General features: G+C 49.2%; 54 protein-coding genes (2 of these 54 running past the window's edge). 28 read left to right on the top strand and 26 right to left on the bottom strand.

Translation table 11 applies throughout. The annotated features are described in order from the left end of the window. Positions 1–223, top strand: partial view of a helix-turn-helix domain-containing protein gene (locus tag SPM24T3_RS02475; RefSeq protein ID WP_237712958.1) — the final stretch only. 632 nt of this gene lie to the left of the window's left edge; 223 of the gene's 855 nt are visible here — the last part of the coding sequence; its start codon lies beyond the left edge, outside the window; its stop codon occupies positions 221–223. A 10-nt stretch (positions 224–233) separates the two neighbouring features. Here the strand turns inward: SPM24T3_RS02475 and umuC are convergent, their stop codons facing one another. Both umuC and umuD read right to left on the bottom strand, forming a co-directional pair. After that, positions 234–1,502, bottom strand: a complete 1,269-nt coding sequence (gene umuC / locus SPM24T3_RS02470; protein WP_009635110.1) for a translesion error-prone DNA polymerase V subunit UmuC — start codon at positions 1,500–1,502, stop codon at positions 234–236. Beyond that, positions 1,502–1,924 (bottom strand): translesion error-prone DNA polymerase V autoproteolytic subunit, encoded by a 423-nt coding sequence (gene umuD / locus SPM24T3_RS02465; RefSeq protein WP_009635109.1) that lies wholly within the window; start codon positions 1,922–1,924, stop codon positions 1,502–1,504. The genes umuC and umuD overlap by 1 nt, the downstream gene beginning before the upstream one ends. Positions 1,925–2,419: 495 nt before the next feature. Here umuD and SPM24T3_RS24220 point away from each other — a divergent pair, with 495 nt between their 5' ends. After that, on the top strand, positions 2,420–3,475 hold the full coding sequence (locus SPM24T3_RS24220; RefSeq protein WP_009635108.1) for a hypothetical protein: 1,056 nt from the start codon (positions 2,420–2,422) through the stop codon (positions 3,473–3,475). 21 nt (positions 3,476–3,496) lie between these two features. Beyond that, a complete protein-coding gene (locus SPM24T3_RS02460) occupies positions 3,497–6,916 on the top strand; it encodes an autotransporter outer membrane beta-barrel domain-containing protein (protein ID WP_009635107.1) in 3,420 nt (1,139 codons plus the stop codon). A gap of 82 nt (positions 6,917–6,998) precedes the next feature. On the opposite strand, the gene SPM24T3_RS02455 is transcribed toward SPM24T3_RS02460, so the two are convergent. Then, positions 6,999–8,102 (bottom strand): alkene reductase, encoded by a 1,104-nt coding sequence (locus SPM24T3_RS02455; protein ID WP_009635106.1) that lies wholly within the window; start codon positions 8,100–8,102, stop codon positions 6,999–7,001. 82 nt (positions 8,103–8,184) lie between these two features. Continuing rightward, the gene (locus SPM24T3_RS02450) at positions 8,185–8,799 is read right to left on the bottom strand and encodes an ester cyclase (RefSeq protein WP_009635105.1); all 615 of its coding nucleotides are present in this window, start codon (positions 8,797–8,799) and stop codon (positions 8,185–8,187) included. Between the two features lie 125 nt (positions 8,800–8,924). Between SPM24T3_RS02450 and SPM24T3_RS02445 the strand changes: the two genes are divergently transcribed. After that, the gene (locus SPM24T3_RS02445) at positions 8,925–9,863 is read left to right on the top strand and encodes a LysR family transcriptional regulator (protein ID WP_009635104.1); all 939 of its coding nucleotides are present in this window, start codon (positions 8,925–8,927) and stop codon (positions 9,861–9,863) included. Positions 9,864–9,914: 51 nt separating this feature from the next. Here the strand turns inward: SPM24T3_RS02445 and SPM24T3_RS02440 are convergent, their stop codons facing one another. Then, positions 9,915–11,321, bottom strand: coding sequence for an MFS transporter (locus SPM24T3_RS02440; protein ID WP_009635103.1), 1,407 nt, complete (start codon positions 11,319–11,321; stop codon positions 9,915–9,917). 131 nt (positions 11,322–11,452) lie between these two features. On the opposite strand from SPM24T3_RS02440, the gene SPM24T3_RS02435 reads away from it, so the two are divergent. Beyond that, positions 11,453–12,073, top strand: coding sequence for a TetR/AcrR family transcriptional regulator (locus SPM24T3_RS02435; protein WP_037377355.1), 621 nt, complete (start codon positions 11,453–11,455; stop codon positions 12,071–12,073). Positions 12,074–12,104: 31 nt separating this feature from the next. Here SPM24T3_RS02435 and mntP read toward each other — a convergent pair whose 3' ends face one another. The 3 genes from mntP to SPM24T3_RS02420 all read right to left on the bottom strand — a co-directional run bounded on the left by mntP (position 12,105) and on the right by SPM24T3_RS02420 (position 14,337). After that, positions 12,105–12,677, bottom strand: coding sequence for a manganese efflux pump MntP (gene mntP / locus SPM24T3_RS02430; RefSeq protein ID WP_009635101.1), 573 nt, complete (start codon positions 12,675–12,677; stop codon positions 12,105–12,107). Between the two features lie 391 nt (positions 12,678–13,068). After that, positions 13,069–13,788 (bottom strand): SDR family oxidoreductase, encoded by a 720-nt coding sequence (locus tag SPM24T3_RS02425; protein WP_009635100.1) that lies wholly within the window; start codon positions 13,786–13,788, stop codon positions 13,069–13,071. A gap of 177 nt (positions 13,789–13,965) precedes the next feature. After that, complete coding sequence (locus SPM24T3_RS02420) at positions 13,966–14,337, bottom strand: helix-turn-helix domain-containing protein (RefSeq protein ID WP_009635099.1); 372 nt, start codon at positions 14,335–14,337, stop codon at positions 13,966–13,968. Between the two features lie 102 nt (positions 14,338–14,439). Between SPM24T3_RS02420 and SPM24T3_RS02415 the strand changes: the two genes are divergently transcribed. Further along, positions 14,440–15,561, top strand: a complete 1,122-nt coding sequence (locus tag SPM24T3_RS02415) for an NADH:flavin oxidoreductase (RefSeq protein WP_009635098.1) — start codon at positions 14,440–14,442, stop codon at positions 15,559–15,561. Between the two features lie 128 nt (positions 15,562–15,689). On the opposite strand, the gene SPM24T3_RS02410 is transcribed toward SPM24T3_RS02415, so the two are convergent. Beyond that, positions 15,690–15,908 (bottom strand): hypothetical protein, encoded by a 219-nt coding sequence (locus tag SPM24T3_RS02410; protein WP_009635097.1) that lies wholly within the window; start codon positions 15,906–15,908, stop codon positions 15,690–15,692. A 3-nt stretch (positions 15,909–15,911) separates the two neighbouring features. Beyond that, positions 15,912–17,234 (bottom strand): sodium:proton antiporter, encoded by a 1,323-nt coding sequence (locus SPM24T3_RS02405; RefSeq protein ID WP_009635096.1) that lies wholly within the window; start codon positions 17,232–17,234, stop codon positions 15,912–15,914. 500 nt (positions 17,235–17,734) lie between these two features. On the opposite strand from SPM24T3_RS02405, the gene SPM24T3_RS02400 reads away from it, so the two are divergent. Further along, on the top strand, positions 17,735–18,775 hold the full coding sequence (locus tag SPM24T3_RS02400; protein WP_009635095.1) for a PLP-dependent cysteine synthase family protein: 1,041 nt from the start codon (positions 17,735–17,737) through the stop codon (positions 18,773–18,775). 150 nt (positions 18,776–18,925) lie between these two features. Here SPM24T3_RS02400 and SPM24T3_RS02395 read toward each other — a convergent pair whose 3' ends face one another. Together SPM24T3_RS02395 and SPM24T3_RS02390 are read right to left on the bottom strand one after the other, a co-directional pair. Further along, positions 18,926–19,873, bottom strand: coding sequence for a sulfonate ABC transporter substrate-binding protein (locus SPM24T3_RS02395; RefSeq protein WP_009635094.1), 948 nt, complete (start codon positions 19,871–19,873; stop codon positions 18,926–18,928). 105 nt (positions 19,874–19,978) lie between these two features. After that, positions 19,979–21,868 carry a sigma-54-dependent Fis family transcriptional regulator gene (locus SPM24T3_RS02390; protein WP_009635093.1) on the bottom strand — a complete coding sequence of 630 codons (1,890 nt, stop codon included), beginning with the start codon at positions 21,866–21,868 and terminating at the stop codon, positions 19,979–19,981. Between the two features lie 276 nt (positions 21,869–22,144). Here SPM24T3_RS02390 and ssuD point away from each other — a divergent pair, with 276 nt between their 5' ends. The 7 genes from ssuD (at position 22,145) to SPM24T3_RS02355 (ending at position 31,076) form a co-directional block, all read left to right on the top strand. Then, on the top strand, positions 22,145–23,317 hold the full coding sequence (ssuD, locus tag SPM24T3_RS02385) for an FMNH2-dependent alkanesulfonate monooxygenase (RefSeq protein WP_009635092.1): 1,173 nt from the start codon (positions 22,145–22,147) through the stop codon (positions 23,315–23,317). A gap of 10 nt (positions 23,318–23,327) precedes the next feature. Beyond that, a complete protein-coding gene (gene sfnG, locus SPM24T3_RS02380; RefSeq protein ID WP_009635091.1) occupies positions 23,328–24,437 on the top strand; it encodes a dimethylsulfone monooxygenase SfnG in 1,110 nt (369 codons plus the stop codon). Continuing rightward, positions 24,430–25,845 carry an FAD/NAD(P)-binding protein gene (locus SPM24T3_RS02375; RefSeq protein WP_009635090.1) on the top strand — a complete coding sequence of 472 codons (1,416 nt, stop codon included), beginning with the start codon at positions 24,430–24,432 and terminating at the stop codon, positions 25,843–25,845. The genes sfnG and SPM24T3_RS02375 overlap by 8 nt, the downstream gene beginning before the upstream one ends. 97 nt (positions 25,846–25,942) lie before the next feature. Next, the gene (locus SPM24T3_RS02370; RefSeq protein ID WP_009635089.1) at positions 25,943–27,343 is read left to right on the top strand and encodes an LLM class flavin-dependent oxidoreductase; all 1,401 of its coding nucleotides are present in this window, start codon (positions 25,943–25,945) and stop codon (positions 27,341–27,343) included. Positions 27,344–27,583: 240 nt separating this feature from the next. After that, positions 27,584–29,047 (top strand): MFS transporter, encoded by a 1,464-nt coding sequence (locus tag SPM24T3_RS02365; protein WP_009635088.1) that lies wholly within the window; start codon positions 27,584–27,586, stop codon positions 29,045–29,047. Further along, positions 29,040–30,254: an acyl-CoA dehydrogenase family protein gene (locus tag SPM24T3_RS02360; protein ID WP_009635087.1), complete on the top strand. Its 1,215-nt coding sequence runs from the start codon at positions 29,040–29,042 to the stop codon at positions 30,252–30,254. The genes SPM24T3_RS02365 and SPM24T3_RS02360 overlap by 8 nt, the downstream gene beginning before the upstream one ends. Positions 30,255–30,398: 144 nt before the next feature. Further along, positions 30,399–31,076, top strand: a complete 678-nt coding sequence (locus SPM24T3_RS02355) for an HAD family hydrolase (RefSeq protein ID WP_009635086.1) — start codon at positions 30,399–30,401, stop codon at positions 31,074–31,076. A gap of 104 nt (positions 31,077–31,180) precedes the next feature. Here the strand turns inward: SPM24T3_RS02355 and iolE are convergent, their stop codons facing one another. Together iolE and SPM24T3_RS02345 are read right to left on the bottom strand one after the other, a co-directional pair. Then, positions 31,181–32,077, bottom strand: coding sequence for a myo-inosose-2 dehydratase (gene iolE / locus SPM24T3_RS02350; protein ID WP_009635085.1), 897 nt, complete (start codon positions 32,075–32,077; stop codon positions 31,181–31,183). 19 nt (positions 32,078–32,096) lie between these two features. Continuing rightward, on the bottom strand, positions 32,097–32,576 hold the full coding sequence (locus SPM24T3_RS02345) for a heme-degrading domain-containing protein (RefSeq protein WP_009635084.1): 480 nt from the start codon (positions 32,574–32,576) through the stop codon (positions 32,097–32,099). 321 nt (positions 32,577–32,897) lie between these two features. Here SPM24T3_RS02345 and zigA point away from each other — a divergent pair, with 321 nt between their 5' ends. Then, positions 32,898–34,130 (top strand): zinc metallochaperone GTPase ZigA, encoded by a 1,233-nt coding sequence (gene zigA / locus SPM24T3_RS02340; RefSeq protein ID WP_009635083.1) that lies wholly within the window; start codon positions 32,898–32,900, stop codon positions 34,128–34,130. Between the two features lie 83 nt (positions 34,131–34,213). Here zigA and SPM24T3_RS02335 read toward each other — a convergent pair whose 3' ends face one another. Further along, a complete protein-coding gene (locus SPM24T3_RS02335) occupies positions 34,214–35,110 on the bottom strand; it encodes a DMT family transporter (protein WP_050956131.1) in 897 nt (298 codons plus the stop codon). 26 nt (positions 35,111–35,136) lie between these two features. After that, positions 35,137–35,727, bottom strand: a complete 591-nt coding sequence (locus tag SPM24T3_RS02330) for a TetR/AcrR family transcriptional regulator (protein WP_009635081.1) — start codon at positions 35,725–35,727, stop codon at positions 35,137–35,139. Between the two features lie 427 nt (positions 35,728–36,154). Between SPM24T3_RS02330 and SPM24T3_RS02325 the strand changes: the two genes are divergently transcribed. Further along, positions 36,155–37,060, top strand: coding sequence for a DapH/DapD/GlmU-related protein (locus SPM24T3_RS02325; protein ID WP_009635080.1), 906 nt, complete (start codon positions 36,155–36,157; stop codon positions 37,058–37,060). A gap of 119 nt (positions 37,061–37,179) precedes the next feature. Here SPM24T3_RS02325 and SPM24T3_RS02320 read toward each other — a convergent pair whose 3' ends face one another. Beyond that, positions 37,180–37,572, bottom strand: coding sequence for a RidA family protein (locus tag SPM24T3_RS02320; protein ID WP_009635079.1), 393 nt, complete (start codon positions 37,570–37,572; stop codon positions 37,180–37,182). A gap of 152 nt (positions 37,573–37,724) precedes the next feature. Between SPM24T3_RS02320 and SPM24T3_RS02315 the strand changes: the two genes are divergently transcribed. Further along, positions 37,725–38,327: a TetR/AcrR family transcriptional regulator gene (locus SPM24T3_RS02315; RefSeq protein WP_009635078.1), complete on the top strand. Its 603-nt coding sequence runs from the start codon at positions 37,725–37,727 to the stop codon at positions 38,325–38,327. A 58-nt stretch (positions 38,328–38,385) separates the two neighbouring features. Here the strand turns inward: SPM24T3_RS02315 and SPM24T3_RS02310 are convergent, their stop codons facing one another. After that, the gene (locus SPM24T3_RS02310; RefSeq protein WP_009635077.1) at positions 38,386–39,561 is read right to left on the bottom strand and encodes a cupin domain-containing protein; all 1,176 of its coding nucleotides are present in this window, start codon (positions 39,559–39,561) and stop codon (positions 38,386–38,388) included. Positions 39,562–39,918: 357 nt separating this feature from the next. On the opposite strand from SPM24T3_RS02310, the gene hpxO reads away from it, so the two are divergent. From hpxO to SPM24T3_RS02295, 3 genes are all read left to right on the top strand, one after another. Further along, positions 39,919–41,076 carry an FAD-dependent urate hydroxylase HpxO gene (gene hpxO / locus SPM24T3_RS02305; RefSeq protein ID WP_009635076.1) on the top strand — a complete coding sequence of 386 codons (1,158 nt, stop codon included), beginning with the start codon at positions 39,919–39,921 and terminating at the stop codon, positions 41,074–41,076. 148 nt (positions 41,077–41,224) lie between these two features. Beyond that, positions 41,225–41,422, top strand: a complete 198-nt coding sequence (locus SPM24T3_RS02300; protein ID WP_009635075.1) for a hypothetical protein — start codon at positions 41,225–41,227, stop codon at positions 41,420–41,422. Further along, entirely contained in the window at positions 41,422–42,201 is a 780-nt protein-coding gene (locus tag SPM24T3_RS02295; protein ID WP_009635074.1) for a hypothetical protein, read from the top strand. Before SPM24T3_RS02300 ends, SPM24T3_RS02295 begins: the two co-directional genes overlap by 1 nt. 271 nt (positions 42,202–42,472) lie before the next feature. Here SPM24T3_RS02295 and SPM24T3_RS02290 read toward each other — a convergent pair whose 3' ends face one another. Next, positions 42,473–43,885 (bottom strand): MFS transporter, encoded by a 1,413-nt coding sequence (locus tag SPM24T3_RS02290; protein WP_009635073.1) that lies wholly within the window; start codon positions 43,883–43,885, stop codon positions 42,473–42,475. A gap of 97 nt (positions 43,886–43,982) precedes the next feature. Between SPM24T3_RS02290 and SPM24T3_RS02285 the strand changes: the two genes are divergently transcribed. Both SPM24T3_RS02285 and SPM24T3_RS02280 read left to right on the top strand, forming a co-directional pair. Then, complete coding sequence (locus SPM24T3_RS02285) at positions 43,983–44,846, top strand: LysR family transcriptional regulator (protein ID WP_009635072.1); 864 nt, start codon at positions 43,983–43,985, stop codon at positions 44,844–44,846. A gap of 150 nt (positions 44,847–44,996) precedes the next feature. Continuing rightward, positions 44,997–45,827 carry an MBL fold metallo-hydrolase gene (locus SPM24T3_RS02280; RefSeq protein ID WP_009635071.1) on the top strand — a complete coding sequence of 277 codons (831 nt, stop codon included), beginning with the start codon at positions 44,997–44,999 and terminating at the stop codon, positions 45,825–45,827. Positions 45,828–45,901: 74 nt separating this feature from the next. Here SPM24T3_RS02280 and SPM24T3_RS02275 read toward each other — a convergent pair whose 3' ends face one another. After that, entirely contained in the window at positions 45,902–46,816 is a 915-nt protein-coding gene (locus SPM24T3_RS02275) for a DMT family transporter (RefSeq protein WP_009635070.1), read from the bottom strand. Between the two features lie 138 nt (positions 46,817–46,954). Between SPM24T3_RS02275 and gcvA the strand changes: the two genes are divergently transcribed. Further along, entirely contained in the window at positions 46,955–47,848 is an 894-nt protein-coding gene (gene gcvA / locus SPM24T3_RS02270; RefSeq protein WP_037377353.1) for a transcriptional regulator GcvA, read from the top strand. 28 nt (positions 47,849–47,876) lie between these two features. Then, positions 47,877–48,179 (top strand): putative quinol monooxygenase, encoded by a 303-nt coding sequence (locus SPM24T3_RS02265; protein ID WP_009635068.1) that lies wholly within the window; start codon positions 47,877–47,879, stop codon positions 48,177–48,179. 26 nt (positions 48,180–48,205) lie between these two features. Here the strand turns inward: SPM24T3_RS02265 and SPM24T3_RS02260 are convergent, their stop codons facing one another. Next, the gene (locus tag SPM24T3_RS02260; protein ID WP_009635067.1) at positions 48,206–48,742 is read right to left on the bottom strand and encodes a GNAT family N-acetyltransferase; all 537 of its coding nucleotides are present in this window, start codon (positions 48,740–48,742) and stop codon (positions 48,206–48,208) included. A gap of 132 nt (positions 48,743–48,874) precedes the next feature. Between SPM24T3_RS02260 and SPM24T3_RS02255 the strand changes: the two genes are divergently transcribed. Next, positions 48,875–49,516 carry a glutathione S-transferase family protein gene (locus tag SPM24T3_RS02255; RefSeq protein ID WP_009635066.1) on the top strand — a complete coding sequence of 214 codons (642 nt, stop codon included), beginning with the start codon at positions 48,875–48,877 and terminating at the stop codon, positions 49,514–49,516. A 77-nt stretch (positions 49,517–49,593) separates the two neighbouring features. Here the strand turns inward: SPM24T3_RS02255 and SPM24T3_RS02250 are convergent, their stop codons facing one another. After that, positions 49,594–49,902: a hypothetical protein gene (locus SPM24T3_RS02250; protein WP_009635065.1), complete on the bottom strand. Its 309-nt coding sequence runs from the start codon at positions 49,900–49,902 to the stop codon at positions 49,594–49,596. Positions 49,903–50,326: 424 nt separating this feature from the next. Here SPM24T3_RS02250 and SPM24T3_RS02245 point away from each other — a divergent pair, with 424 nt between their 5' ends. Next, on the top strand, positions 50,327–50,830 hold the full coding sequence (locus SPM24T3_RS02245) for a DUF1543 domain-containing protein (RefSeq protein ID WP_009635064.1): 504 nt from the start codon (positions 50,327–50,329) through the stop codon (positions 50,828–50,830). A 41-nt stretch (positions 50,831–50,871) separates the two neighbouring features. Here SPM24T3_RS02245 and SPM24T3_RS02240 read toward each other — a convergent pair whose 3' ends face one another. After that, a complete protein-coding gene (locus tag SPM24T3_RS02240) occupies positions 50,872–51,297 on the bottom strand; it encodes a cupin domain-containing protein (RefSeq protein WP_009635063.1) in 426 nt (141 codons plus the stop codon). Between the two features lie 220 nt (positions 51,298–51,517). Continuing rightward, positions 51,518–52,792: a Glu/Leu/Phe/Val dehydrogenase gene (locus tag SPM24T3_RS02235; RefSeq protein ID WP_009635062.1), complete on the bottom strand. Its 1,275-nt coding sequence runs from the start codon at positions 52,790–52,792 to the stop codon at positions 51,518–51,520. A gap of 381 nt (positions 52,793–53,173) precedes the next feature. Here SPM24T3_RS02235 and SPM24T3_RS02230 point away from each other — a divergent pair, with 381 nt between their 5' ends. Next, positions 53,174–54,610, top strand: a complete 1,437-nt coding sequence (locus tag SPM24T3_RS02230) for an amino acid permease (RefSeq protein WP_009635061.1) — start codon at positions 53,174–53,176, stop codon at positions 54,608–54,610. Here the strand turns inward: SPM24T3_RS02230 and SPM24T3_RS02225 are convergent. After that, positions 54,585–55,490, bottom strand: coding sequence for a LysR substrate-binding domain-containing protein (locus SPM24T3_RS02225; RefSeq protein ID WP_009635060.1), 906 nt, complete (start codon positions 55,488–55,490; stop codon positions 54,585–54,587). The two genes, SPM24T3_RS02230 and SPM24T3_RS02225, sit on opposite strands and share 26 nt — an antisense overlap. Positions 55,491–55,595: 105 nt before the next feature. Here SPM24T3_RS02225 and SPM24T3_RS02220 point away from each other — a divergent pair, with 105 nt between their 5' ends. Continuing rightward, positions 55,596–56,318: a sulfite exporter TauE/SafE family protein gene (locus tag SPM24T3_RS02220; RefSeq protein WP_009635059.1), complete on the top strand. Its 723-nt coding sequence runs from the start codon at positions 55,596–55,598 to the stop codon at positions 56,316–56,318. Between the two features lie 58 nt (positions 56,319–56,376). Here SPM24T3_RS02220 and SPM24T3_RS02215 read toward each other — a convergent pair whose 3' ends face one another. Then, on the bottom strand, positions 56,377–56,700 hold the 3' end of the coding sequence (locus SPM24T3_RS02215; RefSeq protein ID WP_009635058.1) for a LysR family transcriptional regulator. 609 nt of this gene lie beyond the right edge of the window; only the last 324 of its 933 coding nucleotides appear in the window; its start codon lies off the right edge, out of view; the stop codon is at positions 56,377–56,379.

Genomic DNA, 56,700 nt, shown 5'->3' with positions numbered 1-56,700 from the left:
CAATGGAGAGTTGATTACCATTGAAAAAGGAAAATATGTGAAATTTCACTATGATGGTGCCATGGATGGAATGCAGGATTTTCTTTACAAGATTTACTCGGTATATCTATCAAAAAATAAGCTGATTCGTCGCAAAGGTGAAGATATCGAAATCTATACTCCTATGATGTCGAGCATCAAGAATCACGGCATTAACTGCCAATACTATGTCCCGATTATATGACCGCACGGCCTTATTTCAGCTTTACCTGCATCAAATCACTAAATCGCGTGGTATAGGCGGGGGAGAGCATCTCCCGCTTCATCTCCCAGCTTTTGGCAATCCCTTGGCCGGCGAACCACACTCGGCCTATGCCTCTGTGATGGATATCATCCAATGCTGCCATCAACTGTTCGCTTTTTGCGCGCGGTGGATGCTCATCAAACAGGCCAGGTTGGGAGATACCCTGACTGTAAAAATCCCCCAGCATAACGCCACATTTTTGGAAGCGATGACCTTCCTGCCAAATGGCATCCAGGCATTTTGTGGCAGCGGCGATAATATCTCGCGTATCTTGCGTTGGGGTTTCAATGCGAGTGGAAGCTATATTGCCATAGTAAATTTCGCCCGCCGTGAAGGGGCTGGTTTTGACAAACGCGGATATATGGCGGCAGTACTGATGCTCTTTGCGGAGTTTCTCCGCGGCGCGGTTGGCATGACTGCAAATAGCTTCGCGCATTAATTTATACTGTGAGACGCGGTCACCAAACGATCGCGAACAAATGATTTGCTGTTTGGTGGGAATAAATTCCTCCATGGCCAGGCACGGCTCACCGCGCAGCTCGCGCACCGTTCTTTCCAGCACTACGCTAAAATGCTTACGGATAAGTCCGGTCGGCGCATCGGCGAGATCCAGCGCGGTCTCAATTCCCATTCCATTTAGCCTTTTCGAGATCCTTCGGCCAACGCCCCAAACCTCACTTACGTCAACCAGCGCCATGAGTTTACGCTGGCGTGCCAGCAATGAAATATCGACCACGCCCTGCGTGAGAGTCCATTTTTTAGCCGCGTGATTGGCAAGCTTGGCCAGCGTCTTGGTTGGGCCAATGCCGACGCCGATGGTTAGCCCTGTCCATTTGTAGACTTTTTCCCTGATTTCTCTGCCAAATTCTTCAAGGTTTTTGCAATGGCTGACGCCTGTGAGGTCTAAAAATGCTTCGTCGATCGAGTACATCTCAAAGGCGGGTGCCATCTCTTCAAGAACTGTCATAACGCGATAGGACATATCGGCGTATAGCGCGTAATTGCTGCTGAAAATCACGGCGTTATGCTGTTCGCATTCGCGGCGAACTTTAAAATACGGCGCACCCATTTTTATCCCCGCCACTTTTGCTTCCTTATTTCTGGCGATCACACAGCCATCATTATTGGATAACACCACGATTGGGCGACCCTTTAGATCAGGGCGAAATGCCGCCTCGCAGCTGGCATAAAAGGAGTTAACGTCGGCAAGGGCAAACATTATTGAAAACCGTTAATGCTAAAGGTCACAACACCAAAGATTTCCAGTTCATCGCCGCCGTCGCGGGGAATAATTGTCGGAAAATTGGGATTCATCGGTTCGAGTTTTATGAAAGGGTGGGTACAAAAGCGTTTCACTGTATATTCCCCCGCCACGCAGGCGATGACAATATCGCCGTGTTTGGCCGTCAGGCTTCTGTCTACCACCAGCATTGATCCTTCGTAGATCCCGGCATCAACCATCGACAAGCCTGTTGCGGTTACAAAGTAGGTTGCCGCCGGATGACTAACGCATAACTTATTGAGATCGATACCCTTCTCGATATAGTCCTGCGCCGGGCTGGGAAAACCGGCCTGCACCAGCTCTTGATAAAGGGGCAGATTAAGCTCTTCTGGTGAAATTGCCGCTCGCGAAAAATTCATAATGGCGCTCCATAGCTATACTGTTTATGCATACAGTATAATCATGCTTTAGGAGCTTTGGGAAGCAGGACGAACAGCGTCAAAACGGTAAAGCTGGTTAAGTGCCGTTAAAATAACAGAGTTTATTTTTTAGAAAGTAAAATCCGTGCTTAGAAAGTCGATCCCTGCGCTTTGCCGTTGTAAATGACTGTGCCGGAGCTCTATAGTAGGCGCGTGATCCAGAAATTCTTCTTCATCAATAGGCAAGCAATAAGCAAATTTGCGGCTTTGATCTGATTTATTTGTTACATTTTTTACTAAAGTTTTACCTAAAATAATATTAATACTTACCTCCTTCTTGATTTAGCTGTTTTAACCACTTCACGTTATTTCTTGTCTACGCATTGTTAACGCTCAATAAATACCTATAACACTGGCAAAGGCGTCCTTTATAAAATTCTTCGATCCATGCTTTTGGGGAAACGATGCCTGCGTATTAAAAATACGAGGATTAACATGAAATTAATCGGCAAATTTTCTTTAATTTCCACCTGTATTTATCTTGCTTTCACCTCTGGTAACGAGGCCTTTGCCGCCTGTAATAATTATCAACCGGGCTTAGGACAATCTGTACTCTGTGATACCAGCAGCCCAAACCCTGGCTCTACGGCAGTGATCAGCGCTAATGGTGTCACGGGCGTCAGCGTCAATATAACCTCGGGCAGCGTGCTAAATGTAAGCGGAGCAGCAGCGATTTCATTAGGCAATGGCAGTCAAATTACCAATGCCGGGCAATTAACAGGAACCACCGGCGTATTGCTGCGCGAGGGAAGCAGCGTATTGAATAACAGTGGCTCAATAATAGGAACAACCGGGCCTGGGGTGCTGTTCAACGGAAGTGGTAATAATCAGCTTATCAACAGCGGAACAATTAGAGGCAATGCCAGCGGTAATGCAGTGACCTTTGGGGCAGGGAATGACACCTTGATCCTGACGGGGGGTACGATTACTGGCAACGTGGACCAAGGCAACGGTGCCGATAAAGCGATTATCAGTAATGGCACTATTACAGATACGCTTTCTCAGGGCAGCGGAATAGACGATTTTGTTATGAGCGGCGGAACATTAGGCTCGCTGCAGCAGGGTGATAACCGCGATACCTTCACCATGACTGGTGGCACCATCGTCAATGCTTTCGAAGACGGAGACGTGGCCAAAATGACCGGGGGTAAAATTGGCCGCGTTAATATGAAGCTGGATAATAATATATTTGATATGTCCGGCGGTGAAATTACAGGTAATTTGGTTACTGGCTTTGGTAATGACACCATTATTATCAGCGGCGATAGCACGGTCGGTGGAAATATCAGCGTGAGCGGCGGCGCGGACAGCGTTAGCGTGACGGGTGGCATCGTAAAAGGTGAAATCAGGATGAGTACCGGGGATGATACTTTCCATTGGGAGAATGGCAGCATATTGGGTAATGTGCTGATGGAGGCTGATAACGACCGTATTGAATTCACTAATCTCGATGCGGCCACGGCTGCAACTTCTCCCTTAATTGATGGCTGAAGCGGCAATGATATATTGGTCATGAATAACAGCCAGTACGTCTACAGTAATGCCAATATCCTGCGCGGTATTGAACATATTAATCTCACCAATAACTCTACTTTAACCCTCAATAATAAGTCATTACCCTTGGGCGATGCCACTGACGACAATATTAATACAGGATATAACATCGACGGGACCAGCACGCTGGCTATTCAAAATAGTGGTGCAACCACTTTTAAAAGCCATCTGAGCGGCAACGGGACAGTCAGCACCAATACCGGCGGTAACGCTTTTAGCTTTGACAGTAATAATGCCGGTGACTCTTTTGCTGGCACGCTGGCATTGGGTAACAGTACTTTTATTCTTAGTGGTCTCAATACTCAGGCACTGAATCAGGCAACACTAAGGGCTGGAGCGGGCAGCATCACAACCGTGGGTAATGGCGTGCAGCATATTGGTGGCCTGGCCTTTGATGGGGGAACTGTTGATTTTGGCAGTATCGCACCGGGTAATACACGGGCTGAAAACACTATTCAAACCGGGCGTGACCTCAACCTCACGGCAAGCGGTACGGTGAAAGTTGGCGTTGATAATATGATTAATGAAACGCCAGCCGCCGATAACAATATTCCATTATTATCACAAGATGATAAAACGACAACGATCAGACTGGCTGGTTCAGATGGCACGGTAACAGGCAATGCCGGTAGCCTGGCACTCGTCGATGCAAACGGTAATGTGATTACCGACAGTGTGACTGACGGAATACTGCAAAATGGTTCACTTGTTGCTCTGGGGACATGGGACTGGCGTCTAACAATAACAACCGGGGAAAATCAGGATGGCCTGTATATTGGCTACGCTTTGAAACAGGTTGATCTTCAAGGTAATGGTGATAATGCACTGCTTCTCAACAGTGCCGGTGCCAGTGGAAATGCCGCCGACTTGAGCGCGAAAGTGACTGGCAGCGGTGATTTGGCTATTGAGAACAATGCGAATGGCACCGTGTCACTGTCCAATCAGGATAATGATTACACCGGTATCACTGAGGTTCGTAGTGGCAACTTATTGATGAATAACAATCATGTACTGGGCAACACCTCACTGTTGCAATTAGCCGCTGATACCACACTGAATATGAATGGCTATGCCCAGACTACAGGGCGTGTCGATGCTGCAGAAGATTCACAAATTGCGATAAATGGCGGGAGCCTGACAATCGATCAGGGAGGAATCATCAATGGGCATTTGCTGGGTGATGGTAGCCTCACATTAAATGACGGTACTCTGGAAATTAATGGCGAAAACACTTCTCTGGCCGCTAATACTCAAATACTTAATGATGCAACGATCAGCTTGAATAATGCGGCCGGGCTGGGAAGCGGTGCTATTGATAACGCAGGTAAGCTTATTCTGACTAGCGCCAATGGCTCATTGCAAAACAGTTTAAGCAATAGTGGTACTGTTAATCTGAATGGCAGTCAGATTGTTTTGGCGGGTGATAATGCTCTCTTCAGCGGTATTTTTAATATTGACCCCAGCAGCCAACTGACAGCAAGTGAAGCTCAGCATCTTGGCAGCGCGGCGGTTAATGATAGCGGCACGCTAAACTTGATAACCGATACTGACTGGACGCTAAATAATAGTGTTATGGGGGAAGGTAATCTGGTTAAAGAAGGGGCTGGAGTCGTGACTTTGACCGCGCCCAGCAGTGCTTATACCGGAACAACGGATATTAATCAGGGAGGCATTAATTTTGGTAGCCGCAACCAGCCACTGACGCTGGCGACATCTGTAATTAATATTAATCAGGGTTTTTTGGCGGGTAATGGTGCGGTGGCGGGGGATGTAAATAACCTTGGAGTGTTGCAGGTGGGCAGTAATTCTACCTCGCAGAATATGACTACTCTGGCGGAAATTCAGGCCGTGCCAGCAACCAGCGACTCTCTGACTATTGGCGGTAATCTCACTAACGGCGGAATAATTCAGCTTGGGCAAACAGGCAGTAATATTCAGGCCGGAAACACGCTAACGATTAATGGAAATTACATGGGTAATAATGGAACTATAGCCTTCAATACTGCATTGGGCGATGATAATTCCGCGACCGATCACATGTCAATTCGCGGTAATACCAGCGGTACCACACTGGTGAGCGTAGAAAATGCAGGAGGCAGTGGCGCAAGAACCTTAAACGGGATTGAGTTGATTAACGTTGGCGGCAGTTCTGACGGTAATTTCTTGCAGGATGGACGTATTGTTGCGGGTGCTTATGACTATCGACTGGCGCGGGGCGCGCTCAATAATCAAAGTAACTGGTATCTGACCAACAGCGCCAGCGAGCCGGTTGGGACGGTCACTCCGGTGGATCCTACAACTCCGGCCAATCCTTCAAATCCAACTACACCAACTACACCAACGAGCCCGACGGTTCCAGACAATCCGGCCACTGTTGCGCCATCTTCTGACATCATGCTGCGCCCGGAAGCCGGCAGTTATATCGAGGACCTGGCAGCGGCCAACACCATGTTTAATACCCGTCTGCACGACCGATTGGGAGAAACTCAATATACCGATGCCCTGACGGGGGAAAAACGGGTGACCAGCCTGTGGCTGCGTCAAGTTGGCACCCACAATGGCTGGCGCTCAAATATAGGTTCATTGAAGACCACCTCTAATCAGTATGTCGTTATGTTAGGTGGCGACGTAGCCCAATGGAGTAACAATGGTCTGGATCGCGGACATATTGGTTTGATGGGAGGGTACGGTAATAACCAAAGTAACACTCACTCTGGCGTTACGGGCAATACTTCTAAAGGGCAGGTTAGCGGTTATAGCGTAGGCGTGTATGGCACATGGTATGCCAATGATGTTAATAAGACGGGGTTATATCTGGATAGTTGGTTGCAATACAATTGGTTCAAAAATAAGGTCAATGGCGAAGATTTGCCGCAAGAGAAATATAACTCAAACGGATTTAGTGCCTCTCTGGAAACGGGATATACCTGGAAAATCGGTGAGTTTTACTCCAGCAAGCAGAGCCTGAATACGGTATATATTCAGCCACAGGCGCAAATAACATGGATGGGCGTTAAAGCAAATAATCACACCGAAAGCAACGGCACCTTAATCAACAGCGATGGCAATGGCAATATCCAGACCCGACTTGGCACCCGGCTATTCCTGAAAGGGCACAGTAAAATTGATGACGGCAAAAGCCGCGAGTTTGAACCCTTCATTGAACTAAACTGGCTACACAATACTCGTAACTTCAGCACTGAAATGAATGGCGCAAGGGTTAGCCAGGATGGCGCGAATAAGATTGGCGAGGTAAAAACCGGTGTTGAGGGGCAACTTACTCAAAATCTTACTGCCTGGGGCAATGTCGGTCAGCAAATCGGAAACAAAGGTTATACCAATACCGAGGCGATGGTTGGGGTTAAATACAGTTGGTAGCCTGACTTAAAAAAGACTACCAACTGAATATATTTTACTGAAAAGCTATAGCCAGGCTTTATCTGTGATCCAATAGTCTTATTTACTTTTGACTGCCGGGATAATCGGTATAGCCATGCTCTGTGCCGCCGAAAAGTGTACTGCCTTCGAAATCTGCCAGTGGAAGATTTTGCGCCAGACGATGTGGATAATCTGGATTGGCAATAAAAGAGCGACCAAATGCCACCAGATCGGCATAGCCATTTTCGAGTACCCATTCTGCGCGGTCTTTATCGTATTTGCCTGCAACAATAATAGGGCGCGTAAATCTTTCGCGAATGTCCTTACGGAAAGTTTCAGTAAACTGAGGCGCGTCGTCCCAATCTGCTTCGACAAGGTGCATATAGGCGATCCCTTTTTCTTGCAGGAAAGCGGAGGCATCGAGAATTGTTGGCAAAATATCCGGGCAATCCATTCCACGAGCGGTGAGAAACGGCGCAAGACGGATTGCAGTTCGCTCTGCACCCACTTCATCGGCAACGGCATTAACGACATTCTTCAAAAAGCGCAGCCGATTTTCACGAGAACCGCCGTACTCGTCGGTGCGCACATTGGATGTGGTGCGTAAAAACTGGTCAACCAGATAACCATTGGCACCGTGAATCTCTACGCCATCAAATCCGGCGGCGATTGCATTACGTGCGCCGTTGCGAAAATCATCGACAACGCCAGCAATCTCTTCGCGTGTCAATGCTCGCGGGGTCGGGCAGTCGGTCATGGCACCTTTGCCGGTCACAGGATCAACCTTCCAGATTTGTCCTTCGAATGGAACGGCAGAGGGCGCAACAGGAAGCCTGCCATCATGAAAATCAGCGTGCGACATACGGCCAACGTGCCAAAGTTGAAGGAATATACGCCCACCGGCTGCATGGACTGCATCAGTTACCTGTCGCCATCCTGCAACCTGTTCGGCACTGTAAATGCCTGGAGTAAAGGAATAGCCTTTTCCCTGCGGTGATATCTGCGTCGCTTCGGTGACTATCAATGCCGCCGAGGCTCGTTGGGCATAGTAGCGAGCATTCATTTCATTCGGCACGTCACCCGGCTGCGTACTGCGCGCACGAGTCATGGGAGCCATAGCGATACGGTGCGGCAGGGTATTATTGCCGATAACTGTTGGCGTAAAAAGGCGTGAGCTGTTTTGCATAATTGAAAATTCTCCAGTTAATGATTGGCTGATGAGTCGCAGACTTTCTTGTCTGCAGACCCATATTGTCGGCACTGCGCCATTAGTGTTTAGCCACTAGCCCAACCTGTTGCAGGAAGGTCAGGTTGTCTTCCAAATGCCAGTTTTCGACAATTTTCCCGTTATTTATCCGATAGATATCAGTTGCTATAAAGTTCACGGATTGTCCTTTTCCTTTAACTCCATTGAAGATACCGGTGAAATGACCGCTGAACCGCAGGTGTGATACCACTCGATTACCTACTACCATCATCTGCTCAACCTCACAGTGAAGATCGGGCACGGCGGCTCTAAATCCTTTCGATGCGATCAAAGGGCCTTCAACACCTTGCGGACGTCCAGGGGGTAATGTCCGGTCCATAAAGTCAGATGCCAGCGCGCTGCGAGCCAATGCCTGATCGCCGGTAGTCCAGAATGTGTCGTAGCGACGTGCCGCCAGAATTTGCTCGCGGGCCTGTTGTTTGGACAAGCCGGAGTCAACGATTAGCGTGTCGGGGCGAACAAGATTGTCCTGACCCTGGGCGCTGAGGTTTGACCCTGTAGCACCGATGGCGGCGGCAGGAAATGTTGCGAAAAGCGCCGTGGCAAAGCCCGCAGCAATCATCGCGCTAGTTAACGATTTGACGCTTTTTTTGAAAGCAGGGAACGGTGTTGACATGATTGACTCCGTACTCAAGTAATGTTGTTTTGATGGTTCGATAAAGTAAGGCCATTGTCCCGAAATGGCATGGGTTTGATAATTGGGCTAACATTTGATGGATTATCAAAATATTTGGAAAAATCGTGGACAATCTCGGTGACATTCGGCTATTTGTAGAAACTGCCAATTTGGGCGGTTTATCCGCGGCGGGAAGGAGGCTGGGGTTATCTCCTGCAGCAGCAAGCGCGCGATTGGTCAAGCTTGAGGCAGAGCTTAATACCCGGCTATTTGAACGAACCACGCGGCAGTTGCGCCTGACGGAAGAAGGGAGCCTGTATCTTGCGCATTGCATACAAGCCCTTGCCGCGCTGGATGATGCTCGCGCCGCGCTGCTGGCCGGTCGCACTGCGGTGATGGGGAAAATCAGGATTGCCGCCACCTCGGACTTCGGCAGGCGGATGCTGAAAAAATGGTTAGATGAGTTCGGGGAGCTTTATCCCCAAGTCCAGTTCGCTTTGGTGCTGGCCGATTCGCTGTCTAATTTGCTGCAGGACGATCTTGATTTGGCCATTCGATTTGACGTGCCGCCCGATAGCTCAATGGTCGCCCGCAAATTAGCGCCCAATCGCCGGGTTTTGTGCGCATCGCCGAGTTTTATCGCGACCCATGGCGTACCCGCCAATCCCGGCGAATTGGACAAATTCCAGTGTATTGTTCTTTGTTCAACCAATGGAATCGCCAACGAATGGCGTTTTACCCAAGGTCAGCTTTCAGAAACTTACGTGGTGCCTTCCGCGCTGGCCAGAGAAACCAACGATGGTGCCGTCGCCCGTGAATGGGCAGTTGAAGGCAAGGGTATTGCGATGAAATCGCTGTGGGATATACAAGAAGATTTACGTTCCGACAGGCTGTGTATCGTCATGCCCGAGTGGCGAACGCCGGAATTACCCGTTCACGCTATGTATCAGCGTAGCCGTTACATGGCCCCAAGGGTCCGCGCGTTGCTGGACTTTTTGATCGCGCGCTTTGCCGATGAGAATACGGCATTGGAATCGCTGCTGTTGAGCAAAGGGTATATTTAAAGAGTGTGGAATACGTTGCGGTGGTTTATTAATACTCAGGATGACCCGTCTTCAAGTATCGTCTGAAATTGCAGTGGGCATGATAAAACTTGTAAATACGACTAGCGCAGCACAAAACATTATTACGGCAGCAATGGCAAATCCGACACTTGCACCGATATTGATAGAAAAATGAGTTCCTGTTACCAGTATTCCTAGCAGAGCAACACCCACAGCGGCGCCAGTTTGACGCATTGCATTAATAACTGCGGAAGCGGTAGCCGCTTTGTTGGGAGGAGCTTGATACAGGCAGGAGGCGATGATAGCCGGTGTCGCAATTCCGCCGCCGAGCGTCATTAGAAACAGGAATCCAACAAAAGTTTTATAAGATGCGTCGGTATAGGTCAGCAAGGCGAGGCTGGAATAGTTTATCGTCGCGATAAGCAAACCGATGACAATAGTCAGACGAACTCCTATTCGTTCAGATATAGCGCTACTGGCGGTATTGGCTAATGCAATAACGGCAAACGTCAGCAGGGCCAAGCCGGTCATTAGCGGAGAAAAACCACGGTATACCTGAAAGTAGACAGTCAACAGGAAGATTGAGCCGTAAAAAGCCAAATTCATGATTGCGCCTAATAAAAGGCTGAGAGAGAAAATCTGGTTTCTTAATAAGCTAAGGGGTAAAAAGGCGTTTACACTATTTTTGATATGTACAATCAGCATAATGCATGCAAATGCAAATATTCCCAGACACAGCAATAATGTCTGAGTGAAGGCATAACTTTTTCCAAACTGAATTAAAAGATAAATCAGCGAAAAACTTGTTATCACAAAAAGCAGAATGCCTTTGTGATCGATATTGCGCATTCGTGGCGTTGCCGGTTCATGAACATAGAACATTGTTAAAATTATTCCGACCATACAAATCGGGATATTTAGCAGAAATAGAGCATGCCACGAAATATGCTTGAGGATTAGACCGCCAAAAAATGGTCCAGCTGCGCTAATCACTCCTCCGATAGCGCTCCACCAACCAATGGCTTTACGCCGTAAAGACGAGTTATCGCCACATGCGCCTGTAAGTAATGATAGAGATGAGGGGACGATAAGTGCCGCGCCAACCCCTTGAAAAACTCGCCCCAAAATCATGAGATTTAGAGAGGGAGATAAAGCGCATAGCAAAGAGGCCAACAAAAACAGACCTATCCCGGCCAAGTTGATATTTTTACTGCCATATTTGTCGCTTAACCCTCCTGCAGCCAGTAGCAAAGCAGCGAAGACTATTACATAGGCATCCGGTATCCACTGCAAGATTGAGATATCAGCGTCGAAAACACGAGAAAAAGTGGGGAGCGCAACATTCACGATGGTCACATCCAGCTGAACAACAACATAGCCCAGCGCGGTAATCAACGCGTTAATAAATACCTTGGTGGGAAACAAAGTATCAATTTTGAGGTTTTCACCAGAATACATAGGCTCTCTTCTAAATGACTTTATTCATGTTTGCCGCGTGATTTAAGGATAATAGCCTAGAATAATTGATTTGTGGAGTGGTTAATCTACAATGATTTCCACATTGTTTACACTGGACATTGAGGTCAATTATGAAAAGAAATCTCGGTAGACCTAGAGAGTTCGACCCAAATGACTTTCTTGACATCGCACTAGACTGCTTCTGGACGAGGGGCTATCAGGCCACCTCAATAAGCGACCTAATGAAAGCGTCGGGGCTTGCAAGCGCAAGTATTTACAAGCTTTATCCCGATAAACGAAGCATTTTTTTTGCTGCACTTTCGCAATATATGGAGCAAGGTTTAGGGCGTTTACGAACACGGGCGCAGAAAAAATCACCCGAGGCTGCTTTGCGGGAAACCCTTGAGTACGGAGCATTGCTTTCAACGGGCGCTGAAGGAGAGCGGGGCTGTTTTACTATCGCAGCAGCCAGTGAACTTTTGCCTGGAGATGATGAAGTTAAAGTGAAAGTGCGCAACAAATTTAATGGGATTAAAGAAAACCTGCTGAATATCCTACTACTGGGTCAGCAGATGAAAATTTTCAGAACCGATATTGAAGCTGCTGTCATGGCCGAAACGATTTTTATGATGCTGGAGGGAATGCGGGTGTACGGTAAGGTTAGCCCCGACTATCAGTCACTGGTAAAGGCTAACGAATTTATTATCGGCAGCGTAATGGCGACTCACACTGCCGAGGATCGTGAACTGTAGGCGATTCGGTTATGCAGATTCTTATCTTGGATCAATTCAACAAACCAAGATGCTCGACCAGGATAGAAGTGCCGATGCCTATCAGCACTAAGCCGCCGAGCACTTCAGCCCATTTACCGATAGCGCCACCGAGGAAACGGCCAAGCAGCATGCCTGCCGTCGCCATGATGGTGGTGGCTGCACCGATAGTTAGCGCCATTACCAGAATCTTGACCTGCAGGAAGGCCAGACCTACGCCCACGGCCATCGCATCCAGGCTGGTGGCGATCGCGGTAGTCACTAATAGCCAGAAGCCGTGTCGGCTCGGAATATCCGCCTCTTCGACTTTATCTTTCTTAAAAGCTTCGGTAATCATGCGCACGCCTAAAATCAGCAGCAGGATGAAAGCCACCCAGTGGTCCCAGCTCATGATGAACTTACTGGCGGCGAGGCCGATGCCCCAACCAATAATCGGCGTAATGGCTTCGATAACACCGAAAATTAAACCGGTACGCAGCGCTTCTCTTAACGGAGGACGATGCAATGAGGCTCCCTTACCGATGGCGGCAGCAAAGGCGTCCATTGACATGCCAAAAGCTAAAATCAAGATTGCGTAAGTGTTCATAAAGCAGACCAGTGATGCCTTTAATAGAGAAGAAAGGCTATTAATTTAAAGAGGCGGCTAGTCTGCCATAAAAAAGAAAATAAAAAAACCATATTTTTCATGCACTTATAGCAAGTGGTAAGAGTCTTAGCACAGGCTATACTTGGGCAAAACATCCACAATAGTGTTAAAAAATCATCAGCAGACAAATGAAAACATTGAGTAAATATAGAAACTTAATCAAGAGAGCGGGAAAGATTAGGCGGATATGCTTCAACCCTTATGCCACAGCCTTTGCAGGGTTAAATCACTTTTGTACAATTACAAAAGTTAGGGTCTTTGAAAAAAGATTTGCGACGGGTCGAAACATCCCACAAAACTGAGTTGTGGGATGGAATAATGGAAAGGGCGATCAGTTAACCAGCGCGCCGCCCTCGATATCAATCACGGAACCGGTAACAAACGGGTTATCGATGACAAACAGATAGCCTTTGGCCACATCCTCTGCTCGTCCCCATCTTTGCGCCGGTAGTGCGGCCGCAGCTTTTTCCAGCATTTGCTGGCGGGCTTCTGGAGCCATCGCCGAATAGGCTTCGGTATCGGTTAGCCCGGGACTGACGGCATTCACCCTTAATGGCGATAATTCTTTAGCGAGGATTTTAACCGCGGACTCAAGAGCGGCGTTCATCGCAGTTTTTACTATCGTGCCTGCCACTGTTCGACGAGCCAGAAAACCACTGGTAAAGGTCAGCGTCCCGCCGGGCTTAAGCAAACCGCCAAGGTGTTGAGCAATTGCCAGACTGCCCCAGAACTTGGTTTCAAATGCCTGTTTCGCCGCAGAAAGATCTACTGAGCTGAGAGGGCCACCCGGTGCCTGTGACCCTGCCGTCACCACGATATTGTCAACCGGACCTAAGGTTTTGGCTAAGTCACGCAGTTCTTGCTCATTGGCAATATCTAAGGTCAGAGTGTCGATTGAGGATTTCCCCGACAACTGTTTAGCGGCTTGCTGAAGTTTTTGCGTATTGCGGCCAGCTAAAACGATCGCATCTCCGCGTGAGGTCAGCAGTTGTGCAACTGAGTAGCCAATACCTGAAGCGCCGCCGATGATTAATGTACGTTGTTGGCTCATGATTTTTTCCTGTCGTTGAGAGTATTCAACAACTTTACGCTTTCAAATCCGCTTTGATAATGGAGGTGAAAGTTGAAGCTCTATTCAGGAAAACAGAATAATACGGCTATCCCAGGCAATGCGGCGCAGCGAACTTGGCAATAAATGAGTGATAAGGCATTGAGTGGAAAAACAATCTCAGCTTTCGAGCTTACTGTCATATTCCTGCCGTGCGCGCTCGACTGCGGGCAAATTATCTTGAGTCCAGTTGAACAGGGCCTCGAAAGGAACTTTCAGCGTGCGGCCAAGCGGCGTTATCTCGTATTCAACGGCGATCGGCGAAGTATCAATGACATGACGTTCAATAATGCCGTTGCGCTGTAATTTTCTCAGACTCTGGGTTAGCGCTTTTTGCGTGATGCCTTCCAGTTCGCGCTTTAGCACGTTGAAACGCCGTGGTTGCTGGCACAGAATGGCGAGTATCAGCACTGACCATTTATCGGCAATTTGATCCAGCAATAATCTATGCGGGCAGCTTGCGCGAATAAGAATGGGATGTTCGTCAGACATGGTAGTTTCCTTAAGTATACCTGGTAGCTTTTAAGTGCCTAATTGACACCTAGTATACACAATATACTATCAAGGCTACTAACCCTAACGGAGTATTAGCCTGTGACCACTTCCAATGTAGACGTTCTGTTCCAGCCTTTTCATTTGAAAAACCTGACATTAAAGAACCGAATCGTGATGGCACCCATGACGCGATCTTTTGCGACGCAAGGGATTCCCGGGCAAGAGATCGCGGCTTATTACCAGCGCCGTGCCGAGGGGGAAGTTGGGCTGATTCTGACTGAGGGCACGGTCATCAACCGACCTGCCTCACGAAACGAAGCCAATATTCCTTTCTTCCACGGAGAGCAGGCACTGGCTGGCTGGAAAAAAGTAGCTGCCGATGTTCATGCTGCCGGTGGCAAGATAGGGCCACAGCTTTGGCATACGGGTTCGGTTGCCAGTTTTCTGTCGGATTGGGTTCCCGATGCGCCGGTAGAGAGTCCATCGGCACTTGTCGCGCCCGATCAACCGCGCGGTGAAGCCATGAGCGAAGAGGCGATTGCAGACACTATTTCCGCATTTGCCCAGGCTGCGGCCGATGCAAAACGTCTAGGTTTTGACGTGGCTGAGATCCACGGCGCGCACGGTTATTTGATCGACCAATTCTTTTGGTCTGGCACTAATCTGCGTACTGACAACTACGGCGGCGCGACGCTGAAACAGCGAGCTCGTTTTGCCGCCGAAGTGGTGAAAGCCATGCGCGAAGCCGTCGGGCCTGATTTTCCGCTGATTTTGCGCGTAAGCCAGTGGAAGCAGCAGGACTTTACGGTACGTCTTGCCCCTACGATTACAGAAATGACCGACTGGTTATTACCTTTGGTTGAGGCCGGTGTCGATATTCTCCACTGCTCGCAGCGCCGTTTTTGGGAACCCGAGTTTCCTGAAATTGACGGGGAGCAGGGTTTAAATTTCGCGGGTTGGGCAAAAAAACTCACCGGAGCGGCAACGATTAGCGTGGGTTCAGTGGGCTTGGCGGGCGATTTTATGAGCGCTTTTGCCGGTGAGACTTCCCATCCGGCCAGCATCGAGAATCTGATTGTCCGCCTCGAACGCAACGAGTTTGACCTGATTGCCGTGGGCCGTGCACTGTTGAGCGACCCGCAGTGGGTGACTAAAATCCGCACTGGCAATCACGCTGAGCTGAAAGATTTTACCGCCGCCGCGTTGGCCGAACTGGTTTAATCAGCGCTTTTTTGTCACGCAGCTTATTTGGCCGAGGCGCGTTTATGCCGAAAGTACGAGATAAGCGTGCGGGATAAAAATGCCAGCTCCGTCAAGGTCGTGACGGGGAATGGGCCAGAATACCCTCATTACTCAACTCGCCAGACATCAGGATGCTGCGGGCTGGCGGCTTCGTGGTATATATCCCCCAGCCAGCCCGCGATCTCGTATTCTTCGAGATCTTCAGGAATGATTATCTCGTACAGTCGCGAATACTTTCGTTCAGACATATCGACGCGAAAGACCTGCCAGCTTTGCTCGACACGTTTCACGCCAAGATAGCGACCAAATACGTTAAAGATCATCATTGGTTATTTTCTGCTCCAAAATTTAAGCAACGGTGTTACCGTTATTCCTTGGACTAACACACTGGCGGTAATGATAGTAATTGCCAGATTGGTCATCATAATCGCTTCATGGCCTTGCAGACCATTGGCATAGGCGTAAGCAATATAATTTATGCTGCCAATACCCCTTATCCCGAGCCAACCAAAGAGTAAACGCTGCTGTTTTGAATAAGAAGATCCCCAGGTCGAGATATAAACAGCTAAAGGTCGGACGATACAAAAAATCGCAAATGCCAGCACCAACCCCATTGGGTCCCAATGCTGAGCAAGCGTAACGCCTAATACGATCACAATAGCCGCTGCGAACAGCCGTTCAATGGTTTCCCCGAAAGACAGGGCATCGCCAATGACCAGTCCTACAGACTTTAACGGCGTTCGGTGCTCAATTTCCATTGAATGTCGCGTATGCGGATTGATCATCATTTCGGCGGGAGGGTTGTCATCCTCATCTTCCGCAGTGGGATTTTTTTGCTGTACTCTCAGCTCGGCGCTACGCAGGCCAACACCTGCAGCAAAGGCGGCAAGGAAACCTGAGGCTTCTACGGAAATTGCCAGCGCGAAGCTTAAGCAAATAAGCGACAGCGCGATAAAATCACTCGGTGCGACCTCGCCCTGTACGTGCCGCCAGTGGGTTGATATTAGCCCGATCAGCCTGCCAAGCCCGTAACCTATACCCAGTCCAATGACCAAGGCCCACAGAACGTCAACCGCGAACCAGTGTAGCCATTGCATGCTGCTTAACGCGCCGTCGGCGTTATGCCACAGCAGCGCCAGCATCAGTAAAGGCAGGGCAGTACCATCGTTCAGCCCGGCCTCGCTTGAGAGGGCAAGCCGCAAACTATCGTCGTCGCGCGAATCATTGATGGCAATAAGGCTGGCAAGCACTGGGTCAGTGGGGGCAAGTACCGCAGCTAAGGCCAGAGATATTGGCCATGAAATTCCAGTGAGGTAATGCGCGATAATCATAATACCGAGCACGGTTAAAATCATCCCTGGCCCGGCCAGCCGGAAACCGATTTTCCAGATGCTGGCTCTTAAAGGCAGGCGAATCTTTAATCCGGTTATAAATAGTGAAGTGGCAATGGCAATTTCAGTTACGCGGCTGACAATAGTTGAATGCGCTAACACGTCCAGGCGTAAAACATCAAATCCCCACGGTCCACACAGAATTCCGACCAGCAGATAAATGCCGAAAATGGGGATTGGAGTACGATTTATCCAACCGAATGAAAGTGACATCAGCAGTAGCAGCCCACCTGTTGCTGCTGTCCATGCGAGATAGTTCATGATTCCCCTGAAATAACTGGTTAAAAAATAGCAAAAATAAAGGCTTAGCGTATTGATTATAGTACAGACAAAAAAATACCCGCACGCGGCGGGCAAAGTTGCTTAGAACACAGGGGAAAAGACTAATAAAGCTAGCAGAGCTTTTGTTATATTGCTAATCGGGCAGGAAAAAATAATTCTAAAATCAACGTTGATTGGTCGTTAATTGTGGCAAGTTTAGTGGGGAGTCAAAATAACATTTGTGCATTTGAATTTGCACTCTTGGCTTATTCATTTTTAGCGTTAGCTTTGCCGTTATTGAGCATTTACCTTTATCGCAAAAAGCGGAATATTTGATTTAAAACATAAACGCACTGCGCTGCCTGGTACTTAGGTCAATCACTCTCGTTTGCTTATCCTCGATGCCGTGGAGACCCAGGATTGATGGAATCATTTACCAAAATGCTTTAATTGCCGAGTGCCGATATCCCTTTTGTCTGATTATTATTTTGGAGTTGAGCATGACTATCCACAATGCTATTACCGAGTTGGTAGGCAATACGCCATTATTAAGGCTTAATCGATTTAGTGAGCGGTTTAATTTGGACGTCGACCTGCTTGCCAAACTGGAGTATTTCAATCCAAATCACAGCATCAAAGATCGTATTGCACTGGCCATGATTGAAGAAGCCGAACGCACTGGTAAATTAAAACCCGGCGTGACGCTGGTAGATACAACCAGTGGGAATACCGGCATTGGTTTGGCGGCAATTGCCGCAGCAAAAGGTTATAAATTTCGCGTTTATTTACACGATAAACTCAGCGATGAGCGTTTTGCTATTCTCAGCGCGTTTGGGGCGGAAATTATTCCATTCAGTCACGTACCGGGGTTTGATAAAATACTCGAAAACAGCGACGGCGATTTTGTAGCCGCCGCCAAATGGCTGGCGGATAATGTGATCCGTAAAGAGCCGAACATCTTCTTTACCTACCAGTTGGAAAATCCGGCTAACCCTCTGGCGCATTATCGCAACACGGGGCCTGAAATCTGGCAGCAAACCGGCGGGCAGGTTGATATTGTTATCGCCTCGGTGGGTACCGGCGGTACGCTGTCAGGGGCGGGGAAATATCTCAGGCAGCTTAAACCGGATATCAAACTGATTGCCGTGGAACCCGGCGTTCATTCTATTCCTGACCGTGACAATCCTGAGGCCAGGGAAATTACCGGTGTTCATGCTTTTAGCCACGTTTTACCGGAACGGGTGCCGTTAACGTTGGATAGAGAATTGTTCGACGAAGCTATCGCCATCGAAAGTTGGCAGGCGGTGCAGGCGGCTCGTGAAGTGGCAATAACCGATGGCATTTTGATTGGCGAATCTTCCGGCGCAGTGCTGTTTGCTGCGCGAGAGGTGGCTCGTCGCCCGGAAAATAAAGGAAAGCGTATTGTCACTATTCTTGCCGACAGTGGCTTGACTTATCTGTCGACCGGCCTGTTTGATAGCACGCTCAGCGTTGAGCAAATAAAAATCGACGCCCTGCGCAAAAGCCGTGTCAGCGCCTAAGAATTCTATTAGCGTTTGCCAGTAGATTATGCCAAAGAATTTATTGTATTAACCCGATGCTATTTTGATGGCGAAGATGCTGCCCCTGCGGTAATACAAAACGGGGCAGCATTGTAGTGAAGAATTTCGCAATGGAATTTTAGTAAAGAGTTACTGCTTATCCAGAGACCAAGTTGCAGTATTTACGTCAACACTAACCGGTAGTAGTCCGTTACTCTTGAATTTATCGGCGATGACCTGCTGTTGTTTAAACACTTCCGGCGTCATTCGCTCCGCGCCGAACGGCATTCTCGCCAGCGCTTTTGCCCAGATTTTCTTGTCCAGACCGGTGGATGTAGACTGGATTTCTGCCGTTTCATCAGGATGCGCGTTTGCCCAGTCGCTGGTGGACTTTAGCTCGTCAATTAATTTCAGCGCGGTTTGCGGATAAGTTTCGGCAAATTTTCTGCTCGACAGGAAGAAAGTGTAATGTGGCACCAAATCCACGGCGTTGGTCACTTCTCGGGCGTTGGCATGGGTTTCCACTTCAGCCAGGAACGGGTCCCAGATAGCCCACGCATCAATGGCTCCGCGTTGGAAGGCGGCGCGGGCATCGCTTGGGGCCAGGTATACTGGGGTAATGTCTTTATAACTCAGACCGGCTTTCTCCAACGCAGCGACCAGCAAATAGTTGACGTCAGAACCTTTATTCAGCGCCACGCGTTTTCCCTTGAGATCGGCCACAGTTTTGATGGTCGAATTTGCAGGTACCACGATAGCTTCTGTTTTCGGACTGGCAGGAGAGTGCGCCAGATACACCAGATCGGCCTTCGCCGCCTGGGCAATCACCGGGGGTGCATCACCGGTTGCCGCGAGGTCAATACTGCCGACGTTGAGGCCTTCAAGCATTTGTGGACCCGCGGTGAATTCCACCCACTTAACCGCAATACCCTGTTTCTTGAAATCGTCATCCAGCGTGCCGCGATATTTCAGCAGCGCGAAAATATTGGCTTTTTGATAGCCAATATTGACCACTTTTGGCAACGCCTCGGCACTAGCCGAGGGTATCGAACCTAAAAGCACTGCCGCAGACAGCACACTACGCACTAAAATTTTCATTAATTGTTTTCCTGAGCTTATAGCTGAAAGATCGGTAGTGGAAAAAATATAACAAAATTCGTAATAAGCGCTTAATAGAATAAAGTCATAACTTAGATGAAAGCTTTACTCGGCCCAGACCGCATCGCGAACGTTAATAGCACGCGCAATTAATCCCAGCGCATAGAAGCGATCGGCGATGGCTTGCTGGTCGCGAATAATCCCTAAACCCATTCTCTGGGTTTGATGACTGCGGCGCGCCAGCGCAAGACTTAGCGAATCTGTGGCCAGTCCAAGCTCGGCCGAGAGCAGGCTGGCCGCCTCGTTTCGGTTGGCATCGATATAACGCCCGGTCTGCACCAGCGCGTCCATCAACTGATGCAGCAGATCGCCTGAATGGGTGGCAAATTCCCGGTGCGCCAGATAAAACTGATGATTGTTTACCCGCCCACTGCCGTTGGCGATAACGCGCAGTTGCCCGCAGCGTTCGGCGTCGCTGAGCAGCGGGTCCCACATCATCCAGGCATCAACGGCGTGGTGATCGCTGGGCGTCAGCGGATATTTAGGCGGTGAATACACGACTCTCACGTCGTCAAGCGTCAGGCCTGCCTCGTCGAGAATCTGCACCAGCAGATAATGAACGTTGGAACCTTTATTTACTGCGATACGTTTACCCCGCAGATCGCTGATATTTACGATGGGGCTTTCATTCGCGACCAGCAGCGCCACGCTTTGCGGTGCCGCAGGTTCCCAGGCGACATACAGCACCCGATTATCACTGGCCTGTGCAAACAGCGGCGGAACTTCGCCGGTGGTGCCGAAATCAATCTCGCCGTTGCTCAATGCATGCAGTAATTGAGGACCGGCGGGGAATTCACTCCACAGCACGCTAATCCCGCTGCCCGCGAACTGCTGTTCCAGCGATTGTCGCGCCTTGAGAATCCCGAGATTGCCAAATCTTTGATAGCCAATCCGCAGCTCGCGTTCATGGGGCGCGCGATTGCGATGACTGCGCTGGCCGTTGCCACTGGGGCTGCGTCGCGGTTTGATTAAACCGAGATGCCCCAGATGCGTGCGCAGTGTGTGACGACTGATCCCCAGCAGCGACGCGGTTTGCAGCTGGTTGCTGCCGCTGATTTCAAAGGCATTGCGCACCAGTGCATCGGTGACTCGTTGATAAATCTGCTGATTGCCGCTTTGCAGATGCTGACGGATAAATTCGTCCAGCGCCTGTTCACTGGCGGGTAAAGTGTCTGCGCTCACCGAGCTGAGACGCAGTTGGCGTGGAGAAATGATCGTTTCGCGGCTGAGCAGCACGGCATTGTGCAGGGTATTTTCCAACTCGCGAATATTGCCCGGCCACGGATATTCCATCAAGGCAGCCATCGTCTCGTCGCTAATTTGTAGCTGAGGGCGGCCGAGACGACGGGCATACAGCCGCAGAAAATGCTCTGCCAGCAGTGGAATATCTTCGCGACGCTGGCGCAGCGGCGGCAGGGTTACGGCTGCAACATTGAGACGATAATAGAGATCTTCCCGGAAACGGCGTTCGCGGATCGCCTGCGCTAAATCAACGTGAGTCGCCGCAATTACCCGCACATTGACCTTCACGGCGCGGTGCGAGCCAACCCGGGTTACCTCACGTTCCTGCAATACTCGTAACAGTTTGACCTGCAAAGGTAAACTCAGCTCGCCTATTTCATCCAGCAGCAGCGTTCCGCCCTCGGCGGCTTCAAACCAACCCTGATGGCGATCGCGTGCGCCGGTAAATGCGCCTTTTTCATGACCAAACAGTTCCGACTCCGCCAGGCTTTCCGTGAGCGCACCGCAGTTCACTGCCAAAAATGGCTGCTGCCTGCGCGGGCTGTGGTGATGCAGATAACGGGCCACCACCTCTTTGCCGGTTCCGGTTTCCCCTACAATCAGCACAGTGGCGTCGGTAGGGGCGAGGCGGTCAAGCACGCTTTGAAAGGCGAGCGACGCGGGATCGATCAAAGTAGGGCCGTGATTCTGCATCTTTCACTCCAGCGGGTTGGTAAACGGTAAGAAACAATACCGTTGTACTGGCCGTTGAGCGAGACGGCAAAATTGAGATTTGTTGCAAATGCGGCAGCGTGGTGGCAGCGGTTGTTGCATTTGCAACAAATTTTTGAACATGCAGAATTTTTAACGCATTGATATTTATTGATTTTAAATTTTTACCGTCTTGGCATACTTCCTGCTTTTACCTTTATAACCAAACGGATGTTTTGTATCTAATAAATTAAGATATCGTTATATAGGAAAGTGATAATGAGCGACTCAGTACAGGACAACATCAACGTATTCTGGTTTCTACCGACCCATGGAGACGGGCGTTATCTGGGAACCACTGAGGGTGGCCGTCCGGTAGATTTACCTTATTTACAACAAGTTGCATTAGCTGCCGATAGTCTCGGCTACTACGGCGTGCTTATTCCAACCGGTAAAAGCTGTGAAGATTCCTGGCTGGTAGCCTCGGCATTGGCACCGATTACCAAAAAACTGCGTTATCTGGTCGCGGTGCGTCCGGGACTGCAACCGCCGACGCTGGCGGCACGCATGGCGGCAACGCTGGACCGACTGTCAGAAGGCCGCTTGCTTATCAACGTGGTGACCGGCGGCGATCCGGTAGAAAACAAAGGCGACGGTATTTTCCTCGGCCACGCCGAGCGTTATCAGGTGACGCGCGAATTCCTTGACGTTTATTCCCGCCTGCTGAAGGGCGAAAAAGTTGATTACCACGGCGAACATATTCATGTCGAGGGCGCTGAAGTGCTGTTTCCGCCGGTTCAGGAAGATGGCCCACCGCTGTATTTCGGAGGGTCTTCTGACGAGGCCATCGACGTGGCGGCTAATCAGATCGACACCTACCTGACCTGGGGTGAACCGGTGGAGCAGGTTAAAGAGAAGCTTGAAGTGGTGCGCAGACGTGCCGCCGCGCGTGGTCGTAAACTGAATTACGGCATTCGTTTGCACGTTATTGTGCGTGAAACCGAAGAGGAAGCCTGGGCAGCCGCTGACCGTTTAATTGCTCATCTTGATGAAGACACTATCGCCGCCGCGCAGAAAATTTTTGCGCGTATGGATTCCACCGGGCAGGCACGTATGAGCGCCCTGCACGGCGGTTCTCTCGACGGACTGCGTATCGCGCCAAACCTGTGGGCCGGTGTCGGGCTGGTTCGCGGCGGTGCGGGGACGGCGCTTGTGGGTAAGCCGCAGCAGGTCGCCGAGCGTATTCGTGAGTATCAGGCGCTGGGCATCGAGAACTTTATCTTCTCTGGTTATCCGCACCTCGAAGAGGCTCATCGCTTTGCCGAACTGGTGATGCCGCTGCTGCCACTGGCCTCTAACGCCGAAAAAAAGCAGCGTACGGTGAATACCGGGCCGTTCGGCGAAACCATCGGTGGCGATCGCCGTCCGGTGAAACAAACCAGCGCCAGCTAAGGAACTATTCATGAGCCAACAATCAATCGATCAACCTATTCAGTTTGCCTATTGGGTGCCAAACGTTTCTGGCGGGCTGGTGATCAGCAATATTGAACAGCGCACCAGCTGGGATTTCGACTACAACCGCAAGCTGGCGCAAATCGCCGAACGTGCCGGTTTCGATTACGCACTGACGCAAATTCGTTTTACCGCCGGTTACGGGGCTGACAATCAGCATGAGTCCGTGAGTTTTTCTCAGGGGCTACTAGGTGCTACCGAAAAGCTGAAAGTGATTGCCGCACTGCTGCCCGGTCCGTGGAATCCTACATTGGCGGCCAAACAAATCGCCACTATCAGCCATCTAACCCATGCCCGCATCGCGGTAAATATCGTCAGCGGCTGGTTTCGCGGTGAGTTTAAGGCGATTGGCGAGCCGTGGTTGGACCACGAAGAACGCTACCTGCGATCCGAAGAGTTTATCCGCTGCCTTCGCGGTATTTGGCAGGAGGAAACTTTTAATTTTGCCGGTGATTTCTACCGCTATCGTGACTATGTGATGAAGCCAAAACCGCTTAATCCGCTGCCAGAAATCTTTCAGGGTGGCAGTTCACGCGCGGCTCGCGACATGGCCGCTCGTGTCTCCGACTGGTATTTCACCAATGGCAATAGTGTAGAAGGCATCCGCCAGCAGGTTGAAGATATTCAGCTGAAAGCAGCCGCTAATCAGCATCAGGTCAAGGTAGGCGTTAACGGTTTTGTCATTGCCCGCGATACCGAACAGCAGGCGCAGCAGGTATTGCAGGAAATTGTGGCTCAGGCCAATCCCGAAGCGGTAAAAGGCTTTGCCCATGAGGCAAAAAATGCCGGGAATGCTTCGCCTGAAGGTGAAGGTAACTGGGCAAAATCCACCCTTGAAGATTTAGTCCAATATAACGATGGCTTTAAAACCAATCTGATTGGTACACCGCAGCAAATTGCCGAGCGCATCATTGCACTGAAAAATACCGGCGTCAGTCTGATGCTGCTGGGCTTCCTGCACTTCCATGAGGAGGTCGAGTTCTTTGGCCGCGAAGTTATCCCGCGGGTTCGTGAATTGGAACGCCAGCAGCAGCAGCAGCGGGAGTTGGCGCATGGCTGACCGGCGTATCGTCATCGTCGGCGGCGGTTTTTCTGGTACCGCGCTGGCAGTACACCTGCTGCGCAACGGCGCTGGTGGACTGAAAGTTACGGTGATAGAACCCCGTGAACAGCTGGCGCGCGGCGTGGCCTATGGCACGCAGGATCCGGCGCATCGCATCAATGTGCCAGCCGAGCGGATGCAGCTTTCAGCAGCCGAAGAGGGCGATTTTGATCGCTGGTACCGAACCACCGAGGCTTTTAATGAAGATACTGCGGCCCGCTGGCACGACGGCAAAGTCTATCCGCAGCGCGGCCAGTTTGGTGTTTATATCGCCGAACAGCTTTCCCGCGCGACAGCGTCTTCTCCTGTCGAGTTGACCCACGTCCGCGAGCCGGCGGTAGCGCTGGAGGGCGACACAGTGATCACCGCTTCCGGCCAGCGTTACCAGGCTGATGAGGTGGTGCTGGCAATCAGCCACCCTCCACCGGCATTGCCCGGCGCGCTTGAAGCATTAAAAGATCACCCGGCACTGATTGCCAATCCGTGGGAGGTTGATGCTTTGGACCGTGTTGCAGAACAGGATCGCGTGGCGATCATCGGCAGCGGTTTAACCATGTCTGACGTGCTGGCTTCGCTAAATCGATTGGGTCATCAGGGGCCGGTGGTGGCGTTTTCCCGCCGTGGCCAGCTGCCGCGCCCGAATCTCGGCGGTTCTTTTGAACCGCGCCCGTTGAATTATCAGCAACAACAAGCCAGCACCGCGCGCGGCTGGTTGCGACGGGTCCGCCAGGAGGTGGCGCAGGCGGCGGAGCAAAACCTGCCTTGGCAGCTGGTACTGGATGACATCCGCCTTCACGGCCAACAGCTGTGGCAGCAACTTTCCCTAAACGAGCAGCGCCGTTTTTTGCGCCACCTCCGCCCGTGGTGGGACGTGCACCGCTACCGCATTGCACCGCAGGTCAGCGCGGTGATTGAACACCTGCAGAGTGAAGGGCGTTTGCAGCTTCAGGCGGCTCGCCTGCTGAGTGCCAAAGCCGAAGGTAATGCTTTGCGGCTGACTCTGCAGCCACGAGGCGGCGAACCGAAGATTTTGCTCGTCGATAAGCTGGTAGTCACTACCGGACCGGCTCACGGCACCTTGCTAAAAACCGATGCGTTGCTTAACCAACTGGCGACGCAAGGGCTGATTCAGGCCGATCCGCTGGCGCTGGGCATCGCTGTCAATGCTGATTCGCAGACCTTAAATCTCGACAACCAGGCCAACCCGCATCTTTACGTGGTGGGTCCATCGGCGCGTGGCCGTTTTGGCGAGCTGATGGGTCTGCCGCAGGTTGCCGAACATGCTGAAACGGTGGCTCGCCAATTGCTGAACATCCACGCTAGCCAGCCGGTTGAACGATGTCCAACTTCACCGAAAATCCTCTGATATTTTCCTGATTTTTTTGTGAGTTTTTCCTGATTTATTCAGATAACTATTGTGATCCGGGCAGCTTGCAGAGACCCGGTTATCCAGGGAGTACGCTATGTCATCGCAACGTGAAATTCGCTTAAACGCTTTTGATATGAACTGTGTCGGTCACCAGTCACCGGGTCTGTGGGCACATCCGCGCGACCGCTCATGGCAGTATAAAGATTTGGAATATTGGACCGATTTGGCACGATTGCTGGAGCGCGGAAAATTCGACGGCCTGTTTATCGCCGACGTGCTGGGCGTGTACGACGTGCTGGATGGTAACAACGACGCGGCCATTCGCAACGCCACTCAGGTGCCGGTCAATGATCCGTTGGCGCTGATTACCCCGATGGCGCTGGTTACCGAGCATCTTGGATTCGGCCTGACGGCGTCGTTGTCGTTTGAACATCCTTATCCGTTTGCCCGTCGCCTGTCGACCTTGGATCATCTGACCAAGGGGCGCATCGGCTGGAATATCGTGACTTCGTATTTGGAAAGCGGCGCGCGCAACATTGGCTATCAGGCGCAGGCCGATCACGACGCACGCTATGACTACGCCGACGAATATTTACAGGTGGTCTACAAGCTGCTGGAGGGGAGCTGGGAAGAGGGTGCAATTTTACGCGACCGCGAGCGTCGGGTGTTCAGTGATCCAGGTAAAATCCACCCGATTAATCATCAGGGAACCTTCTTCCAGGTGCCGGGAATTCACCTTTGTGAGCCATCACCGCAGCGCACGCCGGTTCTTTATCAGGCAGGGGCTTCCAGTCGCGGCAAGCAGTTCGCCGCCGAACATGCCGAGTGCGTGTTTGTTGCCGTGCCGTCAAAAGTGCTGCTGAAGAAAACGGTGGCGGATATTCGTCGTCGTGCCGCAGAGGCTGGGCGCGATCCACGCAAGGTACTGATTTTCAATCTGCAAACAGTGATCGTCGGCGAAACCGACCAGCAGGCACAGGCCAAGTGGCTGGATTATAAAAGTTATGTCAGCTACGAGGGCGCACTGGCGCTGATCTCCGGCTGGACCGGCATCGACTTTGGGCAATATCAGCCGGATCAGGTGCTAAAACATCTGCACACCAACGCCATTCAGTCGGCAGTTGAAACCTTCTCGACCGCCGATCCTGACCGCCAGTGGACCGTGCAGGCATTGGCAGACTGGGTCGGCATTGGCGGCTTTGGTCCACTCATTGTCGGAAGTGCCGCAACAGTGGCCGACGAGCTGCAAAGCTGGGTCGAAGAGACCGATGTTGACGGTTTTAATCTGGCCTATGCGGTGACGCATGAAACCTTTACCGACGTAGTTGACTTGCTGGTGCCCGAGCTACAAAAACGTGGCGTTTACAAGCAGGATTACCAGACGGGCACGCTGCGTGAAAAATTGTTTAATCAGGGTGACCGTTTGCAGGCACCGCATCCGGGCGCGGGTTATCGCCGCAACACAAAGCAGGAAACCCAGCCTGTGCACAGCTAATGAAAGGTAAGTTTTAACCTGTTTTCTGGTTCGCAACCGGGTCGGCTCCATGCTTGCCCGGCTTTTGCATTGCTATTAATTAATGCTATCAACTTATTGATTTTAATGAATTTATTATCAATATTTGTTGTTTGTTATCCCCCGTAAAGCCCTTTATAACTGCTTCTTAGTACTTGTTAAAAGCGGTTGCACCTGTTTGCCAACACTTCTCTTCATATGATTAAAAAAACAGAGGGTTTTATGAGCACCATTAATATTGATGACGGCATCGATGTGCCGCCATTGCATTCAACACCAATAGGTTCAGTCAGCGACGTGGCTCAGCTGATCAACACCAGCGACAGTAAAAACAGCTATGCCCGCTGGATAGTTTTTCTGGCGCTGGGCGGCGTGTTTTTAGACGCCTATGACTTGACTACGCTGTCCTATGGCATCGACGATGTGGTTAAAGATTTCAGCCTGACCCCAACGCTCACCGGCTTTGTTGCTTCATCGATTATGCTCGGCACCATTGTCGGCAACCTACTCGGTGGCTGGCTGACGGACAAATACGGGCGCTATTCCGTCTTTATGGCTGACATGCTGTTCTTCGTGGTTTCTGCTATCGCCGCCGGTCTGGCACCTAATGTTTGGGTATTAATCGGCGCCCGTTTCCTGATGGGAGTCGGCGTCGGCATCGACTTGCCGGTGGCGATGGCCTATCTGGCCGAATTCTCGAAATTTACCGGCAAAGCCAACAAAGCTTCGCGCGTAGCGGCCTGGTGCCCAATGTGGTACGCCGCGTCCTCGGTGTGTTTTCTGATCATCTTTGGTTTGTATTTCTTGCTGCCGAAAGAGCATATCGACTGGCTTTGGCGTGCGTCACTGCTGTTTGGCGCAGTGCCTGCGTTGTTGATCATTGCGGTGCGCAGCAAATTTATGAATGAATCACCGCTGTGGGCGGCCAATCAGGGGGATTTGAGTGGCGCAGCGCGTATTCTGCGCGATTCTTATGGCATCCAGGCGCATGAAGATAAAGAGGCGATTGCCAAACAGGTCAAACAGACGCCGCCAAAAGTCAGCTTCCGCGTGCTGTTCCAGAAACCTTATCGCGAACGCACTATCGTTGCCGGAGTGATGAATGTCTGTGTATCTTTCGAATACACCGCAATTGCCTTTTTCCTGCCATCGATTCTGGCGCAGTTTCTCGGCGCCGGGGTGTTTGAAACTATCTCTGCGTCGCTGGGGCTTAACGCGCTGTTTGCCTTTACCGGCGGCCTGCTGGGTATGCGTCTGGCGTGGAAATTCCCGTCTCGTCACGTTGCTATTGCCGGTTTTGCCTTGCAGTTTATTGCTCTGGTTGCGCTGGCACTGATTGGCCATCCGACGGCGCTTATTGGCATTGTTTTCGCCATCCTGATGCTAGGTCTGTGGCTGTTTGCCGAAGGTTTTGGCCCAGGCGCGCAGATCATGATTTATCCGTCCCTGTCTTACCCAACTCATATCCGCGCAACCGGCGTCGGTTTCAGCCGATCCTTATCAGGTATCGGCAGTGCGCTGGCACTGTTTATCTTGCCAATTTTGCAGGCCACCTTTGGCACCAACATGTTCTGGATTGTCTCTCTGAGCGCGCTGCTGCCTATTGCCTTCCTGTTGGTGGTGCGCTTTGAACCAACCCGCCGCGATATTGACGACCATACCGAAAATGGAGAACAACATGTCTGAACAACATCACGCTACCCCTGATTATCAACAGATCGCTGCCCGTTTCCGGCAGATTTTTGCCCGCATCGCCGAAGGCGCGGTGGAACGCGAGCGCGATCGGGTGCTGGCGGTCGAGCCAATTCGCTGGCTGAAAGAGGCTGGTTTCGGCACCTTGCGAATTCCGGTGAGTCAAGGCGGTTTTGGCGTCACGTTACCGCAGCTGTTTCAGTTGTTAACCGAGCTCGCCGAGGCTGATTCCAACCTGCCACAGGCTTTGCGCGCGCACTTTGCTTTTGTTGAAGATCGACTGAATCAGCCCGACAGCGAAGCTAGGCAGCGCTGGTTCCGCCGCTTTGCCGACGGCGAGCTGGTGGGCAGCGGTTGGACAGAAATCGGCAATCTGAAGTTGGGCGAAGTAATAACAAAGGTCACACCGGCAGATAATGGCTGGCTGCTAAACGGGCACAAGTTTTACAGCACTGGCTCACTGTATGCCGACTGGATTGATGTTTACGCCCAGCGCGCCGACAACGGCCGCGATGTGATTGCACTAGTCAACACTCATCAGAGCGGAGTAAAGCTCGACGATGACTGGGACGGTTTCGGCCAGCGCCTGACCGGCAGCGGCAGCACGCGTTTTGAGCAGGCCGCGGTGGAGGCGTCGCACGTCTATGACTTCAGCGAGCGTTTCCGTTATCAGACCGCGTTTTATCAGCACGTTTTATTGTCAACGCTGGCCGGAATTGGCCGTGCGGTCACTCGTGATGCAGCACTGGCAGTCGGCAATCGCAAACGTATTTACAGTCACGGCAATGCTCGGCAGGTGAAACAAGACGTGCAGGTGTTGCAGGTTGTGGGGCAGGTTTCCAGCTGGGCCTACGCGGTCGAAGCCACAGTGCAGCAGGCTACCCATGCGTTACAGCAGGCTTTTGAGCTGCATGAAAGTAAAGATCAAGCAGCAATTCAACAGGCAAACGTGCAGGCCGAGCTTGATGCAGCCAAGGCTCAGGTGATCGCCAGCGAACTTATTCCACGCGCGGCCACTGAGCTGTTCAATGCTTTGGGGGCTTCAGATACTCGTACCAGTAAAGCGCTGGACAGGCATTGGCGTAACGCGCGCACCGTCGCGTCGCATAATCCGGTGATCTACAAAACTCGTAACGTCGGCGACTGGGAAGTTAACGGCAGCGATCCGACCTTTATCTGGCAAATCGGCAACGGCGAATAAGGCGTCAAGATAACTCAGGTTTATATCGCCGACACGCCATCCGGTGGCACAGAAAAATACGCGATGTGGTGAATTTAGTCTTACTATAAATCAGCAGAATCAACTGTTCAGCTTTGTTATTGGCTTATCTTAGGGATCCATTTAATGACAGACCAAAAAACCGGTATTGTAGTCTTCGACATCGACGGTACCCTGACTGACAGTATTCCCCAGCACCAATTTGCGTTTGAAAACGCTCTACGGTCTTTTAATTTTCCGGCGCTGAGAACTGATTGGGTAAACTATCTGCATCATACCGACAGTGCGATATTCGTGCAGGCGTGGGCCGAGGCGAAATTTACCTCATTGAGTGATCTGGCAGAGTTAGAAACGCGTTATATACGCGAATTGGATCAACAATTAGCGAAAAAACCTTTTGCTGAGATCGCCGGTGCGGCTTCTTTTATTCATTGGTTAAATGAACAGGGTTGGAAAGTCGTCTATGCCACCGGCAGTTTACGGTACGGCGCCGAGAAAAAGCTGGCTGCGCTAGATATTGATTTACGCGATGCCATTTTGGTGACGGCTTCTGAATACCTAACTCGGGAAGATTTGCTGATTAACGCCATTAAACAGGCAACTGAGAAATATTCTTTGGCTGCCGGTCAAAAGATTATTTCCATTGGCGATGGTGTTTGGGATCTCAAGACAGCAGAAAATCTCGACGTGGCGTTTATCGGCATCGGCGTTGGCGCAAAAGCCAAACTGCTTACCGACCTCGGTGCAACGGTTTTTGCCGACTTTAATGAATTGAGAAAACAGGGGGAGCATTTAATTCATTGAGCGTAAAGGGGAAAGAGGTACAGCAAATTTCAGGAAATTTACCCAAGGCCGTTTATACACGTTCACAACTAGAAAATGGGTTGCCTTGGCAACCCGTTTTATTTTCAAAGGCCGGTATTTTCGCGGATAAATTGCCGGGCTTTGAGGGCGTATTCCAACGGATTGGCAATTGCCGGGTCTTGCTCGGCCTCGACTACCATCCATCCTCGGTAACCGCTTTTTTCCAGCAATGAAAATATTGGCGCAAAGTCGATATCGCCGTCGCCGGGCACGGTAAACATTCCCTGACAGACGCCGCCCATAAAGGAAATGTTATCCTGCTTCACCCGACTCAACACTGCGGTACGACAGTCTTTAAGGTGTACGTGGCGGATGCGGGCAAGGTGTTTTTCCAACACATTGACCAGAGCTTGCTGATTCAGTTCTGAGGCGTAAACGTGGCCGGTGTCGAACAGCAGATAAACATTTTGGTTCACCACGCCCATAAACTGGTCAATCTCTTCCGGGGTTTGAATACCCGTTCCCATATGGTGGTGCAAACAAACCGAAATACCCTTTTCAGAAGCCAACTCTGCCAAGTGGTTATAACCGTCGGCAACCCGCTGCCACTCAAGCTCGTTGAAAACAGGTTTCACGCCATAAACTGGCTGAGGTAACCCCTGAATACTGCCGCTTTGCTCGGAACAACCAATTACTTTAGCGCCCATGCTGTGCAGGAAATCCAAAGTTTCTCGAAATTCTTGTATCGTTTGCTCGCCGCGACCGTCGGCAAAAAAGGTGCTGAACCACGCATTGCAGATTTCTAAGCCGCGAAGCGCCAATGCCGGTTTAAGCACAGCAGGATCGCGGGGATATTTGCTGCCAACCTCGCTTCCGGTAAATCCGGCGAGTGCCATTTCACTAATACACTGCTGAAAGCTATTTTCGATGCCCAGTTCGGGCATGTCATCGTTGGTCCAGCCGATTGGCGCTATCGCCAGTTTTACAAATTCGCGGTTCATGGTTCAGTCCCTGGAAAAGTTACTTTTTGCTGTTCAGATAGTGACTAATCCCGTGGATCACCAGCGCATGGTCGTCCTCGGAAGGCAGCCCGCTGACGCTTACCGCGCCAAAAACAGCCCCGGATTTTGTCAGTAATGGAAAACTACCGCCGTGATCGCAATACTCTGCCTGATTGATAAAGGTGTGATGTTCCATGCGCGTGCCGGATTGTTCGTAGTTCAGACCCGCAAATAAAGAGGAATGGGCGAGTCGCAGCACGGTATTTCTTTTTCGCTTCATCCATTCCAGATTATCGGCGCTTGAACCTGGCAAGGCTGATAGGAAAAGAGGCTGGCCGAAAGCAAACACCTCGATAGCAACCGGAGCATTGGCTTCTGAGGCGCGTTGATGAATGGCATTACCAATTGCCCAGGCGGAATTAAAATCGAAATCAAGATTGTTGAAACGGTATTCGCGCTCTTGCTCAAGCAAAACGTCGAGGGTGAGAAGTTGACTCATTTTAATAACTCCTGAATTAAACAGCGAAAAGATCATAAGCAAGAGGCTAAGCGAAAGGCATGAAAGTTTCAATTTCAATTTAAAATGAAATAAATGAACTATTTTTTATTTACATTTGATTTTATTGAAAATAATCACAAAATCTGACTTGTCAGACTGGATGATTACCGCAATGAAGTTGCATATTTGTGATAATCATCACTTAACACACGATGATGAAATGGGATGGATAGACTCAATTTTATTGCGCGATTAAATTATTGTTATGTTATAACATAATAAATATAACAAGGTATTTAATCACTGATAAGAGGTCATCTGATGCCGATTCAATCTGTTACCCCGGCTTCCCACCATCGAGATATGCGCTTACCCGTTACCGTGTTATCCGGCTTTTTAGGTGCTGGCAAGACCACGTTACTCAATCATATTCTGAATAATCGACAGGGATTGCGCGTCGCGGTAATCGTTAATGATATGTCAGAAGTGAATATTGATGCCGCTCTGGTCAGGGCAGGTGGCGCCGAGCTTTCCCGCACCGATGAAAAACTGGTAGAGATGAGCAATGGTTGTATCTGCTGCACGCTGCGTGAAGATTTGCTGATTGAGGTCAATCGACTGGCCAAAGCGGGGCGCTTCGAGCACCTGGTTATTGAGTCAACCGGCATTTCTGAACCTCTGCCGGTCGCGGAAACATTTACTTTTGCCGATGATCAGGGGCAAAGCCTGTCCGACATTGCTCGTCTGGACACGATGGTCACGGTAGTTGATGCCTACAACTTTTTAAAAGACTACGAATCTGACACGCCTTTGCAGGAGCGCGGCGAATCCTTAGGAGAATTAGATGAACGCACCGTGGTCGATTTATTGATTGAGCAGATTGAATTTTGCGACGTGTTAGTGCTGAACAAAATCGATCTTATTGCTACCGAGCAGCAAGAAAAGCTGTTTGCCATTCTGCATAGCCTGAATCCACGGGCAAAAATTGAGGTTGCTTCTTTTGGAAAGGTGCCTCTGGAAAAGGTGCTTAATACGGGGCTTTTCGACTTTGAACAGGCAGCTCAGGCACCGGGTTGGTTAAAGGAACTGCGCGGTGAGCATACCCCGGAAAGCGAAGAATACGGCATTGGCCATTTCGTTTATCGAGCGCGTCGGCCTTTCCATCCTCAGCGTTTTGCCGCGATCATTGAGAATAAATTGCAGGGCGTGGTGCGTTCCAAAGGATTTTTCTGGCTGGCGACACGACCAAGTTTTGCTGGGTCATGGTCGCAGGCCGGTGGTGTGGCAAGACAACATAAGGCCGGCATGTGGTGGGCTAGTGTGCCGCGTGAACGCTGGCCTGAAGATCCTGAAACGCTGCAATTTATCCTCGAATATTGGATTGAAGGCATAGGTGATGCGCGACAGGAATTAGTGTTTATCGGCATTGACATGGACGAGGCCGGACTGCGTCGGGATCTCGATAACTGCCTGCTGAACGACTTGGAAATGCTGGAGGGACCCATCGCCTGGGAAAAATATCACGACCCTTTGCACGCCTGGGATGAAGCATAATCGACATTAGTTAGCCAGTATCCACAGTATGACGATGCCGAGTCAATTTGGCCGGGCTGCATAGAGTGCAGCCCGATGGCCGTTTAATGAGAGGATCGGCTTAATTGCAGTTTTGGATTTTTTGCCGGCATGCTGATAATGATTAGACAGGCTCCTACCATTGCGATGCCCAGCCAGCCTTGCGCAGATATTCTTTCTCCGACGATAAACACCGCCAGAACGGCGGCCACTACCGGTTCCAGCAAAGTCAGAGTCGTTGCCATGCTGGCGGGGATCCTTGCCAGTCCAAAGCCAAAACAGACATAGCCGATAAACATCGGCACCAGTGCCATATATAACCCGACCGCTGCGTTGTTCCATGACTCAACAAGTGAGGCACCGGTCAGCAGCAGTACCGGCATCAGCATTAAACCGCCGATTCCGAAGGTGGCACCCATCGCCGTTTTTGATTCAATACCTTTGCGCATGATTTGATGTGCCGCCCAAGAGTAAAGTGCATAGGTTAGCCCGGCCAGCAAGCCTAGTAATACACCGTTCAAAACGTCTGCGGAGGAGCTTGTATCAACATGGTTGGTATTTTTTGCCAGACATAACAACAGCATGCCGACAACGCCCAGCGTAGCGCCCGATAACCAACGTTTTGTCAGTCTTGAACCACTAAAGAAATATTCGATTAATGCCGAGAAAAGCGGGGCGGAACCAATTGAGATCACTGTGCCAACGGTGACTCCGGCAAGATGCATAGAGGCATAAAAGGCCAGCGGATAAACTGCGACAGCGATTGCACCGATAAGCAATAAACGCCAGTTTTGCTTTAACTTGGCGCGATGTCGGAGAATACCTTTAAGCGCAATCAGTGCCTGAAGCAGGCCACCCAGGCCCATTGCCACCGCCCCAATAGCCAGCGGGCTAACTTTTGGGGTAAAGGTGGCCGCGGTGCCGGTCGTTCCCCATAATATTGCGGCAAAAAGTACGGCCATCACGCCGCCTGCCTGAGTGCCAAGTCTCACATCGCCTCCATCATGGCGTTGGCCATTTTTAATGCCTGTCGAACACATTCTCCGTTACCTTCAAGGCCGGCGCGGGACATGGCACCTTCAAGCATAAATGAAAATAGACGAGCGGTATCAAGGGCTTTCGTCTTATCTCCAGCTGTAAGGCCAAGCAAATGTTCTGCAAGAATAGACTCCACCTGTTCTTTATGGCGTCGAACCGCCTGTCTGCCGGGGGCATCCGCAGGCAACTCAGCGGCGGCGTTTAATAATCCGCAGCCTCTGAATCCGCGTTCATAGGCGTGCTCGGCGTGATCCTGATAGGCAAGAAAAACGGCCAGAACCCCTTCTTTAGAGGTTTTTGCCTGCTGCAGTCTTGCTTCGTAAAGCGACAACCATTCTTGATGACGAATTTGCAGATAGGTTTCAACTAATTCCGCCTTGGAGGCGAAGTTGTTGTAGAGACTTTTCTTGGCGACACCGGCGCGTTTTACCACCGCATCTATACCCGTACCAGCAATCCCATCATTATAAAAAAGTATCTGCGCGGCCCCTAAAAGGCGGTCGCGGGCGCTTTGTTGTGGTTCCGATTTGCTGCTTTTCATACCTAAACCTGCAAATTCTTAGTGAATAGGTAGCCCAGTCTACCTACTTGTGTTTCGGCGTCAAGGTTCAGACGAGGACGAGATTTGGTGATTAAGGATAAATCAGGGTTAACTCATCGTTAAATCAGGAAAAAATCAGGGGGCGGGGGTTGACATTATTGGTCAGAGTTTGTGAAAAAATGGGTCAGATGCGATGTTCGGAATTTTTAGCCAGAGGGAAGCGCATTACTACGGAGAGGGGATCGATAGTGAATCTTCGGGCGTAATTCGCACAAAGTCTACGCGTTACTGCCTGGAATCTTTGATACCAGAGTCTTGCTTGAAAACACCTCATTAATAAATCGTCTAACTTTATTAGTAATTATAATTTTAAACCTAACGTCATGCGTGGCATCTTAATCGGCTAACTACTGATTTTGGAATAATTATGAGTAATAAGCAGATTGTAGAAGTCGAAGGGCTTAGATATGTCGACGTGGCGTCAGACAAAACTGTAGAAGCGTTTTACCCTGATGATGTGACCAGCAAACGTAGCTGTCTGGCCGAGAAACACGGCATTGTTCGTCAGGAGAAATTCTCGATTTCTGTCGATCTCGATCAGCCGATCGTTTCTACCGAAGATGCTTACCTGCGCCTGCAGTGGCTGTCGAAAAGAAAAGTAAAACCTAACAGCATTAACTTGCAGGGTATTTTCGAGCAACTTCCAAACGTAGCATGGACCTCGGCTGGCCCGGTATTTCCACAGCTGGTTGAAAAATTAAGAAGCCACGTTGCAGATGACTATCATCAGCTGGTGGTGTATTCGGTAGATAAATTCCCACGCATGCTGGATTACGTGATCCCAAGCGGCGTGCGCGTCGCCGACGGCGATCGTATCCGTCTGGGGGCTTACCTGTCCGAAGGGACTACCGTGATGCACGAAGGTTTCGTCAACTTTAACGCCGGTACATTGGGCAAGAGCATGGTCGAAGGCCGCATTACCCCGGGAGTGACCGTGGGCGAAGGCAGTGACGTCGGTGCCGGCGCTTCGATTATGGGAACCCTGTCAGGCGGCGGCAAAACCGTTAACTCAATCGGCAAAGACTCTCTGCTGGGTGCCAACGCCGGTATCGGAATTTCGCTGGGCGACAACAGCATCGTTGAAGCTGGCCTTTATGTTACCGCCGGTACCAAAGTGCTGCTGCCAGACGGAACTCACGAATATGCGCGCAATCTGTCAGGAAAAAATAACATCCTGTTCAGAAGAAACAGCAAAACTGGCGCGGTTGAAGCACTGACCACCGACTCCTCAGTTTGGGGTGGGGTTAACAGCGCTCTGCATAATAACGATTAATTCAGCGCTGCGAGTCAAGAAACCTAATTCTTCTCGTCATATGAACTAGGTTAATTTACTGCCGCTGATAGTCACGCAGGATCCGGTCGTTCTGGCCGGGTCCTGAACAGCGCCGCTTGTTAGCCTGGGATCCGGGCAATCGCTTTAATTTCAAAATCAAAACCTGCCAACCAGTTTACCCCCACCGCCGTCCAATTAGGGTAGGGTGGCTTGCCGATCGCCTTTAATCTCACCGCGTTAAGCGTTTCCCACTGTTTTTCAGGATCGGTATGGAAAGTGGTCACGTCAACAATATCGTCAAACGTACACCCTGCAGCCTCTAAAACAGCGTTTAAATTATCGAAAGCAAGCTGCACCTGCCTGCCAAAGTCCGGTTCTGGCGATCCATCTTCACGGCTACCCACCTGGCCAGAAACGAACAACAGATCTCTGCTTCGAATAGCTGCTGAATACTGATTAATTTCGTAAAGTGCCTGCCTGCCAGCAGGGAAAATCGCATCGCGTTGGCTCATTCTTGCTTCCGTTAGTGCATGATTAAGGACTCAGATAAACTTTGCGGAATAGCTGGGGTAAGCGTTAACATACGCCGCGTATGTATTGATATCTCACATACGCCTCGTATGTCAAATAATATACGAAGCGTATTTTTTTGATGGAGAGGAAAATGGTGGCGACACGACGCGATCAAAAGGCTGAGGAGACTCGCGCCAGACTTATCAAGGCAGCACGAAAAGCGTTTGCAGAAAAAGGCTATGCCGCCGCATCGATGGATGAACTCACCGCCGAGGCCGGACTGACACGAGGCGCGCTCTACCATAATTTCGGTGATAAAAAAGGATTGCTGCAGGCGGTGATCAATCAGATGGATGCCGAAATGCTGGAACGGCTTCGCGTGGTTCAAGAGCAGGCAGAAGATCTTTGGTCAGGCTTTGTTGCAGAGAATATTGCCTACATCGAAATGGCTTTAGAGCCTGAAATCCAAAGAGTTATGCTGCTTGATGGCGCAGCAGTATTAGGCGACCCGTCTACTTGGCCGAACCAGAACGCCTGTTTGCGCCGGGCTGCGATAACGATTCAAACTCTGATCGATAATGGTACGCTTAAAAACGTCGATGCCGAAGCTGCTGCTCGCCTGTTAAACGGTGCTGCGCTAAACGCTGCCCTGTGGATTGCCGCTGCGGAAAATCCGCTTGGCGTTTTGGCTCGCACGATTGATGTCTTTCTAAATCTGGCGGATGGATTGCTGAAAAACCCAGTCATAAAGTAGACTTGTCTGCAAACAATAGCCCGCATCAAGACGGGCTATTGTTGGTTGAGGTAATTAATCAGGCTTTTTCTGCGCCTTTCGAAATGACCAGCTTCTCTGCCGGACGTGCGGCCCAGTCTGACTCATTGTTGAGGAAGTTATCGGCCAGCACGTTGGCCGGTGTTTTCGCCAGCCAGTCGGAAAGAGAAATATCCTGATAAATCCCGCTATCCAGCACGACCAGCACCTTCAAGTCTTCGTCGCCTATATTTTCGATATAGTGTCCGAATCCTTGCGGAACATAGCCGACATCGGTGGCATCAAACTCTTCTGTTTCGGCATGACCGTGGGAGCTAAATACGGTCATTCGGCCTTTACCCGAAATGTAGTATTGCCATTCATTGGCGTTAGGGTGCCAGTGCATTTCACGCACTGCGCCAGGCTTCATGATTTCAATCACGCCGGTAATGGTTTTAGAAACCGGAAACTCTTTTGAAGAAACAATATGCACGCTGCCGTTTTCGCTCGAAAAGAACGGTGGAAGGCTCATCATCGGATAATGATGTTTTAATGGGGAGTTATCGAGTCCACCATTGTTGCGCGCCAAAGGTAAAGCCGGGGGGACTTTGCCGGTAACAATGTAGGCTTCACCCTGTTTGGCTTTCGAAAATATCGACGCGGGTAAATTGGTGCTTTTACTTAAGACTTCCTTAGGTGTATGGGCGATCCAGTCGGTGATGCTGAAGGTGCCAAACTCGGAGAAATGTCCATTATCGAAGGCCAGAATAAAGTGTGCACCGCCTTCCATTGCTTGGATAGAATGGCCATAGCCTTTTGGAAAATACCAGACATCTCCTGGGCCAAATTCAGCGACTTCAGAAGTGCCTTCAGGATCGATAATAGTAATGCGGGCTTTACCCGATAGCATAAAAGCCCATTCGGCGGCGATGGCATGCCAGTGAAGTTCGCGCACAGAACCGGCAGCCAGCGTCATGTCTACCGCTGCAATACCTTCAGAAATAGGGAATTGTTTGACAGTTGCCTCGCGCGCCCAGCCTCCCGGCAAGGTGCGTTTTTCGCTATCGGTGAACTTATATTTATAAATGCTCTTTGCGCCTTTAGCCGGCTGATAAGTGGTCGGCGGGACAATGTTGCGATCTTCATCTGCCGATGCTTTGCCGATCATAGCACTGGTTAATCCTACCGTTGCCGCTCCAGCGGCAGACATTTTTAACATATCACGACGTGTTAACATGCATTATCTCCTTAAAAAAATTAAGGGTAATAGAGGCTCATAATTCACGCAAAAATAGTGTATTTCTTAATGTTGTGATGTTTCAAATCAGCAATAACGTTAAATAAATCGCGAACAATGTTTATTTTAGGGCATGAAATATAACCACTGTTTGAGATTGGTGCTACAGCGCACCGGAGTGGTTCATTGCTCTATGGTTGTGCCTTTTTTTGGTGCGTCACTTTCAGTTCTGTAACAAAAGTTTCAATTAAAATTGTATACAGCGATTGTATACAAGGCTCGGCGGGCAAAAGCCTGAGTTTTACAATTCTGGTATAGAAATTGCTTTTTACCTTGTAAGACTTCAAGGAGAGCAAAATGAAAGCGATCGTGATTGGTGGTGGTATTGGTGGTACGTGTGCAGCGATTGCGCTGAAGCGGTTTGGCATCGAGACTGCGGTTTTTGAAGCAGTAAAAGAAATTAAACCGGTGGGTGCAGCCATTTCTATCTGGCCGAATGGCGTTAAATGTCTGAATTATCTGGGCATGAAGGACGCTATTCGTGAACTGGGTGGTCAGATGCGTTATATGGCGTACAACGAATATCAGCAAGGCCAGACCATGACGCGCTTTAGCATGGACCCGCTAATCCAGAGCGTTGGCGAACAGCCTTATCCGGTAGCGCGTGCGGAATTACAGGCATTATTGCTCGACACTTATGGTCGCAACGACGTGCAATTTGGTAAGCGAGTAACTCATGTCGAAGAGTCCGCCGACAGCGTAACCGCTTGGTTTGATGACGGAACTTCGGCTACCGGCGACTTGCTGATCGCCGCCGATGGCACGCATTCCGTGGTCCGCAAGCAGGTGCTGGGCTATGCTACCGAGCGCCGTTACGCAGGTTACGTTAACTGGAATGGGCTGGTCGAAATCGACGAAAGCATTGCCCCGGCCGACCAGTGGACGACTTTTGTAGGTGAAGGCAAACGCGTTTCACTGATGCCGGTTAGCGGCAATCGTTTCTATTTCTTCTTCGATGTGCCCTTGCCAAAAGGACTCGAACAGGACCGCAGTACCTTGCGCGAAGACCTTCAGCACTACTTTGCAGGCTGGGCAGAGCCGGTACAAAAGCTTATTGCGCAAATTAATCCTGAAACCACCAACCGTGTTGAAATTCACGATATTGAACCGTTTGATAAATTGGTGAAAGGTCGCATTGCGCTGCTTGGCGATTCTGCTCACAGCACCACGCCGGACATTGGTCAGGGGGGATGTGCAGCAATGGAAGATGCGGTTGTGCTGGCAACCATTCTGCAAACTAATTCCTTGGGCATCGAAGATGCTTTGCTGCGTTATCAGGAAAAACGCGCGCCACGAGTGAAAGATTTAGTCCTCAAAGCGCGTAAACGCTGCGACGTAACCCATGGTAAAGAGATGGCTGTGACCCAGGAATGGTATGAGGATTTGAAACACGAAACCGGTGAAAAAATTCTGGCAGGTATGTGCGACACCATTCTTGGCGGTCCGCTCGAGTAATTCTGTTCCTGTCACTCCTTTCAAACTGAGGCATGTCGAAAGATATGCCTCTTTTACTTATTAGGCCTGATAACGTCCAAACTACCAAATATCCTATGGATAGATAGGATATCGCCTGCCATGCTTAAACTCTTTTATGGAGGACGCGATGCGTAAATTTATATTTTCTATATTTTCCAGCCCGGAATCACTATTACAGGTTTTAAGCACGCGTGATGTTGAGGAAGCGATTGAAGAAGGCGAGCGTATTATCATTAATGAGGACGGTGTTGCGTCGGTAAATATCCACAGTAAAGAGGTTCACGAGGATTTTGCCCGGCATGTTCAAGAGCTAAGGAGGGTTTAATGGGCACGGCGGTATTTATGGTATTGATGGTCTGCGGCTACTGGTACACCAGTCGCGATTTATCTACCCGATTTAAATTCAAACGTACTTTTGGCTGGGACGTTTATTTTTTAGTGGCGCTGTACGGCTGTATTTTTGTGTTGCAAGGTCTACTAGCTACTGCTTTGATTTGGTTGGCACTTTTGGTTGCCTCAACCATTCTGAATGCTACCTCGTATTCACTGGCTGACCATTACCACCACATGCAAATGGACTTTATGAACTGGAGTTTTCTGGGGATCCAGGCTCCGGTGGTGATCATGCTGACTTTGGCAGTACTATTTTGCCTATATCGCTCAAACTGGGCCGGAAGTGCACGATTAAATAGTTCTGGGCGCAAAGAGCTGTATAAACGGCTGACTCACTCTAATGGGGTTGAAGGGCTACTATTTCAGTGTATGGAAGAAGGACATTTAGCGTGGATTACACTCAAGTCGCGAAGAATTTATATTGGTATGATACACACTGCTTCATTTGAAAATAGCGCTACCGCCAATGTAGTACTTATTCCAATGCTGAGTGGTTACCGGGAAGGAAAAATGTTGAATTTATGCATTGAGCATAATTACAGTGCCTGGTATGACGAGCATGGAATTACGCTGGATTCTTCTCCGCGTTCAGCGATGGATTTTCGCAAGGTCATTATGGTTGAGCAGATTGAAAGCCTCTCGTTATTTGATGCTGCGAGTGCCAGCGCTTTGGCGATTAAGGAATCTGCTGAACAAGCGCAAAATAAGTAATTTAGATCAGTTTCTGCAACTTTTGTTTCGCTACTGGCTCATTGCCAAATATCTGAACCGGCGTTGCAATGTTTGATTGTGCTCTCTATTGAGAGCAATTTGGATTCTGGCCGCTTACCCGCAATGATTAGGTTTAAATGATCATTAGTGTGGGGCAATGGCCACCGATCCACAGCAAAGGCTTCTTTAAGAGTGGCGCAGGAACGAGCTTGTTTAGGCATTGAGAAAGGCCCAGACAATGACGTTAAACTAAAAGTAAGCTCAGCTGCCATTAACGCTTTTTGCTCAGCGCATCTGGAATCAGTTTCTCGCGAACAGAAATTTCTCGGGGTGCCAGATGCCTGAAAGCCAACACACATGCGAGTAACAGTAATAGCGATGAAAGCTCCAATGCGAGCTTCATTCCTTGTAGAAAGAGACCACTTTCCCTAAAGCGTACCAAAAATCCGAACAGTGCCACGCCAATAACGCCGCCTACTTGTCTTGACGCGTTAAGCAGTCCAGAGGCAATACCAGCCTGAGTTCCTGCTACTGCTGCCAAAGTTGCATTAGTGATAGTGGGTATCGTTAGCGCGATACCGCCACCGGCAATTAACATCGGAATCGACATCAGTTCGTATGAACCGGAGGAGAGGCCCGGTAAAATAAGTAAATATCCTAAAGCAGAGAGGGCCAAACCCGTTGCCGCCATATTTCTGGCGCCAACGCGTGTTACATAACGGCCTGCTGCAATATTGGCAAACACCATAATTCCCATCATCGGCAAAAAAGCCAGCCCGGTTTTCAGCGGCGGGTATTCTCTGATAAATTGAAAATAGAGGCTGAAAGTGAATACCATGCCGTAAAAAGTTAAATTGGCGAGTAAGCCGATTAGCGTTGAGCTACTCAAAGTCTTATTAGAAAAGAGGCTCAACGGCAGCATTGCCTTCGGGTTTCTTCCCTCAAGCCAAACAAATAAGATACCAAACAGGATAAAGCAGCCACTTGATGCATAAATAATAGGGTCATCCCATCCGAAACTGCTGGCTTCAGTTAAGGCAATGGTCAGGCTGGCCAGAGTGACTGCCCCGGTTATTTGTCCCGCAATATCCAGGCTTTTCCCGGATTGAACGGGCGAGGTTGGTGCAAAACGGCCAGCAATCCACAAGCCAATCAACCCAATTGGCAAATTAACGAGAAATATGCTGCGCCAGCCAATGGCTGAAATCAGGAAACCGCCAATAACCGGACCCGCTGCCAGTGCAATACCGCCGCCAGCTGCCCACCAACCGACGGCACGACTGCGGGCTTCGGCATCGACAAATACCTGACGAATAAGAGATAAAGAGGCGGGAACTAACAGCGCGGCTCCGAACCCTTGTAAAATGCGCGCCACAATTAATATTGGCAGGCTCGGCGATAATCCGCAGCAAACTGAACCCAAGGTGAATATTGCGAATCCCAGCATAAATACCCGCTTTGCACCCAGACGATCCCCTAGAGCACCCGCTGTGAGTAATAGTGCAGCAAAGACTAATGAATAAGCGTTGACTACCCATTGCAGGTCAGTAATACGTGCAATAAATTGGCGGCTTAATGCCTGCAGGGCGACATTGACTACGCTGACATCGAGTAGGACTACGACAAATCCTAAGCAGGCAGCAAGCTGGATAAACTTAAGCTGTTGGGTTGAATGACTTTCCATTGAAAGCTCCTTTTAATGAAGATTGAGCTATCATAAGTCGTATTCAGATGTGCAGATATTTGGTATATGCACACATTATACTGGGAAAAATGCACAGATGTTTGACTGGGAAGATTTACGCTATTTTCTTGCGGTGGCGCAGCAGGGAAGTTTGTCCGGCGCGGCTCGTGCTTTAAAGGTCGATCATGCCACGGTGAGTCGTCGATTAAATCTGCTTGAAGAAAGTTTGCAGGTGCGACTGGTTGACAGATTGCCGCGCTCATGCCAATTGACACTCCTCGGGCAACAGATTGCCGAGCTGGCGGGCCAAGTCGAGCTGAACGCTTTTGCGGTTGAAAGAACGGCTCGCGCAGCTCAGTTACCCTTGGCTGGAAAAGTAGTCATCAGCATGCCGCCAGTATTGGCATACAAATTTTTGGCTAATAAGTTGTTTGCTTTCCGCCAGTTGTATCCAGATATTCAGTTATCGATAGCCAGTCAGGCACAGAGTGTTTCTTTAAGTCGTCGAGAGGCGGACATTGCCGTGCGGCTGTTTCGCCCCATTGAGCCTCGAAGTGTGGCTCGCAAAATAGGCGACATGGCCTTTGCCCTCTATGCCAGCAAAGATTACGAATATGCCAAGATTCCAGACCGCTGGGAGTTTATTGCCTATAGCGAACAGTTTGCCGATATGCCGCATCAAAAATGGCTGCTCGAAGCGGCAAGGGAAAGGAGGATTGTGGCAGAGGTTAGCGATATTATCAGTCAGTACGAGGCGGCTAAAACAGGAATTGGGATCGCGGGTCTGCCTTGCTTTATTGGTGATGCCGAAAATGAATTGCAACGAGTAACCGATATATCCGAGGCCATTCCTTTCTCCAGAGAAATTTGGATTTTGGTTCATGAAGACTTGAGAAATACTCCGCAAATCCGCGCAGTAATGGATTTTCTTATATCGGGTATTGCTAAGCAAATGGCCTGATGTTCTGAGTTTTCTAATCCTTATCTGCATATTTCACCGTGCAGAATTAGCAATTAATGGGATGTGCTAACGACTTTATGAACATGTCTTGACTCATCCCTCTGATCGGTTTCATTATTTTGTAATCGTAAATCATCAAAAGGAATAGTCATGTCTAAAGATTCTCTTAGTCACAAGCTTGGAAAAGCAGTGATCAACAAAATTTATGAAACCGATTTAGCTTTTAATTCCAATTTTCTATTCCCGGATTGGAAAAAAGAGTCTTCAGATTTGATCCTTAGCGTGCATGGTTGGCTGGTAAGGCATGAGGGGAAGATCTATTTAATCGACACTGGAATCGGCAAAGGTAAAAAGCGCACATCGCCGCTGTTTAACGACTTGGACTCACCCTTTTTACTGCGATTGGCAGAACAAGGGGTAAAACCGGAAGATGTTGACTATGTTTTAATGACCCATATTCATACCGATCACGTGGGCTGGAACACCTATTATAAAGACGGAAAATGGCAACCTACGTTTCCTAATGCACGCTATGTCTTTCCGCAAGAGGGTTACCAATATAACCTCAGTGATGAGGGGAAAGCCGTACCGGGTTATGCAGCCTTTGTTGACAGCGTGTTACCGGTAATTGAAGCAGGTCTGGCAGATTTTATTCCCGCAGCCGGTGGAGTGATTGACGGCAAATTCGAATATATTTCCACGCCGGGGCATTGTGCAGGCCATATGTCGATTCGTTTTAACGATGAAGGGGAAAATGCCTTATTTGCCGGAGATGTCATGCATAATCTCGAACAACTTCCTCATCCAGAATTGGTCTCGGTATTCTGTGTAGATAAACCGCTGGCTATTGCAACTCGTAAGCGAATTTTAGAACAGTCAGCCGAAAATCATACCTTGTATTTCAGCTCGCATTTTGCCGGTAGTTCTGTGGGTTATATTAATAAACAAGCTGGCCAGTTTGTCTGGCAACCTGTGGAATAATAGCTTTCTTATAGTCATGAATTAACCCCGCCTGTAGCTAAATAGTCGGGGTGTTATTGTAAATCCTTTGGCTATTATCTGAGATCGCCAGTAGATTGGACCGCGCTTTTTTTAGCCGGACTGACAATTAGCCAGATAGCGACGGCAACCACGGCACCTCCGTAATAAAAAGCTGGATTAAGCTGTTCACCGAGCACCAGATAACTCCACAAAATACCAAAAGGGGGAATCAGGAAGGTGACTGAAAGCGAGCGCATTGGGCCAATATCAGTAATAAGTTTGAAATAAAGAATATAGGCCAAGGCGGTGCAAATAAATCCAAGTGCTAAAAGGCTTGCCCAAACTTCTAAAATTGACCAATTAGTGACTGGGCTCACGACCATCGAAAAGCCAAAAAACGGCAATAAGAATAGGGTTGCACCGATTTGGCTACCGAAAGCGACAATCTTGGGATCCAGTCCGCCTTTATCTGATATCCACTTTCTGGTAAGAAAACCGGCAAAACCGTAGCAACTGGTAGCAATAAGGCAGGCCAATACGCCCCAGACCACATTATTGGCTGAGTTTAATTTATCCGTAGTGGTCACTAGCATAATGCCAATCAGTCCGAGAAATACGCCACTCCATTTTTTAACGCTCAGTTTTTCTTTGAATAAACAAAATCCGATTAGCGCGCCCATTAATGGCGTAGTGGCGTTAAGGATTGCAGAATAACCCGCCGGTAATAATCGAGCCGCTACACTGTACATGAGGAAGGGAAAGCCAGAATTAATAACGCCTAACAGTAATGAGGTCGTGGTTTTTCCCTGAAAGTTTATTTTGGTACGCATGACCAGCAAAATGCATCCAAGACCAATAAATCCAAACAGCACTCTAAAGAACGCGGTATTAATTGCACCCAAGGCTGGGGCAGCGATGCGCATAAACAGAAAACTTGCTCCCCATATTGCTGCCAAAAGTATCAATCTTACAAAATCTGCTGCTTTCATCTTTTTCTCGCCTCTCAGAGGTGTGGCCATTGATATTGATTATTAAAATCGTTGAGACTTTAGGCCAGAAATGCGCTTGATAACAAACCATTAATTCGCCTACAGTTGAGATTAACTAAACTCAATATGCGACCGGTTATGAAACTTCCTCCTTTACACGCCCTGATGTGTTTCGAAGCTGTGGCCAGGCATATGAGTATGAAAAAAGCGGCTGAGGAACTTTTTGTAACTCCGGGAGCGATTAGTCAGCAAATCGCCAAGCTTGAAGATTTGATGCAGGCGCGGCTGTTCGTTCGTGGACCGCGTTATTTAGAATTAACTTCGCAAGGGAGAATTTACCTCAGCGCCATAAAGCCGGCTTTCTTGCAGATAGAGGAAGCGACACAAAGATTAAAAGATGAAAAGTGCAATAATAAGCTGACTATTAGCTGTACCAGCGGCTTTGCCACCCAGTGGTTTCTTCCGCGTCTTCCCGAGTTTGAACAACTTAATCCGGGGGTGGAAGTGCAAATCAATACGACTAACCGAGTGGTTGATCTGCTCTCGGAAGGGGTTGATTTCGCGGTGCGGCACGGCCGGGGAAAATTTCCACGTCTGGAGTCAGAATTATTGCTAAACGATCACTATTCTGTCGTTTGTAGTCCAAATCTAATTTCTTCGGGTAACGCTATTACTGATCCTCGCGACCTGCTGGCTTATACTTTGCTGCACGATGAGCATCGTCTCGACTGGAAACTTTGGTTCACAGCCATGGGTTTAGAAGATGCCGATACTGACCGTGGTCCGGTTTTTGTGAAATCAAATGGCGTAATTGAGGCAGCGCTGGCAGCAAAAGGTATCGCCTTGATTAGAAAGTCTTTGATTGAGCAGGAGTTGGCACAAGGGCGGCTGTTAAGCTTGATATCAACCCCTAATAATGCGGGAACCAGCTATTTTCTGGTTTATGACGAGTCTGCACTTTTAACCCGTTTAGGAAGAAAGTTTAGAGATTGGATCGTGGCCAAAGCGACGTTTGAAACCGATAAAACTTAATTATTAAAAGTCAAAATGGAGCTATTTTATGTCTAGTGAAGTTAAACTGGTGGTGCTAATTACTACTCAGCCGGGCCGTGGTCAGGATCAAATTTCTGCTTTTGAGAAACTTGCGCCGCTGGTCAGAAAAGAAGAAGGCTGTATTGAATACGAGCTTTATCCCGTCGCAGAGCAGGCCGATCAGTTCGTATTGTTAGAGCGCTGGGCCTCTAAATCTGCGCTTGAAGCTCATGCGGCCAGCGCGCATATGGCGGCGGCCAGCAAACTTAATCCCGCTTTCCGAGCAGGTCCAGCAACCGTGTTGCACTTAGGTTCAAGCGTGGCCGTCTAATAACTCATCGCACCGTAAGATTAACTTTAGTTTAATCCGGTGCGGTATTCTTCAGCGCTAATTGTAAACATCAGACTTGCCGGGACATTAGGCGCATCATTAACTTTGCCTGAAAGTCGCAAACCCGATTTAATAAGCACACTCTGGGACGCCAAATGATTTTCTCTGACCGTGGCAGAAATGTGTTTTAGTCTCAAATTCTCGAAGCCGAACTGAATCGCACGACGTGAAAACTCGGTCGCAAGGCCTTTGCCCCAAGCTTCAGTAGCAAATCGATAGCCTAAATTGTTGATAGTCAGATTCTTGAAATTGCGAATGCTCAATCCACCAAAGCCGATGATTTTATCGGGTGAGTCGATAGAGGTTATTGCCCAACAGCCAAAACCGTTTTTATGCCAATGTGTTAACCAGGCAGTCAAAACAGACTCGGCGTAATGTTTGTCTGGATAAGGTCCTGCGGGATTAAACTGATTAGTCGCCGGATCGCCGTAAATTCGAAATAAATCGTCGAGATCGCTAGCCCGAATCGGGCGCAGAATAAGTCTTTCAGATGTTATCTGCACATTAAGTCCTTTAAGTTGTGCTTTTGTTGATCCTAAAATACACACTAAACGTTTATGATTCAGTAGATTGCCAGGACAAAAATTAGCATAAGATATCGATTAGGCAATCAGACAATATTTACAGGAGATGACATGCTCAAGATTTGGGGACGTAAAACCTCTTCTAACGTGCAGGCGCTGATGTGGTGCGTAGAGGAGTTAAATCTGCCTTATGAACGTTATGATATTGGCCATAAGTTTGGTGGTAATAATACGCCTGAGTTTCTGGCGATGAATCCAAACGGCACCGTGCCGGTTTTACGTGATGGAGACGGTGACGCTATTTGGGAGACTGGAGCCATTTTGCGCTACCTAGCCAGCCGGTATGGATCTGAGGAGTTTTGGCCTCAGGATCTTCAGAAACGGGCCAATATCGATAAATGGGCTGAGTGGGCGAAGATTAACGTGGCGGCCTGTTTTACTGGGCCTGTTTTTTGGCGCGTAGTAAGAACGGCGAGCAAAGACAGAGATCCACAGGCCATCGCTGATGCGCTTAGTGTCTTACATAAAAATTTGCAGATTGCCGAAGCACAGCTCAGCAACAATCGATTTCTGGCGGGTAATGGTTTTACACTGGCTGATATTCAGTTTGGTCATCTTTTGTATCGTTATTACGATATTGCTATTGAGCGAGCCAATTTTCCTGCCATTGAGAATTACTATGAACAACTCAAGCAGGGTTCTGCATTCAAGGAACACGTCATGGTTTCATACGAAGATCTACGGGTAGAATAGAATCTTAAAGGGCTGTTCTGAGGATCGGAGTATTTTTATACCGAGGCCCTTTAATATACCGAATCACAGTGAAAAGGTTAATTCAAAAACGACCAGCTATCACACCAGACGCCCATGCGGATCAGTTGATGTTTGAATTTCCCAAACACTTCCATAAAACGACGATCGCGCATGATTTGCGGTTTTTTTTGTTCAATACCCATTTCATCAAGGGCTTGCCAGGCGGCAAGTCTTACTGAAAACACGAAATCATTTTGCAGCATGCTTAGCAAAAGGCCCTGGCTTAATGCATTAGGAAACTGACGAAGTTCTTTGATCAAATTCAACCGAATACGAAAGTCAGTTTTATCTGTAGAACGTTGAGTGGCGTCAGTAATATCGATCATAAAGCAGATTGTCCTTACGAGGCTTTTTGTGGCGATGCTCTTAATTTACGAGTAGCGCACACTTTAAGGTTCCTTTTGTAAATTCGTGTACAAGGACCGTAAATTTGTTGAAGCCATCGTCTCTTGATATGTCGACACCCGGCACTGTTTTGCACGACTCAATTGGGGTAGAGAATAAATAAAATTTTTAAACAGCAATTTCATTCAACAAAGTAGGGCTAAAAATCGTGGTAAGTGCTTTCTCAACCCTGAAAATTACATTCCAAGGCAGTGATTCTATCGAAGTGGCGGCGCACACACCGCACCGCCTATTTATACCCGCGCCTTAAAGTATGCTGCGCCATCCTTATATAGTTTTTTATATAGCGATTATGCGATGATACTGACTTTCAAAGCTCTATGACCTATCAATAAGGAAAGCAGCGTGCACCTGTATATGTTTTATGTTGGCGGAAATGCTGGAAAATCTAATATCGAAGTTCACGATATTCAATTTGTTGCTGCCAATGAGCCGGAACATGCCTGGCCTACATTGCGTGAGGCCTGGTTTGGGGATGCGGATAAAATTCATGTTGATGGCTATGCGCGAATTACCTGGGCAGACGGCTATAAAGTCACGCTTTCGCAAACTCCTTCAGCGGATAATAAAAAACTGTTTTTCGTGAATGCGGGCGCTTACGACCCTTCATCTCTCGCCGAGCTGCATGCGTTTGATCTGTTTGTTGCCGAAGATGCTGCCGAAGCCAAAGTCAAAGGTATGGAGTCGTTGCTAAAAGGCAAATTCCATCAGCACAAAGACAATCTGAAAGATGTCGATGACTGTATTCTGCTCGATAAAATAGGCGATCTTTATGTTCATCTGACTCTGAGCAGTGGCGGAAAACCGTTCCAGCCTGAATGGCAGGGTTATCAGCCTATTGGTATTTAATTGCTTTCTATGGCCCCGCAAAGCCGGGGCCAAAGCAATATTTATTGTTGTGCAGCAATCACATCGACAACCACTAATGGCTCTTTGCCACTGTTAGTCAGGCCGTGGGATTCACCTTTACGCACGATTGTAATATCACCCGCTTTAACGGGATAATCTTTACCGTCGGTGTCTTTAAAGGTTCCAGTACCCGAAATGATGACATAAGCATCTTCGTTATCTTTATGCTGGTGATAACCAATGGAATCGCCCGGTTTGATGGTTAGCCAGCTCAGCTCTTTGATAGCCTGATCTGGTTTGGCTTTGTCTCGGGTGAAAGCAAATGCAGCATCTACCGTTCCTTTGCCACCGCCCAAACCTTTCTTTTCGACTTTCTGCTGTTGTTCTTTGGTAATGACCTGCGCGTTTGCCCAGGCAGCAGGTAACATAGTGGCCATACACAATAAAGCAGTTGTTAATTTACGCATTATTTCACCCAGTTATTATATTAATCCATTATCCAGAAACGCATTCGTATTCTGGTCTTTTCAGTATTTGTAATACTACTAAGCTTATGCCAGAAAAACTTACCAAATACATTACTAAAAAGTGACATGATAAAAAAACCGCCTGATTTATTCGAGGCGGTTTTTAAATTCATGCTATGGCTATTTCTAGTTATTAAACATTCTATAGTAAATAACTTAATTAACCCGGATAAATGCCGCGATCTTTACGCGCCATAAGAATGCGTTCACAGGCGACAATATAGGCAGCGGTGCGAAGCGAGCACTCTTTATCTTTGGCTTTTTCCCAGACGTGAACCATGGCATCGGTCATTATTTTATCCATGCGCGCGTTGATTTCTTCTTCGCTCCAGAAGAAGCTGGCCATGTCCTGTACCCATTCAAAATAGCTGACCGTTACGCCGCCCGCATTACAAACCACGTCGGGGACAATAATCACGCCGCATGAAGTCAGAATATCGTCTGCCTCTGGGTAAGTCGGGCCGTTTGCCCCTTCAAGCACCAGTTTACAGGAGATTTTTTCGGCTCTTTCGCGAGTAATTTGGCCCTCGAGCGCCGCCGGGATAAGAATATCCATCTCGGTGGTCCAAAGTGCTTCACTGTCGATTTCTTTAGCGCCCGGGAAGCCGGCGATTTGCTTGTGCTTGATCTGCCAGTCGCTGAGCGCGGCCATATCAATGCCCTGGTCGTTAAACAGAGTTGCGGTATGGTCCTGGATCACCACGATACGCGAGCCTGTTTCTGCGAAAAGCCGCGCGGCTTCGCTTCCCACGTTACCAAACCCCTGCACGGCAACTCTTGCACCTTCGGTTTCAATTCCTGCGCGGCGCGCCACCTCGCGGCCGGTAACAAACACCCCGCGACCCGTGGCTTTTTCACGGCCTAAGGAGCCGCCGAGGTGGATAGGTTTGCCGGTCACGACGCCGGTAATGGTGGTGCCATGATTCATGGAGTAGGTATCCATCATCCAGGCCATGACTTTGCTATTGGTGCCGACGTCCGGTGCCGGAATATCTTTTTGTGGGCCAATAATTACGCCGATTTCGCTGGTATAGCGACGAGTGAGTCTTTCCAGTTCGCCTTCAGACAGCTTGAAGGGATCGACGCGAATGCCGCCTTTGGCACCGCCGTAAGGCAAGTTAACCGCCGCACATTTTATGGTCATCCATGCAGAAAGGGCCATTACCTCGTTGAGGTCAACGTCTGGATGATAACGGATGCCGCCTTTACCAGGCCCGCGCGAAAGGTTGTGCTGCACGCGATAGCCTTCGAAATGACGAATAGTGCCGTCATCCATTTGCAACGGAATATCAACAATGAGTGCGCGTTTCGGATGACGCAGGGTATCTATCCAGCGGGACAATTCGCCTAAATAAGGTGCCACGCGATCGATTTGGCGCAGGTAGGTAGTCCAGGGAGATGTACTGCTTTCAGACGCGTAAGATAGCTTTTCCATATGGAGCCTTTTTAAATAAAGTGATTTATTTTGTGAAGCTGTGGAAGAAGAGTGCATTTAACTAATCGGTTTTGAGTTTATCAGCTTTCTTAAAAAGAGTGAGTAGGGGCCGCGGGAAGGGTGCACCTTTTTAGGGCAACATTTCATTGGTTTTATGAATAATTAAGCAATTTACAACAGGGTTATGGGTGAATTACTATGCATTTAATATTCATTAAAGTGCATAAAAAATATTTTTTCCTCAATTATCAGAACTTTGAAATGAGTCATAAAGTGAATGAAATGGTGTTTTTACGTATTGACTTTGTTAATAGCTGAAGCCAGCATGCATCCCTCTATCGGCCGCTCCATGGCATTCACTTCAAGGTTAAAGGAAATGCAATGACCCATAAGAAAACGGAACGGCAGGTAACCCCTGCCGGTAAGCTCGATGCCCCCGATAAACTCCAGCGCGGACTGAGCGAACGCCATATTCAGATGATCGCTCTGGGTGGTGCCATTGGCACCGGATTGTTTATGGGGGCAGGAAAAAATATCGCTGTATCAGGGACTTCAATTCTCATCATCTACATGTTGGTGGGCTTTTTTATGTATATGGTTATGAGAGCGATGGGCGAGCTGCTGCTCACAAAGCTCGATTACCGCTCTTTTGCCGATTTTGTTGCCGATTATCTGGGGCCTAAAGCGAGCTTTTATCTTGGATGGTCTTACTGGCTAAGCTGGGTGGTGACCTGTATTGCGGACGTGGTGGTTTGCGGCGGTTACATGCAGTACTGGTTTCCGGAAATGTCTGCCTGGATCCCGGCTTTATTTACCCTTGGCATTCTGTGTCTGTTCAATTTACTTTCGGTAAAAATGTTCGGCGAAGCGGAATTTTGGTTCGCGCTCATTAAGGTAGTGACGATTATTGCATTGATCCTGACCGGCGGATGGATGGTAGCGAGCGGTTGGACATCCCCGGACGGCGTTCACGCTTCGATGCACAATCTTACCGATCCAGCGGTGTTTATGCCGCACGGCATCAGCGGTTTTCTGGCTGGTTTTCAGATTGCAATTTTCTCTTATACCGGTATTGAGCTGCTGGGGACAATGACTGCAGAGACCAAAAATCCGCAAAAAATCCTACCGAAAGCGATAAATGCGCTGCCTTTAAGAATTATAATTTTCTATATGCTGTCGATGACGGTAATTATTGCCGTGACTTCATGGTCAGCAATTTCACCTGATTCTAGCCCGTTTGTGCTGTTGTTCGCCAAGGCAGGCTTACCAGCGGCGGCGGCAGTGATTAATTTCGTGGCGCTAACTTCTGCAATGTCGTCGGCAAACAGCGGTGTTTATTCCAGTACTCGCATGCTTTATGGCCTGTCTATTGAGAAACATGCGCATTGGCAATTCCGAATTCTTTCCAGAACCACGTCTATTCCAATTCACAGTCTGTTTTTCTCATGTTTTTGCATGTTGAGCGGCACTTTATTGCTGTTTTTGGTACCGAACGTCATGACGCTGTTTACCATTGTCTCAACGCTGGCGGCCATTCTGGTAATCTACAGCTGGGCAATGATCCTGGTGGCGTATCTGGTTTATCGCCAAAAGCGCCCTGATCTGCATGAGAAATCGACCTTTAAAATGCCCGCTGGCATTGTGATGAGCTGGCTGACGTTAGCGTTCTTTGCTTTCACTATCATAATCATGCTGTTTGACCCTGATACGCTGGCGGCGTTATGTGCTTCGCCGTTGTGGTTTGTGTTGCTGTTTGTTTTCTGGAAAGTGAAACAGAAAAAAGAACAGGTGCTCAAAGCGGTAGATCAGCGAGCTTGATATCCCTCTGACCCTGCGATACCAGCCAGTCTTCGAAGGCGCGGTGAAGCAGGGTTTTCTGAACCCCCACGGGTGTCAGCGCATAATACTGGTTCGGAGCCACAGTTATTTTCGCAAACAGCGGTTGAAGATTACCTCGGGCGATCTCCTGCGAAAGCGTGTTTATGGGTCCCAATCCTACCCCAATTCCCTCCAGCATCGCGTGCAATGAAACGTGAAAATGATCGTAGCGCCGTATGCCGTTACCCGCTGATTTATCCAGCCCTGCAGCCTTGAGCCACAGATTCCATTGGCCGGGACGCGTCAGGGTTTCAATACGCGGGCAGCTGAAAATATCTAATGGCCGTTCAATGGCATAGCGCTTAAGCAATGCCGGTGAGGCCATCAGGCAGTGGTGGTCTTGCAGGAATGGAATCGCCGAATATTCTGTGCTGCTGGTTTCACGTCGAATCAACAGATCATAGTGGCCAATATTGTGCAGCTGTTCAGTATTAGCGGTTGAGATTTGCAAATTGGCGTCTGGAAAACGGGCATAAAAATCATCTAACCGTGGCAGCAGCCATTTCAGGCTTAGCGTAGTCGGGACACTCACGTTGAACACATTATTACGACCGCCATTCCCATAGCGCAGCGCAATATCAGACAAAGTATCAAAAGCCCCGCCCAGCTCGCGCGCCAGCGTCAGGGCATAGGGTGTCGGCACTCGCCGCTGCCCCTGTTTAATAAACAAATTAACGCCGAACCATTTTTCCACCACCTGGATATGCCTGCTGACAGCGCCGTGAGTAATGTAGAGTTCTCTTGCGGCGGCAGTATAGCTACCGGCGTGGCAGGCAACGAAAAACGCTTTCAACGCTGCTAAAGGAGGGAGTGAATGCACGGCTTGTCCTTTTTAATCACAGTCCTGTGATGTTTTATCACGAGTCAGTCATTTTTCTAACCGTTATCATTACAATCATGACTGATGAAATAGGGCAATAGCATGATGTATTTTGTGATTATAGCAATCGGTGTTATCGCAGGTGTCATTAGCGGCGTGGTGGGTACTGGCGCATCAATAATGTTATTACCGGCTTTGGCATTTAATTTTGGCCCTAAGGCAGCGATGCCGATCATGGCGATTGCTGCCATTATGGGTAATATTTCCCGGGTGATTCTCTGGCGTAAAGATATCAACGTTAAGGCTTTGCTGCTTTATTCGCTACCCGGTGTTCCGGCCGCCGTGCTAGGTGCCAACACGTTATGGATTATGCCAGTCAGGTTATCTAATCTTTGTATTGGATTGTTTTTCCTATTACTTATCCCGCTTAGGCGCTGGGCCAAGGCTCGTAACTGGACGCTATACGGCTGGCAGCTGGCGCTGACGGGGGCGATAGTCGGCTTTCTGACCGGCGTGGTTTTTTCAACCGGGCCACTGACCATTCCAATTTTCGCCGGTTATGGTTTGGTTAAAGGGGCGCTGCTGTCCACCGAAGCCGCCGCCTCATTTGCTATTTATCTCGCTAAAGCCACTACTTTTGAAACTCTGGGTGCGATGCCGTGGCCAGTGTTTATCAGTGGTCTGCTGGTGGGCAGCACCCTGATTGCAGGCATGGTTATCGGCAAAAAATTTGTTATCAAAATGAGTGAGAAGACCTTTAACTCTTTAATTGATGCCTTGTTGCTTTTGGCAGGTGCTTCATTGCTTTATGATTTTTTAAGTGCTTGATATGTTTTCGACCTCAGTTTTGGTTTGATAAGCATGGCGCTGAGGATCATGGTCATCGTCAAGCTTGGTTGTTGTTATGCTCGCGGAGGGAATCATTATTTTCGCGAATAAAATCAATAAACGCCTTAAGCGGAGTCGGAACCAGACGTCGGTCGGGGTAATAGAGATATGGCCCCGGAAAATGTTGCCACCAGTGCGGTAAAACGGCTTCCAACTCGCCCTTTTCAAGCGCTGGCTGCAGCCATTGCTCAAACAGCTGAATAATACCCCCGCCGGCAATGGCGGTAGCGACGGCAAGATCCACCGCCGCGCCTATACTGACAATCAGAGGGCCGTTCGGTTGGATACGTACCACTTCACCAAGATGCTCGAATTCCCAATC

The organism is Serratia sp. M24T3 (genome assembly GCF_000257645.1).
GTDB lineage: Bacteria > Pseudomonadota > Gammaproteobacteria > Enterobacterales > Enterobacteriaceae > Rouxiella.
This window is presented reverse-complemented; position numbering and strand designations above follow the sequence as displayed.

What these genes read in the sequence shown, in the direction of transcription:
- SPM24T3_RS02315 (WP_009635078.1), top strand. Translation starts at nt 37,725, where the DNA reads ATGGTGGCGACACGACGCGATCAAAAGGCTGAGGAGACTCGCGCCAGA.
- SPM24T3_RS02455 (WP_009635106.1), bottom strand. Translation starts at nt 8,102, where the DNA reads ATGCAAAACAGCTCACGCCTTTTTACGCCAACAGTTATCGGCAATAAT.
- SPM24T3_RS02240 (WP_009635063.1), bottom strand. Translation starts at nt 51,297, where the DNA reads ATGCGTAAATTAACAACTGCTTTATTGTGTATGGCCACTATGTTACCT.
- SPM24T3_RS02395 (WP_009635094.1), bottom strand. Translation starts at nt 19,873, where the DNA reads ATGAAAATTTTAGTGCGTAGTGTGCTGTCTGCGGCAGTGCTTTTAGGT.
- SPM24T3_RS02335 (WP_050956131.1), bottom strand. Translation starts at nt 35,110, where the DNA reads ATGGCCGTACTTTTTGCCGCAATATTATGGGGAACGACCGGCACCGCG.
- SPM24T3_RS02320 (WP_009635079.1), bottom strand. Translation starts at nt 37,572, where the DNA reads ATGAGCCAACGCGATGCGATTTTCCCTGCTGGCAGGCAGGCACTTTAC.
- SPM24T3_RS02220 (WP_009635059.1), top strand. Translation starts at nt 55,596, where the DNA reads ATGTATTTTGTGATTATAGCAATCGGTGTTATCGCAGGTGTCATTAGC.
- SPM24T3_RS02325 (WP_009635080.1), top strand. Translation starts at nt 36,155, where the DNA reads ATGAGTAATAAGCAGATTGTAGAAGTCGAAGGGCTTAGATATGTCGAC.
- SPM24T3_RS02425 (WP_009635100.1), bottom strand. Translation starts at nt 13,788, where the DNA reads ATGAGCCAACAACGTACATTAATCATCGGCGGCGCTTCAGGTATTGGC.
- SPM24T3_RS02460 (WP_009635107.1), top strand. Translation starts at nt 3,497, where the DNA reads ATGAATAACAGCCAGTACGTCTACAGTAATGCCAATATCCTGCGCGGT.
- SPM24T3_RS02285 (WP_009635072.1), top strand. Translation starts at nt 43,983, where the DNA reads ATGTTTGACTGGGAAGATTTACGCTATTTTCTTGCGGTGGCGCAGCAG.
- SPM24T3_RS02290 (WP_009635073.1), bottom strand. Translation starts at nt 43,885, where the DNA reads ATGGAAAGTCATTCAACCCAACAGCTTAAGTTTATCCAGCTTGCTGCC.
- SPM24T3_RS02300 (WP_009635075.1), top strand. Translation starts at nt 41,225, where the DNA reads ATGCGTAAATTTATATTTTCTATATTTTCCAGCCCGGAATCACTATTA.
- iolE (WP_009635085.1), bottom strand. Translation starts at nt 32,077, where the DNA reads ATGAACCGCGAATTTGTAAAACTGGCGATAGCGCCAATCGGCTGGACC.
- SPM24T3_RS02310 (WP_009635077.1), bottom strand. Translation starts at nt 39,561, where the DNA reads ATGTTAACACGTCGTGATATGTTAAAAATGTCTGCCGCTGGAGCGGCA.
- SPM24T3_RS02295 (WP_009635074.1), top strand. Translation starts at nt 41,422, where the DNA reads ATGGGCACGGCGGTATTTATGGTATTGATGGTCTGCGGCTACTGGTAC.
- mntP (WP_009635101.1), bottom strand. Translation starts at nt 12,677, where the DNA reads ATGAACACTTACGCAATCTTGATTTTAGCTTTTGGCATGTCAATGGAC.
- SPM24T3_RS02330 (WP_009635081.1), bottom strand. Translation starts at nt 35,727, where the DNA reads ATGAAAAGCAGCAAATCGGAACCACAACAAAGCGCCCGCGACCGCCTT.
- SPM24T3_RS02235 (WP_009635062.1), bottom strand. Translation starts at nt 52,792, where the DNA reads ATGGAAAAGCTATCTTACGCGTCTGAAAGCAGTACATCTCCCTGGACT.
- SPM24T3_RS02230 (WP_009635061.1), top strand. Translation starts at nt 53,174, where the DNA reads ATGACCCATAAGAAAACGGAACGGCAGGTAACCCCTGCCGGTAAGCTC.
- SPM24T3_RS02355 (WP_009635086.1), top strand. Translation starts at nt 30,399, where the DNA reads ATGACAGACCAAAAAACCGGTATTGTAGTCTTCGACATCGACGGTACC.
- SPM24T3_RS02275 (WP_009635070.1), bottom strand. Translation starts at nt 46,816, where the DNA reads ATGAAAGCAGCAGATTTTGTAAGATTGATACTTTTGGCAGCAATATGG.
- SPM24T3_RS02375 (WP_009635090.1), top strand. Translation starts at nt 24,430, where the DNA reads ATGGCTGACCGGCGTATCGTCATCGTCGGCGGCGGTTTTTCTGGTACC.
- sfnG (WP_009635091.1), top strand. Translation starts at nt 23,328, where the DNA reads ATGAGCCAACAATCAATCGATCAACCTATTCAGTTTGCCTATTGGGTG.
- umuD (WP_009635109.1), bottom strand. Translation starts at nt 1,924, where the DNA reads ATGAATTTTTCGCGAGCGGCAATTTCACCAGAAGAGCTTAATCTGCCC.
- umuC (WP_009635110.1), bottom strand. Translation starts at nt 1,502, where the DNA reads ATGTTTGCCCTTGCCGACGTTAACTCCTTTTATGCCAGCTGCGAGGCG.
- SPM24T3_RS02265 (WP_009635068.1), top strand. Translation starts at nt 47,877, where the DNA reads ATGTCTAGTGAAGTTAAACTGGTGGTGCTAATTACTACTCAGCCGGGC.
- SPM24T3_RS02255 (WP_009635066.1), top strand. Translation starts at nt 48,875, where the DNA reads ATGCTCAAGATTTGGGGACGTAAAACCTCTTCTAACGTGCAGGCGCTG.
- SPM24T3_RS02390 (WP_009635093.1), bottom strand. Translation starts at nt 21,868, where the DNA reads ATGCAGAATCACGGCCCTACTTTGATCGATCCCGCGTCGCTCGCCTTT.
- SPM24T3_RS02365 (WP_009635088.1), top strand. Translation starts at nt 27,584, where the DNA reads ATGAGCACCATTAATATTGATGACGGCATCGATGTGCCGCCATTGCAT.
- gcvA (WP_037377353.1), top strand. Translation starts at nt 46,955, where the DNA reads ATGAAACTTCCTCCTTTACACGCCCTGATGTGTTTCGAAGCTGTGGCC.
- SPM24T3_RS02360 (WP_009635087.1), top strand. Translation starts at nt 29,040, where the DNA reads ATGTCTGAACAACATCACGCTACCCCTGATTATCAACAGATCGCTGCC.
- SPM24T3_RS02440 (WP_009635103.1), bottom strand. Translation starts at nt 11,321, where the DNA reads ATGTATTCTGGTGAAAACCTCAAAATTGATACTTTGTTTCCCACCAAG.
- SPM24T3_RS02345 (WP_009635084.1), bottom strand. Translation starts at nt 32,576, where the DNA reads ATGAGTCAACTTCTCACCCTCGACGTTTTGCTTGAGCAAGAGCGCGAA.
- SPM24T3_RS02280 (WP_009635071.1), top strand. Translation starts at nt 44,997, where the DNA reads ATGTCTAAAGATTCTCTTAGTCACAAGCTTGGAAAAGCAGTGATCAAC.
- SPM24T3_RS02405 (WP_009635096.1), bottom strand. Translation starts at nt 17,234, where the DNA reads ATGAACTATCTCGCATGGACAGCAGCAACAGGTGGGCTGCTACTGCTG.
- SPM24T3_RS02250 (WP_009635065.1), bottom strand. Translation starts at nt 49,902, where the DNA reads ATGATCGATATTACTGACGCCACTCAACGTTCTACAGATAAAACTGAC.
- zigA (WP_009635083.1), top strand. Translation starts at nt 32,898, where the DNA reads ATGCCGATTCAATCTGTTACCCCGGCTTCCCACCATCGAGATATGCGC.
- SPM24T3_RS02410 (WP_009635097.1), bottom strand. Translation starts at nt 15,908, where the DNA reads ATGATGATCTTTAACGTATTTGGTCGCTATCTTGGCGTGAAACGTGTC.
- SPM24T3_RS24220 (WP_009635108.1), top strand. Translation starts at nt 2,420, where the DNA reads ATGAAATTAATCGGCAAATTTTCTTTAATTTCCACCTGTATTTATCTT.
- SPM24T3_RS02370 (WP_009635089.1), top strand. Translation starts at nt 25,943, where the DNA reads ATGTCATCGCAACGTGAAATTCGCTTAAACGCTTTTGATATGAACTGT.
- SPM24T3_RS02435 (WP_037377355.1), top strand. Translation starts at nt 11,453, where the DNA reads ATGAAAAGAAATCTCGGTAGACCTAGAGAGTTCGACCCAAATGACTTT.
- ssuD (WP_009635092.1), top strand. Translation starts at nt 22,145, where the DNA reads ATGAGCGACTCAGTACAGGACAACATCAACGTATTCTGGTTTCTACCG.
- SPM24T3_RS02420 (WP_009635099.1), bottom strand. Translation starts at nt 14,337, where the DNA reads ATGTCTGACGAACATCCCATTCTTATTCGCGCAAGCTGCCCGCATAGA.
- SPM24T3_RS02450 (WP_009635105.1), bottom strand. Translation starts at nt 8,799, where the DNA reads ATGTCAACACCGTTCCCTGCTTTCAAAAAAAGCGTCAAATCGTTAACT.
- SPM24T3_RS02400 (WP_009635095.1), top strand. Translation starts at nt 17,735, where the DNA reads ATGACTATCCACAATGCTATTACCGAGTTGGTAGGCAATACGCCATTA.
- hpxO (WP_009635076.1), top strand. Translation starts at nt 39,919, where the DNA reads ATGAAAGCGATCGTGATTGGTGGTGGTATTGGTGGTACGTGTGCAGCG.